This is a genomic window from Bradyrhizobium lablabi (assembly GCF_001440475.1).
GTDB lineage: Bacteria > Pseudomonadota > Alphaproteobacteria > Rhizobiales > Xanthobacteraceae > Bradyrhizobium > Bradyrhizobium lablabi.
In genome coordinates, this window is sequence record NZ_LLYB01000040.1 from 1 (window position 1) to 53,828 (window position 53,828).

Below are 53,828 nucleotides of genomic sequence, written 5' to 3' on the forward strand. Positions count from 1 at the left end.
GGCGCGCGGCGCGCTGCGGGCAGGGGCCGGCCTCGTCACGGTGGCGTCGCCCCGTGATGCGCTGGCGGTGAATGCCGCGGCGTTGACCGCGGTGATGGTTCGCGCCGTCGACAACGTCGTCCAGTTTGCCGAACTGCTTGACGATAGGCGGCTCAATGCCGTCGTGATCGGGCCGGGCGCCGGCGTCGGCACGCGCACGCGCGATCTCGTTCACACCGCGCTGTCGGCGAAACGCGGCCTAGTCCTCGACGCCGACGCGCTGACCAGTTTTGCCGAGGCGCCGGAGCGGCTGTTCGAGCAGATCAAGGCGAGCCACGATCCGCAGGTCGTGCTGACCCCGCATGAGGGCGAGTTTCCCCGCCTGTTCAGCGACATCAGCAACAAGCATCCCGGCCGCTCGAAACTGGAGCGGGTGCGCGCCGCCGCCGAACGCTGCGGCGCCGTGGTGCTGTTGAAGGGGCCGGACACGGTCGTGGCTTCACCCGACGGCCGCGCCATCATCGCCTCCAACGCGCCGCCCTGGCTCGCGACGGCAGGTGCCGGCGACGTGCTGGCGGGCATGATCGCGGGAATGCTGGCGCAGGGCGTGCCGGCCTATGAAGCCGCCAGCATCGGCGTCTGGATGCATGGCGAGGCCGCGGGAGAAGCAGGGCCGGGGCTGATTGCGGAAGACTTGCCGGAAGTGCTGCCCGCGGTGTTTCGAAGGCTCTATGACGAGTTCGGGATCAAGTATTAGCAAAGGGGCGTGTCATGACGCTCGATTCATGTCTACGCTCGCTCAGCCTAGATCTGCGCGGCACGCGCGCGACGGATGGCGACATACATTTCTTGAAATCTCAATTGCCCACCAGTTTGACACCTGACTGGCTCATGGCCCTCTTAAGAGGGCATCCGCTGGCGGGCGTTGGTTTCAGCTTAAACGAGAAGCACGACGAGTCTGGGATTGGAGCATCGGTTCTCTGGTTAACGCCCGAACAGATTGTGTCAGAGAGTGTCGAATGTCAGCCCGGGACGTCAGTGCTATCCTACGGGTTTCTCCCAATAGGAGGGTGTGCGGAGGGATCCGGAGATCCATATTTTTTGGATCTCAGAAATTCTTCTGACGATCCGCCGCTTGTAAGAGTTCCTCACGATTACGCGAGTTCGGGTCCCTATCCACTCGAGAAAATTGAAATTGTGACTTCGAGCATGTCCGAGTTCTTTCGGAGCTCCAGTCTCGATTAAAGGAACGCGCTCCACTATCCTACGCGACCAGATACTTCGCGACCGCCGTCTCGTTCCATTCCAGCCCCAACCCCGGCCCTCGCGCGGTTACCGTGCCATCGACGATCTCGGCCGGCTTGGCGAGGATGACGCTGGCGAAATCCAGGAACTCGAGCCAGTGCGCGGTCGGTGTCACCGCGAGCATGTGGGCGCTGGCTTCGGCGAAGAGGTGGCTCGACATCGGGATGTTGGCGGCTTCGGCTTGGGCTGCCACCTGCAGCCAGCCGGAGACGCCGCCGCATTTCATCAGGTCGGGCATGATGAAGTCGCTGGCGCCTAGCTCGATCGCTTCGGCAAAGCCGCGCGGAAACCACCAGTTCTCGCCGGCCTGAATTGGCGTCGGCGAGGCCTCGCGCACCTTGGCATGGCCGGACAGGTTTTCCTGCGGCACCGGCTCTTCGATCCAGTGCAGATCGTAGGGTTCGAGGCGGGCGATGCGGCGCGTGGCTTCCGCGGGATCCAGCGACTGGTTGAAGTCGATCATCAGCGCGATATCGGGGCCGAGCAGGGCGCGCACGCCCTTGACCACGCGCTCGTCATTAGCGGCATCGCCATCGCCGCCCTTGATCTTGATGCCGCGAAAACCCTGTTCGAGCGAATGGCGCAGCGCACGTTCGTCGGCGACGGGATCGACGACGCCGTAGCTGTCATAGGCCTTGATCCGTTTTGCCGAGCCGCCGAGCAGCTCGGCCACCGGCCGACTGGCGATCTGGCCGAGTGCGTCCCAATAGGCCATGTCGAGGCCTGACACCGCCATCCCGACGAGGCCCTGCCAGCCGAGCAGGCGAAACTTGGCGTCCATCGCCTTCATCAGGTCGTAGGGCGCGACCGGCTTGCCCACGAGCTCGCGGCCGATCTCCTCGATCAGATGTACCAGCGGCTTCAGCGTTAGCTTCGCGTAGCCGAGAATGTAGGAGCGGCCGGTAACGCCCTGATCGGTCTCGACATCGATCAGGACCAGCGGCCCGACATCGATCACGCCAAAGGCGGTCTTCACGGGACGCTTGAGCGGAACGACGACGCTTCGCGCCTTGACGCCGCGGATAGCAGGAACCGGTTTGCTCATGGCGTGCTCCTCATTCGACAGCGTACCACCGCACCAGCCGCGGCGCCGCCCAATCGGTCGCGACGGATTCGATCAGCCAGCGGCCGGCATGTTCGGCGGCAAACGCGATGCGCTGGGTCTGGCCGGGTTCGATCGCCAGCGTATCCAGCCAGAACGGTTTCCAGCCGTCATCGAGCCGGTCGAGCAGGCGGAAATGATGGCCGTGGAGGTGGAAGACGGTGGCGATGGCGGCGCGGTTGGTCAGCGCCAGCACGACGGTGCGGCCCTTCTTGGCGCGGAAAGAGGGCGGGGCATTTGCGTTGAACTTGGCCGGCGCCACCCATTCCCCCTGGGGATCGCCGAGCGCCAGATCGACCCGGGTCGCGCCCTTGAGCTCGATCCGCTCGGGCAGGCCGTTGGAAGGCAGCGGCGGGGCCGGCGGCAGCGGAGCGGGGCGGATCGGGGGATCACTGGAGACGACCAGCTTGCCAATCGTGCGGGCTTCCTTGCCGTCATGGAGGAGGATGGCTGCGGTAGTGCCTGCTGGAGCAATCAAATCGACGAAGACATCGGCGCGCCCGCCGGGCGCCAACACCACGGCTCCATTGCGGGCCTGGAACGGCTCGGATGGCTGGCCATCGATGGCCACCACGCGGACGTCGATTCCTTCCAATTTGATAGCAATAACAGAGCGTTGACAGCTATTGATAAGGCGGAGCCTGACCCGTTCATGTCTTCGGGCTGAGAGATCGAACGAGGTCTTTCCGTTAATTGTATGGATTATCATGGCGTCCGCCGGGTCGCTGCCGGGGGAGACCCCGGTTCCGTCCGGCCGGATTCGCCAATCCTCGATCAACAACACCTCATCCCGGTCGACCGCGACAGCCTCGTTTTCCCGGACTATGAGCGGGTATGCCCGTGACGGCCGTTCTGTGCCATCACCAAGGAGCCCAAGTTCGCATAGAAAGGTGCCAGCGTGGCGCAGGGGCATCTGCTTGGTCACCTTGTACAATCTGGCCGGTAGTGGCTCGACTTCCGGGGCACCGTTTATTCCGCGCCAATTGAGCATCGCGATATGGCCGCCGTCCCTCCAGCCAACTTCGACGATATCGCCGCGCTTAAACTTCAAAATCGGCTCTCCCAGCCCCCAGACTGGAGTTGCGGGAGCTCCGGACCGCAATTGCAAGCTCTCAACCTTGTCCTCTAGCTGCAACTCAGGACCCGCTTGAGCGAACCCGGCCGACGTCCATATAGGGGTCAGGACGGCCCCCAGACCGGCCATAAGTTCACGTCTATTCAGCGGGAATTTGGGGCTTGCCATCGGACGGTTGCGGGCCATTTCTGATGTATCCATGGTAGCTGTGACGCCTTGCCCCGGCGGTGTCAAAAAGGGCCATTTTTTTGCTGCGGAGGTGTAGGCTCATGTTATAAGCCCGCCGCCCGCGGCATCGCGGCCGGGTATGGATGCTTTTCACGCGGGCGTGGCGGAACTGGTAGACGCGCTGGATTTAGGTTCCAGTGACGAAAGTTGTGGGGGTTCGAGTCCCTCCGCCCGCACCAAGCGCTCTATCCAAGCGTTTGCATGACGATACTGGAGGACCTTCCCGCCGGGGAGCGAAGGTCCGCCGAACCACCGGCGCAGGCTGAAAGGCCACGCCTCAGACATTTGAACACTGTCGGGCCGCTCTGGCCCGGCGCAAGCGGAAGAAGATTGACACCATGCAGGTCACCGAAACCCTCGCCGAGGGATTGAAGCACGAGTTCAAGGTCAGCGTTCCCGCATCGGATCTCGATGCCAAGGCGGACGCCAAGCTGGTCGATCTGAAGGACAAGGTGCGCCTCAATGGATTCCGTCCCGGCAAGGTGCCGGTGGCCCACCTGAAGAAGGTGTATGGCCGCTCGGTGATGGCCGAGACCATCGACCAGACCATCCGCGACACCAACACGCAGATCTTCACCGACCGCGGTTTTCGTCTCGCGACCGAGCCGAAGATCACCATGCCGACCGAGACCAAAGAGGTCGAGGAGCTGCTCGCCGGCAAGACCGATCTGACCTACACGGTGGCGATCGAGGTGGTGCCGACGATTCAGCTCGCCGATTTCAAGACCTTCTCGGTGGAGAAGCCGGTGGTCGAAGTCACCGATGCCGAGGTCGATGAGGCGATCAAGCGCATCGCCGACAACAACCGTCCCTATGCCGCGAAGGCCGACGGCGCCAAGGCCGAGAACGGCGATCGCGTCACCATCAACTTCAAGGGCTCCATCGACGGCGTGCCGTTCGACGGCGGCACCGGCGAGGGCATCCCGGTCGTGATCGGCGCCGGCCAGTTCATTCCGGGCTTCGAGGAGCAGCTCGTCGGCATCGGCGCCGGCGAAGCGCGCACGCTGAAAGTCTCGTTCCCGAAGAACTACGCCAGCGAGAAACTCGCCGGCCAGCCCGCCGAGTTCGAGACCACGGCAACCCTGATCGAAGCCCCCGGTGAGACCAAGATCGACGACGAATTCGCAAAATCGCTCGGCCTGGAATCGCTCGACAAGCTGAAGGAAGCCGCGCGCGAGCGTCTGGTCGCCGAGTTCGCCGGCGCCACGCGCCAGCGCGTCAAGCGCGCGCTGCTCGATCGTCTCGACGACAGCCACAAATTCGAGGCGCCGCCGTCGCTGATCGAGGAAGAGTTCAATCTGATGTGGAACTCGATCAAGGCCGAGATGGAATCCTCCGGCAAGACCTTTGCCGACGAGGACACCACGGAAGATGCTGCCAAGGAAGAGTACAAGAAGATCGCCGACCGCCGCGTCCGGCTCGGCCTCGTGCTCTCGGAGATCGGCGAGAAGAACAAGATCACCGTGACCGACGATGAAGTCAGCCGCGCCGTGATCGAACGGGCGCGTTCGATGCCCGGCCGCGAGAAGGAAGTCTGGGACTACTATCGCAACAATGCCAATGCGCTGGCCCAGCTTCGTGCGCCGATTTATGAGGACAAGGTGGTCGATTTCATCCTCGAACTCGCCAACGTGACCGAGAAAAAGGTGACGCGCGAGGACCTGTTCAAGGACGAAGACGAGAAGAGCGCAGCCTGATCGATCTGGTCAGGCTGACATTAATGATGAACGGCGAAAGCGCAGTGGCGGCGGCATCCGTCGCTATGAGATCGCCTGCGAATCAGCTTGAACTCGTTCCATTCGGCTCGCAATTGCCCGGCCTTGTCGCCGGGAAATTGGCTCATATCTGTGAACGGCTCGCTGACGCGAGTTCTGAGTTGAAGTCCTGCATCACGGGACGTTCGTCCACGCGCGACAAGCATGCCGATTGGCCTGCCGTACCGATGGATGTACGCCCCCGCCGTTCTTGACCTAACCCTCTACTAACCCTTGGGGTGACTAATGCGCGATCCCGTTGAAACCTACATGAACCTCGTTCCGATGGTGGTCGAGCAGACCAACCGCGGCGAACGCGCCTACGACATTTTCTCGCGGCTCCTGAAAGAGCGCATCATCTTCGTCACCGGTCCGGTCGAAGACGGTATGTCGACACTCATCGTCGCGCAGCTTCTGTTCCTCGAGGCGGAAAATCCGAAGAAGGAAATCTCGATGTACATCAACTCGCCCGGCGGCGTGGTGACATCGGGGCTTGCGATCTACGACACGATGCAGTTCATCCGCCCGCCGGTGTCGACGCTGTGCACGGGGCAGGCGGCCTCGATGGGTTCGCTGTTGCTGGCGGCCGGTGAAAAGGACATGCGCTTCACGCTGCCGAACTCGCGCATCATGGTGCATCAGCCGTCCGGCGGCTTCCAGGGCCAGGCCACCGACATCATGCTGCACGCGCAGGAGATCCTGAACCTCAAGAAGCGCCTCAACGAGATCTACGTGAAGCACACCGGCCAGCCCTACAAGGCGATCGAGGATGCGCTGGAGCGCGACAAATTCCTCACCGCCGACATGGCGCGCGACTTCGGCCTCGTCGACAAGGTGATCGACAAGCGTCCCGAAGAGGCGACGACGACGAAAATCGGGTAAGGGGAAAACCCCGTAAGGTAACGGGTCGCGACACCCCTTGTTGACCTTAACGGTTGGTTGAATCGGCAAATATGGCCGAAAGCAGCAGGCCTGTGCGCTGCACAGGCCGAAAGTTCCGCTTTCGTGCCGATTTTGCGGCGTGGCACAAGCGCAACGCTCCGTCGATTTTGTCAACTTCTCCCCGTGCGAACGCCACAAATCACGGTATTGTCACGGGTAGCCAATCCGGCCCCGATTAGCGAATTCTTGATAGTCGGGTGTCAGCATGGTTGGCTGTGTGAACTGGGTTAAGATCGCGGGGGATTCCAGGAGCCGTGATTCGCAGCAGGGTGCGTAATTGAGTTAGGGTCTTTTCTGGTACGGAATTTGCTCTATCTACCTTGATGTCCGGTGAAGTGCCGGAATGGGTCGATCGGGTAACGGATCGAACGGCGGACGGAGACAGGAATGAGTAAGGTTGGCACGAGCGACTCCAAGAACACGCTGTATTGCTCGTTCTGTGGAAAGAGCCAGCACGAAGTCCGCAAACTCATCGCGGGTCCCACCGTATTCATCTGCGACGAGTGCGTCGAACTCTGCATGGACATCATCCGTGAGGAAAACAAATCCTCGCTGGTGAAGTCGCGCGACGGGATTCCGACGCCGAAGGAAATCTGCAAGGTGCTGGACGATTACGTGATCGGCCAGAGCCATGCCAAGAAGGTGCTCTCGGTTGCCGTTCACAACCACTACAAGCGCCTCAATCACCAGACCAAGCACAACGACGTCGAACTTGCGAAGTCGAACATCCTGCTGATCGGTCCGACCGGTTCGGGCAAGACGCTGCTGGCGCAGACGCTGGCGCGCATTCTCGACGTGCCGTTCACGATGGCGGATGCGACGACGCTGACCGAAGCCGGCTATGTCGGTGAGGACGTCGAGAACATCATCCTGAAGCTCTTGCAGTCGGCCGACTACAATGTCGAGCGCGCGCAGCGCGGCATCGTCTACATCGACGAAATCGACAAGATCAGCCGCAAGTCGGACAACCCGTCGATCACCCGCGACGTGTCGGGTGAGGGCGTGCAGCAGGCCCTGTTGAAGATCATGGAAGGCACCGTTGCCTCCGTGCCTCCGCAGGGCGGCCGCAAGCATCCGCAGCAGGAATTCCTGCAGGTCGACACCACCAACATCCTGTTCATCTGCGGCGGCGCCTTCTCAGGCCTTGAGAAGATCATCTCCGCGCGGGGACGTTCGACCTCGATCGGTTTCGCCGCCCAGGTTCTGGCGCCCGAAGACCGCCGCACCGGTGAAATCTTCCGCCACGTCGAGCCGGAAGACCTCCTGAAGTACGGCCTGATCCCGGAATTCGTCGGCCGCCTGCCGGTGGTCGCGACGCTCGAGGATCTCGACGAGAACTCGCTGAAGAAGATCCTGGTCGAACCGAAGAACGCGCTGGTGAAGCAATACCAGCGGCTGTTCGAGATGGAGAACATCGAGCTCACCTTCGCCGACGAGGCGCTTGGCGCGGTCGCCCGCAAGGCGATCGAGCGCAAGACCGGCGCGCGCGGACTGCGTTCCATCCTCGAGGCCATCCTGCTCGAGACCATGTTCGATCTGCCGGGTCTGGAAGGCGTCGAAGAGGTCGTGATCTCGCGCGAAGTGGTCGAAGGCACCGCCCGTCCGCTCTACATCTACGCGGACCGTTCCGACCGGGCCGTCGAGAGCAGCGCCAGCGCCTGATACCGTCGCGCCGGCCAGAACTCACTAGCTCCAGTAACGCGGCTGCCGGCGTTTCCGGCGGCCGCCGTAGCGTACGTGTTTTCCACGCGTTTTACCCGCAATTCGCGGTTATTTTCCGTGACTTGACACCCCCATACCCGATAGCCACCTAATGCCAATGGTGGCGGAAATCACGTTCGAGATTCGTCGCAAAATCATCCGGCAAGAGACGGCAGCAAAGGCGGCCGGCGAGCTGGAACTCCCGGCACCTTGTGGCGGTTGCGCAAATGAGCGGACTGCGTGCAAGGGGGCAAAACAGAAGGAATAGGCCATGACGACCCCAAAAACCCGGCCAACCATCGTTCTCGGCGAAAGCCATTCGTACCCGGTGCTGCCGCTCCGCGACATCGTCGTTTTTCCGCACATGATCGTGCCGCTGTTCGTCGGCCGCGAGAAGTCGATCCGCGCCCTCGAAGAGGTCATGAAGAACGACGCGCTGATCCTGCTGGCGACGCAGAAGAACGCGTCCGACGATGATCCGAGCCCGGAATCGATCTACGAGGTCGGTACGCTCGCCAGCGTGCTGCAGCTCCTGAAACTGCCCGACGGTACCGTGAAGGTGCTGGTCGAGGGTCTCGAGCGCGCGCGCGTGCAGAAATATTCCGACCGCACCGAATACTATGAAGCGACCGCGATTGCGCTCGCCGACACCGACGCCAACTCGGTTGAAGCCGAGGCGCTGGCGCGTTCGGTCGTGTCCGATTTCGAAAGCTACGTGAAGCTGAACAAGAAGATCTCCGCCGAAGTCGTCGGCGTGGTTCAGGCGATCACCGATTTCGCCAAGCTCAGCGATCAGGTCGCGCAGCATCTCGCCGTCAAGATCGCCGATCGACAGGGCATCCTGGAGACGTTGTCCGTCACGCAGCGCCTGGAGAAGGTGCTGGGCCTGATGGAGAGCGAAATCTCGGTGCTGCAGGTCGAGAAGCGCATCCGCTCGCGCGTCAAGCGCCAGATGGAGAAGACCCAGCGCGAGTATTACCTGAACGAGCAGATGAAGGCGATCCAGAAGGAGCTCGGCGACGACGAAGGTCGCGACGAGCTCGCCGATCTGGAAGAGAAGATTGCCAAGACCAAGCTTTCCAAGGAAGCGCGGGAGAAGGCGCAGCACGAATTGAAGAAGCTGCGCCAGATGTCGCCGATGTCCGCGGAAGCGACCGTCGTGCGCAACTATCTCGACTGGCTGCTGTCGATCCCGTGGAACAAGAAGTCCAAGGTCAAGAAGGACCTCGAGCAGGCGCAGGCCGTGCTGGACTCCGATCACTACGGGCTCGAGAAGGTCAAGGACCGCATCGTCGAGTATCTCGCCGTGCAGTCGCGCGCCAACAAGCTGACCGGACCGATCCTGTGCCTGGTCGGGCCTCCCGGCGTCGGCAAGACCTCGCTCGGCAAGTCGATCGCGAAGGCGACGGGGCGCGAATTCGTGCGCGTCTCGCTCGGCGGCGTGCGCGATGAAGCCGAAATCCGCGGTCACCGCCGCACCTATATCGGCTCGATGCCCGGCAAGATCATCCAGTCGATGCGCAAGGCGAAGACCTCGAATCCGCTGTTCCTGCTGGACGAGATCGACAAGATGGGTGCCGATTTCCGCGGCGATCCGTCGTCGGCGCTGCTTGAGGTTTTGGACCCCGAGCAGAACTCGACCTTCAACGACCACTATCTGGAGGTCGACTACGACCTGTCGAACGTCATGTTCATCACGACCGCGAATACGCTGAATATTCCCGGCCCCCTGATGGACCGCATGGAGATCATCCGGATCGCCGGCTACACCGAGAACGAGAAGGTCGAGATTGCGCGCAAGCATCTGATCCCGAACGCCATCTCCAAGCATGGCCTCGATTCCAAGGAGTGGTCGATCGACGACGAGGCGCTGCTGTTGATGATCCGCCGCTACACCCGCGAAGCGGGCGTGCGTAACCTGGAGCGTGAGCTCTCCACACTCGCCCGCAAGGCGGTGAAGGAGCTGATGATCTCCAAGAAGAAGTCGGTCAAGGTCACCGAGAAGACCCTGGAAGACTTCCTCGGCGTGCCGAAGTACCGCTTTGGCGAGATCGAGAGCGAGCCGCAGGTCGGTATCGTCACCGGCCTTGCCTGGACCGATGTCGGCGGCGAGCTGCTGACCATCGAAGGCGTCATGATGCCCGGCAAGGGCAAGATGACCGTCACGGGCAACCTGCGCGACGTGATGAAGGAGTCGATCTCGGCAGCGGCGTCCTACGTCCGCTCGCGGGCGATCAACTACGGCATCGAGCCGCCGATGTTCGACAGGCGCGACATCCACGTCCACGTCCCGGAGGGTGCAACCCCGAAGGACGGGCCGTCGGCGGGTGTGGCGATGGCCACCGCGATCATCTCGGTCATGACCGGCATTCCGGTCCGCCACGATGTCGCGATGACCGGCGAAATCACGCTGCGCGGCCGCGTGCTGCCGATTGGCGGTCTGAAGGAGAAGCTGCTCGCTGCCGCCCGCGGCGGCATCAAGACGGTGCTGATCCCCGAGGACAACGCCAAGGATCTCACGGAGATTTCCGATGCGATCAAGGGCGGCATGGACATCATCCCGGTCGCAAGGCTGGATGAGGTGGTCGCCAAGGCGCTGGTCCGCACGCCCACGCCGATCGTGTGGGAAGAGGATGCCAAGGTGGGCGTGAAGCCCGAGGCAGGCGAGGAAGCCGGCGGCGGCCTGACCGCCCACTGAGCCTATCCGTCCCGATATGATAAAACGGCGCCTTCGGGCGCCGTTTTTGTTTGTGCGGAGCTGACCTCGGCTTGAACCTCGGCCCGGCGGACGGAGTTGGTGGGGGATGGAAATCGACGGGCAATGCTATTGCGGGCGGGTGACCTATCAGGCCGATATCGATCCTGCGAAAGTCTCGATCTGTCACTGCACCGATTGCCAGAACCTGACGGGCTCGCCGTACCGGGTGACGGTGATCTGTTCGGCCGATCAGGTTCGGATGACGGGCGCGCCGGCGAAGGTCTATGCGAAGAAGGGCGACAACGGCCGGACGCGCTTTCAGCATTTTTGCGAGGCCTGCGGGTCGCCGCTGTTCACCAGCGGCGATGGCGGTTCGGACGATTGGGGCATCCGCTGGGGCAGCATCCGCCAGCGCGATCAGCTCAAGCCCGCGCGGCAAATCTGGTGCCGGTCCGCCGCGCCCTGGATCAACGATATCGCGGGATTGCCCGGGCGCGAGACCGACTAGACTCAGTCCATCGCGCGTGACACGCGCCGCATCAGTGACGGGTTGACGGTGGTCAGAACGACGTGAAGGCCCTCGGTCGCGCCGCCGATCGGCCATATCGCCATGAGGATGGTCGCATCGCCAAGGTATTGGTGGGGTCGGTAATAAGCCCTGAGGCCCGTTGGCGGCAGCAAGCGGCTTTCTGGCATCACCGGGTTGTCCGAGAGCACGCCGGTGCGGCCCCAGCCGCGCTGATGCAGCAACCGGTCGAAATGGGCGAACACTTTCTCGACGGACATCCACCCCTGCATGTGCGGATAGGCCGTTCCGACCCGCCGGTGAACATAGAAGGTACCAGGCGAATCCGCGTAGCTGATTTGCGAATAGTGCGGCTCCCACCAGAACGCACCGCCGCCCTTGTGTTTGACGGTGGGAATGTCGAGTTCGATGTAGCCCGGCTTGAACCACCAGAACGCAGAGACGGCGATAGCAACGGCCAGCAGGCCGTTGCGCAGAAAAGGTTTCATGATCTCGTCGTATGGCAGGTATTTCGCGGCAATTGGCCGGTTTCGGGCCATTTGTCGTCGCCGGCATCGCTTGCGTTCACACCGCGCGGCGCTGTAGATAGGGGCGGCTCAAGGGCGGCTAGCTCAGCTGGTTAGAGCATCTCGTTTACACCGAGAGGGTCGGGAGTTCGAATCTCTCGCCGCCTACCAGCCTTCGCTCCTATCGGGCTTCGGCAGGGCAAGCCAGCCTTCGCGGCAGAGGTGCCGCGTTTGCTCAGGGCGAAGGCCGTCGCGCCGAAGCTCGAAGAGCGGAGGCGGACCGTCTCCAAACATCCCAAACGATAAAACGGATTGCGCGAATGGTCTCGCGTTCTTTGCCGATCCTGCGCCAACACAGATGCGGCTTCCCTCAGGGCAAGAAAAACCGGCGCTCATACTTCGCCGGTTGTCTGCGTCTGGACGTTTAAACAAGAGGTTAGGCGCGGGACCAAAACCCTACGCCTCGCTCTCCGGTTTCTTCAGCCCTGTGGGCTTGACGTGGTCGCCGGGACACTAAGGGGGGCTCCGCCGACCGAAACCGGCCCTAGAGGTTTGGACTGCTGAGCCATCTTCTTGCGCGCTACTCGGGACAGGCGGTTTTGAGCGCGCCTTGTCGAGATGGAGGAAGTTACTTCCGGGGCTATTGCGTTCTGCAGCGAGTCGACCTTCGCGATGAGCGTGGAGATCTTCGCAGAGATCTTCTTCACGTCTTCATGCTCGTCCGCAATCTGCGAGGATATCTTCTTCACAATGACCTGCTCATCCACGACGCTCTGTCGCAGAGAAGCAAGCGAAATCGAATCCTGCTGAAGCAGAGCTGCGTTTTGCAGCAACAAGGAATTATTCTCTTGCAGGGAGGCAACGTGTTGCTGCTGAACCGACCGAATATCCTTCAACGCGGCGACAGCCGGATCCGGAGTTGGATCGGAAGCTTTCGGGTGCGGAAGCAATTCGGCCAGGCGGCTGATATCCGGCAAACTGCTGATGTTCTGCAGAACGGAATCAGGCGACAGTGTATAGACGGCCGCAGTCGTGTTTATTCCAAGAGCGACCAGCGCGAACGCCAGGACCGATTTCCGGCTCGATTGCCTGCTCGGTGTCGCGGCTTCGGGTTGCTCGGTTTGGCTCTGCTTTTCCGATGTACTGGTCACGTGCACTAACCCCCAAATGAGTGAACAAAAAAGGAGCCGTCGCTGGATCGTCCCACGCGACGGCTCCTTTACGCGACACCCAACTAGAACTGCCCGGGATTTTAGGCTGATGAGATTAATTCCGCGTTAGCGCCTCATGTCTTGCATGAACTGCAAGCGGCTAACGGTTGCGCTTTCTATGTGATCGGCTCCGGCGGCGCGCGGATGCTCTCTGGAAATCGATGATGTTGCTAAGGCCCGCATCCTCCAGATGATGCACATTGGTGTCTCGGGGTGACCTGTGATGAAAGCTTTCGTGTCATCGTTTACACCGATCGGTAGGCGGACCGCTACCGAGCTCATTCGTCCGCTCACTTTCCGTCAGAGGCTGCTCCAGCGAGAAGCTGCTCCAGAATGGCGATCAAGGCCGGGCCAAGGTCATCCGGCGCATCCACGAAGCTCGATACGGGGTAGGCAACATCGGGGCGGTAGTCGATTGTCACGGCGGCCAATTCGATTTCGCCCGCCTGAACTATGGCCTGCACCGTGCTCCGAAGGTGGTCCATTAGGTACGTGGAGCTGTTTTCCATGAGGGTGGAATCGTCTACCGGCGCGCCATCAGACAAAATGACGAGGATTTTTCGTCGTTGCGGCAAAGCGAGCAGGCGCTTCGCCGCCCATTGCAGTGCTTCTCCGTCGATGTTTTCCTTCGGCAGGTCCGGCCGCAGCATTTGCCGAAATTCCCAACCGCCGGTACTGGCGCGTCGGTCGTCGGCGCTCTTGTAAACAATGTGTAGGATATCGTTCAGTCTGCCTGGGCTGGATGGCCTGAAACGCCAGCGCCACCGACTGCGGGAACGGCCACCCCTCCAGCGCGATGTCGTAAAGCCGAGCACCTCGCAGGTGAGGTCCAGCGCCAGCAGAAACTCCTGAGCGACGTCAGCCGTCGCGGCTGCGAAGAGCATCTTTTGACCGCGCATGGATCCCGATTGATCGATCAGGAGCGACACCGCCGTATCGGCGCGTTCGTCTTCGCTCAAGGCGCTCCTTATCCGCGCGGCGGCTTCGGCGGCCTTGATGTGCAGTTGGGTTTTCCAGGGGAGTAAACCCGATTGCAGGGCATCCCATGCCTGATCCAGTTTCGCTCGGTTGATGAAGTGCAGATGGCCAAGAACCGAATCGATGTCTTTGGCGTGAACTTCCCTGTCGAACTTGGTTGTATAGGGACGATAGGATGGTTCGGTCGTTGGACGCATGGTTTGATCGGCAGACAGCGACTTCATTGCGATATACTTGCCCGCGCACAACCTCCGGTCAACCGCGACCAGACATTCTTGTCCGGATGAGTCCTTGTCCATATGATTTTTTTTACATGCAGTGCTCTGGAACAGCACGCATGGGGACCCTTGAATCCCACGATCCAAACGCCGACCAGATCACATACTTGAATGGTCCGGCGGCCGGCGCGGGGCGGTGCCGAGCGATGCAGCACCACCCCGCAACAGCTCTACAGGCGACCTCTGCAAGTCTCGCGATACCGACGGCAATTGCCTTCGCCGCGTTCACCCAACGCATCCTTGTTGAGGCAAGCAGATCTCAATTCGGCGCACATGTCCGTCCGAACCGGTCGCCCGCAGGCCTCCCGATATCGGCGGCAATTTCCTTCGCCTCGCTCTCCCAGCGCGTCCTTGTTTTCGCAGGCAAGCCTTAATTGCTCGCAACGCCCGCCGCCTCGATCCATTCGGACACCTCCCGGTCCGATTTCAATGGATTGAGAAAAGGCCGAAATCGGAATTACAAAAAGAGCGGCTGCCGCTGCGGCGCCGAAGGCATATTTGCGCATTCCATTCATCTTGATCCCTCCAGGTTGTAGTGTCGGCGCAAGAGCCTTGCGCCAATAGAACACGCGAAGAGAGCGATATCGTTCCGGATAAAATGCACGAAGGTGTAATGATGATCCCAAATCCCGGGGTAGATGAACGAACGAAGTGGCATCACGGCAAAGATGCGGCGATGATACGGCGTGAACGGTCTGGCACGGCCGCGATGAACGTTTGAAAAGAAGGAGTGCGCAAATGGATACGCCGGCAAGCCACGAACAAAACGCCGACCAGGTCGCCTACTGGAACGGTCCGGCCGGCCAGCGCTGGGCGGATCGGCAGACGGCGCAGGACATCGTCTTGGGGCCGATCGCCGATCTTGTCATCGACCGGGCGAAGCTGAAGCCCGGCGAGCGCGTCATCGACGTCGGCTGCGGTAGTGGCGCCACGACGATTGCGTTCGCGCGAGAGGTCGCGCCGTCAGGCCATGTGCTCGGCGTCGACATATCCGGTCCGATGCTGGAGCGGGCGCGGCAGAGCGCGCCAAAGGATTTGCCGGTCGAGTTCGTGCTGGCGGACGCGACCATCCATCCATTTGAGCCTGCCAGTTTCGATGTGCTGGCTTCGCGGTTCGGCGTGATGTTCTTTGCCGATCCCGCGCTGTCGTTTACGAACATGCGGAAAGCACTGCGGCCCGCGGGACGCCTGGCGTTCGCGTGCTGGCGTGAGCCGCGCGAAAATCCGTTCTTCATGGCGCCGCTGATGGCGGCTTACAAGCACGTGCCAAAACTGCCGCAGATGGGGCCGGAAGATCCCGGTCCGTTTGCGTTTGCCTCTGAAGCGCGCGTTCACCGGATCCTCGGCGAGGCCGGTTTTACCGGAATTGAAATGGAAGCGTGCCCGCTGTTGTTGGACGCCGCGATCGGCCGCGGCCTCGACGGCGCGGTGCAGAGCGCGTTCGAAATCGGCCCCGTGAGCCGCGCGCTGGAGGGGCAGCCGGAAGAACTTCGCGTCGCCGCCGCTGCTTCCATTCGTGAAGCGCTGACGCCGTTTGCAAAGGGCGATGCGGTGCTGTTGCCGGCGTCGGTGTGGATCGTAACGGCGCGAGCGTCGTAGTTGGGACCAAAGCAGCCGCGCTCCACGCGTTATTGCGAGCGCAGCGAAGCAATCCATCTTTCCGTTCTGCCGCGCTATGGATTGCTTCGCTGCGCTCGCAATGACGCGGCAAGAGCTGCGCTGAACTCTCTAAGCCCGCTCTTCCCAGATCATGGCGAGATGCACGATGGTCTCGGCCGCCTTTTCCATGTCCTGGCGGCTCACCCATTCCAGCCGCGAGTGGAAGGCGTGTTCGCCGGCAAAGATGTTGGGGCAGGGCAGGCCCATGAACGACAGCCGCGAGCCGTCGGTGCCGCCGCGGATCGAGCTTCGCACCGGATCTAGCCCGGCGCGTTTGATCGCCTCGATGGCGTAGTCGACGGTCTCCGGGTGGCGGTCGATCACCTGCTTCATGTTGCGGTATTGCTGCTTGACCTCCATCCGGTAAGTCGAGCGCGGATAGTCCTTCATCACGTCCTTGACGATGCCTTCGAGCAGGGCTTCCTTTTCCGTCAAACCCTGATCGGTGAAATCGCGGACGATGAAGCCGATGGNTGGCTTTCTCCAACTGCCCGGACATGCCGATCGGGTGCAAAAAGCCTTCCTTNGCCCTCGGTCGTCTCCGGCGAGCAGGTATCCTTGGGCAGGCGGTCGATGATGGCGGCGGCGATCTTCATCGCGTGCTCCATCTTGCCCTTGGCAAAACCGGGATGGGTCGAGACGCCCTCGATGGTGATGGTGGCGCCATCAGCCGAAAAGGTTTCGTCCTCGATATTCCCGGCGGTTTCGCCGTCCATCGTGTAGGCGAAGTCGGCGCCGAGCTTCTTCAGGTCGACCTTGTCGACGCCGCGGCCGATCTCTTCATCGGGCGTGAACAGGATCTTGATGGTGCCGTGCTTGATGTGCGGATTCTCGATCAGGAACCGCGCCGCATCCATGATCTCGGCGAGGCCGGCCTTGTTGTCGGCGCCCAACAAGGTGGTGCCGTCGGTGGTGATGATGTCATGGCCGATCTGGTTGGCGAGCGCCGGATGGTCGGCGGCGCGGATCACCTGGGTGGAATCGGCCGGCAGCACGATGTCGCCGCCGCGGTATTCCGTTACGATCTGCGGCTTGACGTTGGCGCCGGTGCAGTCCGGCGACGTGTCCATGTGCGAGCAGAAGCAGATCACCGGCACCTTCTTGTCGGTATTGGCCGGGATCGTTGCATAGACATAGCCGTGCTCGTCGAGATGGGCGTCCTTGAGCCCCATCGCCTGCAGTTCCGACGCCAGCAGACGGCCCAGATTCTTCTGCTTCTCGGTGGAAGGGCAGGTCGGCGAATTCGGATCGGACTGGGTGTCGATCACGACATAGCGCAGGAAGCGCTCGGTGACATCGTGGGTGAAGGCGAGGGGGGTGACCGGCATGACGATCCCAGAAAAGATGAGCAAGGAGAGCGCTCTATAACAGAAAAGCGCCATTCCGGGTCCCCGCCGGAATGGCGCTTTTGGTCGGATCAGCGGGAGCGTCGGGTCAGACGGCTTCCTTGAGTTCCTTGGCGGCGCGGAACGCGACCTTCTTGCTGGCCTTGATCGGCAGCGGTTCGCCGGTAGCGGGGTTGCGGCCCATGCGGGCGGCGCGCTTGCGGACCTGGAGGATGCCGAGCCCAACGATCCGGATACGCTCGCCTTTCTTCAGGTGCTTGGTGATCTTGCCGACCATGTCGGTCAGGATCGCCTCGGCGGCCTTTTTCGACAGGTCATGTTCCTCGGCGAGCGCTGCCGCCAGATGCTTGAGTGTGATGGTGGCTGGAGACGCCGCTTTCTTCGCCATATCTGGCCCTCCTCGTTGGTTGAACGGCTTGAGCGTTGTTGAATGCCGGTCCGCGCTGAAAAAATGCAGTGCGTGGTGACCCGAAACCCCGGGATTCCGCACGATCGGGGCGGGAAGGTTTCAAGAAACCCGGACGTCACTGGCCTTAGACGATTCGGCCGATCGCTGCCTACGCCAGTTTGCCCGGAAACAGGCGGCAATTTGCATCGAAATCGTAGAAACGCCCGTTTGGCGCAGGTGTTCGCAACGTCCTTGACTAAGCGGGAGCGGGCCTTTATGCCCTCGGTTCTGCGCGGATCAGGATCTGATTACGGCATCCGCGGGAGTAGCTCAGTTGGTTAGAGCGCCGCCCTGTCACGGCGGAGGCCGCGGGTTCGAGTCCCGTCTCTCGCGCCATTTTTCAATGGCTTGATGCTGGTCTCCGAGACCACCGCAAACAAAAAGGCCGCCTGAGGGCGGCCATTTTTATTCCAATAATACCGATGCCGCTTAACGGACGGTCGAGATACTCGAGCTGGTGACAACCACCGGCTTGCCGGCCTTCACGACCTGGGCGGTCTGGCTGTAATCCGCGCCGGTCCGGGCGGAAATGCCGAACGCCGCAACCGCGATGCCTGCAACCAAGGCGACGACCACGATCTTCAAATGCGTGCCGCGATCTGCCGAGTGAAATGAATGGTTCATCTAATGCCTCCCGGACGCCTTTGGCATCCTCTGTTGGCGAGATAGGTACGCCGCGTGTGTTTCAGGATCGTTTCGCGGTTTCGGCAAAATGGTTTCATTCGGCCGGTTTTTCGCCGATTTTCTGCCAAATCATCTGTGATGTAGATCACATACAGGCTGTTCCGGCGGTATCGATGCGCGCATTGCGAGGGCTGGCTAGGACAAAAACTATAATGAAAACAATGGGAGGAGGGGTGAAGGCGAGCCCGGATCAGCTTGCCCGCTCGATATCGCCCCGGATTGACCGCGCCGCCCAGACGAAAAGCATCGCGCCGAGCACGCTGGTGACGGCGGCCGAGAGCAACGAATAGCGCACGGCGTGAGCGGCAAAATCAGCCTTCAGCGCGTCGTTGAGCATGCCGACGGCGAGCGGGCCGGTTCCCTGGCCGAATCCGGCCGCCATCAGCAGCATGATCGCCGAGGCCAGCGCCCGCATGCTCGGCTTGGCGACGGTCTGCGCGATCGCGAAGATCGGGCCAAGCTGGAAGCCGGCCAGGAACGAGGTCGCCGCCAGCGTCACCACCATGGTGGCGAAGTCCGGCGTCAGCATGCAAACCGCAAACACCGGCCCGGCGAGGCCCGAGGTGATCGCGGGCGCCCACAGCTTCCAGCGATCGTCGCTGCGGCCGATCTGGGCCACGATCACGCCGCCGAGCAGGGTGCCGGCGATGCCGCACAGTCCCTTGAACGTCCCGGCATAGGTGCCGATCTCGGCGCTCGACAGATGATGCACGCGCGCCAGGAACGGCGGGATCCAGGCCGAGGTCGCATAGTTGGTGTAGGTGGTCAGGCAGAAGCCCACGAGCAGGACGACGAAGGTGCGCTGCGAGGCGAGGAAGGAAAGCGTCGGCCCGATCGGCTCCGGCGTGAACGTCTCCGCCATTGCGCCGCGCTTCGGCTCGGAGACCGTCAGCCACAGGACCGCGGCGAGCGCGAGGCCCGGCAGGCCCGCGGTATAAAACGCCATCCGCCAGCCGTAGTACTGGTTGATGTAGCCGCCGATGAAATAGCCGAGGAACACGCCGAGATAGGTGCCGATGGCAAAGATGCCGAGCGCGCGCGGGCGTTCGTTCTTGCTGAAGAGGTCGGCAATGATCGACTGCGAGGCCGGCGTGCCGCCGGATTCGCCGATGCCGACGCCGATGCGCGCCAGTGCCAGCGTCGCCACGCTTTGCGCCATGCCGCAAAACACCGTCATCGCGCTCCAGAACGCCAGCGCGATCGTCACAATGTTGCGGCGGTTATAACGGTCGGCGATGCGCGCGATCGGGATGCCGAGCAGCGAATAGAACAGCACGAAGCCGAATCCGGCGAGCAGCCCCATCGTGGTGTCGCTGAGCGCAAACTCCTTTTTGATCGGCTCGATCAGGACGTTGAAGATGGTGCGGTCGAGGAAGTTCAGCGCATAGACGACGGTCAAGAGGGCGAGCACGTAATATCGCCGGAGCGAGGGCCGTGCGGTGGCTTCCGCTGGAGCGGCCGCCTGCGGTGCGATATCGACCATGCTTTCCCCCTGAATTTTGTTTTTTGCTGAATCAGCCGTCTCACGCGTCGCGAATGAAATTCCCCGCCTCGAATTCCACCGGCGGCGCGTTTTGCTCGAACGAGACGCCGATCGGATCGCGCCCTTCGGCCATCGCCACGAGCTGATCGCTCAGCATCCGCCGGATCATCAGGATGCCGCGGTCGCTCTGGCCGAAATGCTCCTCCGAATGCAGCGTCACCGGGCCCTGGCCGACCTGCGCCTCGTAATCGCCGGGGAATTGCTGGTGCTCCCGTTCGGTCATGTCCCACCAGAATTTTCCGTTGAACTTGGAGCGCATCCTTCCGATGTCGCCGGAATTCTTCACGCGGCCAGCGACATAGATGCGGAAGGATGTATCGTCGATCGGCAGCGTCCAGCCGATCGATTCGACGCGGGCGAATTGGGCGACGCGCGGATTGGGCACGACACGCAGCGTGGGGAGGGCGGCTTCCGTCACGCGGTAAAAAACCTTGCCGTCGTCCTGATGCCGGATCGAGCGCACGGTGACGCCGCGCGACGACATCTCGAACTTCACTTCCGGCATCGAGGCCATCATGTTGGTGAACTGCGGCCCCGAGAACGAGCCGTGCAACACCGGGACGTGGTAGGGATCGACCACGTTCTCGAAATGCTGCAGCCAGTTGCAGGGGATGATTGCGGGACCGCCACCGCCGATCGAGGAATCGTCCGCCTCGACGAACTCGCCGTCGTCCATCTTGTCCAGGCATTCGTAGCGCGGCAGCGCCGGCTTCTTCTCGGCCGGTCCGAGATAGGCGAAGATCAGGCCGTAGCGTTCCTCGACGGGGTACCAGGGCTGCCGCACCTTGTCCTTGAACAGGCCGCCCTCGGGCTCGCAGGGCTGTTCGAGGCAATGGCCCTCGGTGTCGAATTTCCAGCCGTGATAGCAGCAGCGGATGCCGTCTTCCTCGACCTTGCCGTAATAGAGCGTGGTGCCGCGATGGCAGCAGCGGGCATGCAAGAGGCCGGCGCGGCCGTGCCGGTCGCGAAACAGCACCAGGTCCTCGCCGAGCGCGCGCACTTTTCTGGGGATATCGGCGGCGTCGGACACAAGCCCGACCGGGTGCCAGTAGCGACGCAAGAGCTCGCCCATTGGCGTGCCGCGGCCGACCGAGGTCAGCTCGGTCCGGGTGGTGGACGGCTTCATGGCGTAGCCGGTCCCGAGATCGCGATCCCGCTGCGTGATGGTCATCCCGTTTCCTCCCGCCACGGCATTGGCGCCGCGGTCGTTGACGTATTCCAGTCAGTGAACGCACAATCGATGACAATGTCAACGATTTTTCGATTAGCTTATCCGATGACCCTATTCGATGGTCTTATCCGCGGGACTCGCGCGACGGCCGTGCCGGATGGTCTTGCTAGATGGTCTTGGCATCGGTCTTGGCATCGGTCTTGGCATTGGTCTTGGCACCAGGCCGCTTTGTTGGCAGAGGTTTGCAAATGAGCCGCAAGCTGGGAAAGCAGACCGGGCCATTATCCGCAGCCGATGACGCCGCGGAGCTGGCGCCGATTACCGCGATGATGTCATCGCGGCTGATGGTGCTGGCGAACCTGCTCAAGCGCGGTGCGATCCTGCGTTACAAGCGGCTGACGGGGCTGTCCTCGGTGGAATTCGGCCTGGTGGCCTCGCTGGGCCGCCGCCCGCCGATGAGCGTTATCCGGCTCGCCGAAGCGGTCGGCATGGACAAGGGGCAGATCAGCCGGGCGCTGGCGGAACTGGTCGCGCGCAAGCTGGTGGCCAAGGAGGTCAATCCGCGGGACAACCGCGAGACCCTGGTTTGCCTGACCAAGGCGGGGCTGGCCGCCCACGATGCGATTGTGGCGGGGGCGCAGGAGCGCAACCGGCGTCTCCTGGAACAGCTCGGCAAGGACGAGCTGGGGGTGCTGCTCGACCAGATCGACCGGCTCACGGATACGGCTGCCCAGATGCTCGCCGATGAGAAGGATTTGAACTGAAATTCGGGGCACCATGCCGCTCGCCTTGCGTTGGTCGGGAGAGGCAGGAACGCAACACTTTTTGGTGTTCTGCCAACGCATCCGGGGCGGGCTTGGGCGTCAGGGCGGCTTGTCTTGCGCCCTCTGTTGCGCTGCGCTAAGGCAAGAATAATTCCAATCAACGAATCTGCGGCCGCTCAAAACCGCAGGAAAAGGCACCGCCGATGACCGGCATCCTGCAAAATTATCTTCCACTGGTCGTGTTTATCGGAGTGGCGAGCCTGATCGGTCTGGCGCTCCTGATCGCTCCGTTCCTGGTCGCGTTCCAGCAGCCGGACCCGGAAAAGCTCTCCGCCTATGAATGCGGATTCAACGCATTCGATGACGCCCGCATGAAGTTCGATGTGCGCTTCTACCTGGTCGCGATCCTCTTCATCATCTTCGACCTCGAAGTGGCGTTTCTGTTCCCGTGGGCGGTCGCGTTCGGCAAGCTGGGGGCCACCGGCTTCTGGTCGATGATGGTGTTCCTCGCCGTCCTCACGGTCGGCTTTGCCTATGAATGGAAGAAAGGCGCGCTCGAATGGGATTGAGCCCGACAGCAACAGGCTCTTCGCCGGCAATCGCGCAGGCGCCGAAGGGCATTCTCGATCCCTCGACCGGCAAGCCGGTCGGGGCCAATGACCCGTTCTTCCTCGAGGTCAACCACGAGCTTTCGGACAAGGGCTTCTTCGTCGCCGCCGCCGACGATCTGATCACCTGGGCGCGCACGGGCTCGTTGATGTGGATGACGTTCGGCCTCGCCTGCTGCGCGGTCGAGATGATGCAGGTGTCGATGCCGCGCTACGACGTCGAGCGGTTTGGCTTTGCGCCGCGCGCCTCGCCGCGGCAGTCCGACGTCATGATCGTCGCGGGCACGCTGACCAACAAGATGGCGCCGGCGCTGCGCAAGGTCTACGACCAGATGCCCGAGCCGCGCTACGTGATCTCGATGGGATCGTGCGCCAACGGCGGCGGCTACTATCACTATTCCTACTCGGTCGTGCGCGGCTGCGACCGCATCGTGCCGATCGACATCTACGTGCCCGGATGCCCGCCGACGGCGGAGGCGCTGCTCTACGGCGTGCTGCTGCTGCAGAAGAAGATCCGGCGCATCGGGACCATCGAACGCTAAGGTTTTAGGTAATGGACGACGGCAAGCTCGAGGCCCTTGGGCAGACGATTGTTAGCGCGCTTGGCGGCGCGGCCAGCGCCCATGCGGTAGCGTTCAACCAGCTCACGGTTACGGTCGATGCGGCTGGCATCGTCGAGGTGATGAAGTACCTGCGCGACGATCCCGCCATGCGCTTCGTCAACATCACCGATGTGACCGCGGTGGACTATCCCGGCCGCGAGAAGCGCTTCGACGTGGTCTATCATCTGCTGTCGCCGACGCTGAACGAGCGCATCCGCGTCCGCGCCGAGGCCGACGAGAACACGCAGGTGCCGTCGATCATCGACGTGTTTCCGGGCGCCGACTGGTTCGAGCGCGAGGCCTACGATCTCTATGGCGTGATCTTCACCGGCCATCCCGACATGCGGCGGCTGCTGACCGATTACGGCTTCGACGGCCATCCGTTGCGCAAGGATTTCCCGCTGACCGGCTTCGTCGAGGTCCGCTACGACGACCAGGAGAAGCGGGTGCTCTACGAACCCGTCCGTCTCAACCAGGAATTCCGCAAATTCGATTTCCTCTCGCCATGGGAAGGCGCCGACTATCCGCTTCCGGGCGATGAGAAGGCGGAGCCGAAGGCCTGACCATGAACGAACAGAACCTGCGCAATTTCACGATCAACTTTGGACCGCAGCATCCGGCGGCGCACGGTGTGTTGCGTCTGGTGCTGGAGCTTGACGGCGAAGTCGTCGAGCGCGTCGATCCGCATATCGGCCTGCTTCATCGCGGTACCGAAAAGCTGATCGAGCAGAAGACCTATTTGCAGGCGATCCCGTATTTCGATCGGCTCGACTATGTCGCGCCGATGAATCAGGAGCATGCGTTCTGTCTCGCGGCCGAGAAGCTGCTTGGCATCACCGTGCCGAGGCGTGGCCAGTTGATCCGGGTGCTCTATTGCGAGATCGGCCGCATCCTGTCGCATCTGCTCAACGTCACCACGCAGGCGATGGACGTCGGCGCGCTCACCCCGCCGCTGTGGGGCTTTGAAGAGCGCGAAAAGCTGATGGTGTTTTACGAGCGCGCCTCCGGCTCGCGCATGCATGCGGCCTATTTCCGCGTCGGCGGCGTGCATCAGGACCTGCCGCCGAAGCTGATCGACGATATCGAGGCCTGGTGCGATCCGTTCCTGCAGGTGGTCGCCGACCTCGAAACGCTCCTGACCGGCAACCGCATCTTCAAGCAGCGCAACGTCGACATCGGCGTGGTGTCGCTGAAGGAAGCCTGGGAGTGGGGCTTTTCGGGCGTCATGGTGCGCGGCTCCGGCGCGGCCTGGGACCTGCGCAAGGCGCAGCCCTATGAGTGCTATGACGAGATGGATTTCGACATCCCGATCGGCAAGAACGGCGACTGCTACGACCGCTACCTGATCCGCATGGAAGAGATGCGCCAGTCCGTGCGCATCATGAAACAGTGTATCGCGAAACTGCGCGCGCCTGACGGGCAGGGGCCGGTCGTCGTCGAGGACAACAAGATCGCGCCGCCCCGCCGCGGCGAGATGAAGCGCTCGATGGAAGCGCTCATCCATCACTTCAAGCTCTACACTGAGGGCATGCGCGTGCCGGCCGGCGAGGTCTACGCCGCGGTCGAGGCGCCGAAGGGCGAGTTCGGCGTCTATCTGGTCTCCGACGGCACCAACAAGCCCTACAAGTGCAAGATCCGCGCGCCGGGCTTTGCCCATCTGCAGGCGATGCATCACATCTGCAAGGGCCATCTGCTCGCCGACGTCTCCGCCATTCTCGGCTCGCTCGACATCGTGTTCGGAGAGGTCGATCGGTGATGGCGCAGGCGCCCATCCAGTTTGACCGGGCTTCGGGCGTACTTGCGGGTGCGAACGCGTGGGAGCGTTTGGCCGCGGTGGCGCTGGTGCTGGGGTCGAAGGTGGCGTCGAATTTCTCGCACCGCGGCTACAACATGTGCGCCAACCTGTTGCGCACGACGCTGCCGGAGCGCGGCATCCAGATCAAACTCAATCCCGACGCCACGTTCGAATTTCCCTATGGCGACGGCTACTGGAGCAAGCTGCTCAACCGCACCTATAGTTACGAGAACGAACTAGAACTGCTGTTTCAGGACTCCGCTGACGTCGACTACACGCTGCTCGATTGCGGCGCCAATTACGGCTACTGGTCGGTGCTGGTGTCGAGCAAGCCGTTCGGATCGCACAAGGCGATCGCGATCGAGCCGTCGGGGCAGAATTTTCCAAAACTTGCCAACAACGCCAGGATCAACGGCAATCGTTTCGAAGTCATGAAATGCGCGATTGGTGCCGCCCGCGGGACCGCGCGGCTGTCCGGCACCAAGCACGAGGCGTTCAGCATCGCCGGCGACCAGTCGGCAGGCGAGGAAGTGCCTGTCATCGCGCTCGATAATCTGCTTGACGACGGTAAGGTCGAGCCCGGCGGCAAGTACCTGATCAAGCTCGACGTCGAGGGCGTCGAGATTGAAGCCATGAAGGGCGGCGCGCGGCTGATGCAGGCCGATAGCGTGCTGTTGTGCGAGGAGCACGGCAACGACCCCAAGCATACCGTCTCGCGCTACATCCTCGACCAATCGCTGAAGCTGATCGTGTACGATCCGCGCAGCCATCGCCTTGAAACCGTGACCGACCTTTCGATTCTGGATCGAATCAAGGTTTCAACCCATGTCGGCTACAACGTGTTCGGCACCGCAAGTGCATTCTGGCTCGCCCGGATCGATGCGCTCAATGCGAAAGCCGCGCGCCGCGTGCAATGAGAGACTGAACGATGTCCGTCCGCCGCCTTGCCCCGAAGGAATTGCAGCCCGCGAGCTTTGCGTTCACGGACGAGAATCTCGCCTGGGCCAAGGCGCAGATCACCAAATATCCGCCGGGTCGTCAGGCCTCCGCCGTGATCGCGATTTTGTGGCGCGCGCAGGAGCAGCATGAGGGCTGGGTTTCCGAAGCCGCGATCCGTGTGGTCGCCGACATGCTCGATATGCCCTACATCCGGGTGCTGGAAGTGGCGACGTTCTACACCATGTTCCAGCTCCAGCCGGTCGGCAAGAAGGCCCATGTCCAGGTCTGCGGCACCACGCCGTGCCGCCTGCGCGGCGCCGAGGACATCATCAAGGTGTGCCAGAGCCGCATCCATCACGATCCCTTCCATCTGTCGAAGGACGGCAATTTCAGCTGGGAAGAGGTCGAGTGCCTGGGCGCCTGCGTGAACGCGCCGATGGTGCAGATCTGGAAGGACACCTACGAGGACCTGACCAAGGAAACCTTCGGCAAGGTGCTGGACGGCTTTGCGTCGGGCAACCCGCCGAAGCCGGGACCGCAGACCGACCGTCAGTTCTCGGCGCCGGCGGGCGGGCCGACGACGCTGAAGGAATCCACATGACGCGTAACGCCACATTGCCCGTGAGCGGGCCGGGGAGGGTCAGCGCGATGAAGAACTGGCGCTATATCGGCATGCACGCCGTCGCGGCGGCGGCATTCATCTTTCTGCTGCAGCATTACGGGCTGAACAACACGCTCGAATCCAGCCTGTTGTGGGCGCTGACCTTCGGCGGATGCGCCGCGGGCCTGGCCTACGCGCAGTCCAATCGTTGATCCGCTAGGAAGCTTCAAGTCATGCTCGACGACAAGGATCGCATATTCAAGAACCTCTACGGCCTCCACGATTGGGGGCTTGAGGGCGCGCGCCGCCGTGGCGCGTGGGACGGCACCAAGGCTATCATCGACAAGGGCCGCGACTGGATCATCAACGAGATGAAGGCCTCCGGCCTGCGCGGCCGCGGCGGGGCGGGCTTTCCGACCGGCCTGAAATGGTCGTTCATGCCGAAGGAATCCACCGACGGCCGGCCGAGCTATCTCGTGGTCAACGCCGACGAATCCGAGCCCGGCACCTGCAAGGACCGCGAGATCATGCGGCACGATCCGCATCTGCTTGTGGAAGGCTGCCTGCTCGCAAGCTTCGCGATGAATGCGCATGCCTGCTACATCTATGTGCGCGGCGAGTTCATCCGCGAGCGCGAGCGCCTGCAGGCCGCGATCGACCAGGCCTATGACGCAAAACTGGTCGGCAAGGACAACGTCAATGGCTGGCCGTTCGACGTCTATGTCGCCCACGGCGCCGGCGCCTATATCTGCGGTGAAGAGACTGCGCTGCTCGAAAGCCTCGAAGGCAAGAAGGGCCAGCCGCGGCTGAAGCCGCCATTCCCGGCCAATGTCGGCCTTTATGGCTGCCCGACCACCGTCAACAACGTCGAATCGATTGCGGTCGCGCCGGACATCCTGCGCCGTGGCGCGGCGTGGTTCGCGGCGATCGGCCGGCCCAACAATGTCGGCACCAAACTGTTCTGCGTGTCCGGCCATGTCGAGCGGCCCTGCAACGTCGAAGAGGCGATGGGGATTCCGTTCCGCGAGCTGATCGAAAAGCATTGCGGCGGCATTCGCGGCGGCTGGGGCAATCTGAAGGCGGTGATCCCCGGCGGCTCGTCGGTGCGCATGGTGCCGGCCGAGCAGATCATCGACACGCCGATGGATTTTGACAGTCTCAGCAAGCTTCGCTCGGGCCTCGGCACCGCCGCCGTGATCGTGATGGACAAGTCGACCGATTTGATCCGGGCGATCGCGCGCATCTCCTATTTCTACAAGCACGAAAGCTGCGGCCAGTGCACGCCCTGCCGCGAGGGCACGGGGTGGATGTGGCGCGTGCTGACGCGCATGGCCGAGGGCCGCGCCCACAAGCGCGAGATTGACATGCTGCTGGAGGTGACGAAGCAGGTCGAGGGACACACGATCTGTGCCCTCGGCGACGCCGCGGCCTGGCCGATCCAGGGCCTGATCTCGCATTTCCGTCACGAGATCGAGGAGCGGATCGCCCAGTATTCGCACAAGGCGGATATTGACGACGTTGGCGTGCGCGATCCCGTGAACATGGTCGCGGCGGAGTGATCGCGATGTTGCAACCGAGCTTCTGGTGGCAGAGATACGGGACGCTGGCGCAGATGGCGCAGGCGACCGTGGCGCTGCTCGGCTTTGTTGCGATACTGTTCCAGATCAACGAAATCCGCACCGGTAATCGCGCGTCCAGCGCGCGGCAGGCGTTCCTGGGCTACACCGATCTGGCGTTCAAGAATCCGAAATTCGCGCAGCCGGACTACGAGAAGATCAAGGCTAGCGGCCGCGATGAGCAGGTGCAGTACGAGAGCTTCGTTACCTACTTCCTCTACGCCTGCGAGGAAGCGATCGGTGCATTCGCAGGAAAGCGCGAGTGGCTGGCCTCCTGCGATTATGACCTGAAGCCGCACCTGCCGTTCCTGTGCGAGAAGAATGCGGCGCAGCCGGCCTATCTCGCCACCTATGGCGCCGAGACCCAGCAATGGATCAGGGCGTCGCTGAAGACCGCCAGCGTTACACCGCCAGACTGCAAGCTGGGAAAGACCTGAGACCGCAATGACCAAACTCATCATCGACGGCAAAGAGATCGATGTACCCGCAGAATTCACGCTGTTGCAGGCGTGCGAGGCCGCGGGCGCAGAAATTCCGCGCTTCTGCTACCACGAGCGGCTGTCGATCGCCGGCAATTGCCGGATGTGCCTCGTCGAGGTGAAGGGCGGCCCGAAGCCGGTCGCAAGCTGCGCCTGGGGCGTGCGCGACTGTCGCCCGGGACCGAAGGGCGAGCCGCCGGAAATCTCGACGCGGTCGCCGATGGTGAAGAAGGCGCGCGAAGGCGTGATGGAGTTCCTGCTGATCAACCACCCGCTGGATTGCCCGATCTGCGACCAGGGCGGCGAGTGCGACCTGCAGGACCAGGCGATGGGCTACGGAGTCGACACCTCGCGCTTTGCCGAGAACAAGCGCGCGGTCGAGGACAAGTATCTCGGCGCGCTGGTCAAGACCTCGATGAACCGCTGCATCCAGTGCACGCGCTGCGTCCGCTTCTCCGCCGAAGTCGCCGGCGCCCCGGAAATGGGCGCCACCGGCCGCGGCGAGGACATGGAGATCACGACCTATCTGGAGCAGGCGCTGACCTCCGAGTTGCAGGGCAATCTCGTCGATATCTGCCCGGTGGGCGCGTTGACCTCGAAACCTTATGCGTTCGCCGCGCGTCCGTGGGAGCTCGGCAAGACGCAGTCGGTCGACGTCATGGATGGCGTGGGATCTGCGATCCGCGTCGACACCCGCGGCCGCGAGGTGATGCGGATCCTGCCGCGCATCAACGAGACCGTGAACGAGGAGTGGATTTCCGACAAGACCCGTCACGTCGTCGACGGCCTGCGCACGCAGCGGCTCGACCGGCCCTATATCCGCGATAACGGCAAGCTGCGCCCCGCGTCGTGGCAGGAGGCGTTCGCGGCGGTTGCGGCCAAGGTGAAGATGAGCGACGGCAAGCGGATCGGCGCCATTGCCGGCGATCTCGCCGCGGTCGAGGAGATGTTCGCGTTCAAGGATCTGCTCGGACAATATGGTTCGACCAACCTGGCGGTGCAGGGCGGCGACGCCTTCGACCCGAAGCTCGGCCGCGCGACCTACATCTTCAACCCGACCATTGCCGGGATCGAGCAGGCCGACGCGCTCTTGATCATCGGCGCCAATCCGCGCAAGGAAGCCGCCGTCCTCAACGCGCGCATCCGCAAGCGCTGGCGCACCGGTCAGCTCAAGGTCGCGCTCGTCGGCCCCAAGGCCGATCTCACCTATGATTACGACTATCTCGGCGCGGGCACCGATACGCTCAATGACCTCGCCAGCGGCAAGCATTCCTTCACCGAGGTGCTGAAGGGCGCCAAGCACCCGATGGTGCTGGTCGGTGCCGGTTCGCTGTCGCGGCACGACGGCGCAGGGGTACTGGCGCTGGCGGCCAAGGTCGCGGCGGGCACGGGCGCGCTCAAGGACGACTGGAACGGCTTTGCCGTGCTGCAGGATACCGCCTCGCGCGCGGGCGCGCTCGATATCGGCTTTTCGGCTGGCAAGGGCGGCCTGACCCTGGCGCAGATGACGACCTTCGGCACGCTCGACGTGCTGTTCCTGCTGGGGGCCGACGAGGTGAAGGTGCCGGACGGCACGTTTGTGGTGTATATTGGCACCCATGGCGACCGCGGTGCGCATCGCGCCGATGTCATCCTGCCGGGCGCGGCCTATACCGAGAAATCCGGCCTCTTCGTCAACACCGAGGGCAGGGCGCAGATCGCCGCCCGCGCGGCGTTCCCGCCCGGGGAAGCCCGCGAGGACTGGGCGATCGCGCGGGCGCTGTCGGATGTGCTCGGCAAGAAGCTGCCCTATGACTCGCTCGGGGCATTGCGCCAGGCCCTGTTCAAGGCCGTGCCGCATCTGATGCGGATCGACCAGATCGAGCCCGGCAAGGCCGAGCAGGTCAAGGCGCTGGCGGGCAAGAGCGGCAAGGTCGACAAGAGCCCGCTGAAATCGTCCGTCGAGGATTTTTACCTGACCAACCCGATCGCACGGGCCTCGGCGGTGATGGCGGAATGTTCCCGGCTGGCGGCCGGGCGAATGCTGACGGCAGCGGAGTGAGCGTGATCTGATGGCTGATTTGTTCGCAAGCCCGTTCTGGACCGGCTTTCTCTGGCCGCTGATCGTGATGGTGGCGCAGAGCGTCCTGCTGCTCGTCGTGCTGCTGGTCGCGATCGCCTACATCCTGCTCGCCGACCGCAAGATCTGGGCGGCGGTGCAGATCCGCCGCGGCCCCAACGTGGTCGGCCCCTGGGGCCTTCTGCAATCCTTCGCGGACCTTCTGAAGTTCGTGCTGAAGGAGCCGATCATTCCGTCCGGCTCCAACAAGGGCGTGTTCCTGCTTGCGCCCTTGGTGTCCTGTATCCTGGCGCTGGCCGCCTGGGCCGTGATCCCGATGGATCTTGGCTGGGTGATCTCGGACATCAATGTCGGCATCCTCTACATCTTCGCGATCTCGTCGCTGTCGATCTACGGCATCATCATGGCCGGCTGGTCGTCGAACTCGAAATACCCGTTCCTGGCCGCGCTTCGCTCGGCGGCGCAGATGGTGTCCTACGAAGTCTCGATCGGCTTCGTCATCATCACGGTCCTCTTGTGCGCCGGTTCGCTTAACCTTTCGGCGGTGGTGGAGGCGCAGAATGCCCGAGGCTTCGCCAGCCTGATCGGATTGCCGCAGCTTACCATCCTGAACTGGTACGTCTGGCCGCTGTTCCCGATGTTCGTGGTGTTCTACGTCTCGGCGCTGGCCGAGACCAACCGCCCGCCGTTCGATCTGGTGGAAGCGGAATCCGAACTGGTCGCGGGCTTCATGGTCGAATACGGCTCGACGCCGTATCTCCTGTTCATGCTCGGCGAATATGTCGCGATCACCACGATGTGCGCGATGGCGACGATCCTGTTCCTCGGCGGCTGGCTGCCGCCGGTGGCGCTGCCGCCCTTCACCTGGATCCCGGGCGTGGTGTGGTTCGCGCTGAAACTGTTCTTCATGTTCTTCCTGTTCGCGATGGCGAAGGCGATCGTGCCGCGCTACCGCTACGATCAACTGATGCGGCTCGGCTGGAAGGTGTTTCTGCCGCTGTCGCTGGCGATGGTGGTGATTGTGGCCGGCGTGCTGCAATTCGCCGGCATTGCGCCGAAGTGAGGCCATCATGAGTGTCAACGTCAACGCAACGGCCCGTGCGCTTCTCTTGAGCGAATTCGTATCGGCGTTCTTTCTCGCCATGCGCTATTTCTTCAAGCCAAAGCCGACGCTGAACTATCCGTTCGAGAAGGGCCCGATCTCGCCGCGCTTCCGAGGCGAGCACGCGCTGCGCCGCTATCCGAACGGCGAGGAACGCTGCATCGCCTGCAAGCTGTGCGAGGCGATCTGCCCCGCGCAAGCGATCACGATCGAGGCCGGCCCGCGCCGCAACGACGGCACCCGCCGCACGGTGCGCTACGACATCGACATGGTGAAATGCATCTATTGCGGCCTGTGCCAGGAAGCCTGCCCGGTCGATGCCATCGTCGAGGGACCGAATTTCGAATTCGCGACCGAGACCCGCGAGGAACTCTACTATGACAAGGCCAAGCTGCTCGCCAATGGCGACCGCTGGGAACGCGAGATTGCGAAAGCAATCGAGCTCGACGCGCCGTACCGGTGAGGTGAGGGCATGATCCTTCCTGCTCTCTTCTTCTATCTCTTCGCCGGCGTCTGCGTGGCCTCGGCCGTGATGGTGATTGTGTCGCGCAATCCCGTGCACTCCGTGCTGTTCCTGATCCTGGCCTTCGTCAACGCCTCCGGCCTGTTCATCCTGATGGGCGCCGAGTTCCTCGGCATGATGCTGATCGTGGTCTATGTCGGCGCGGTCGCAGTGCTGTTCCTGTTCGTGATCATGATGCTCGACGTCGACTTCGTCGAGCTGCGCGAGGGCTTTATCGAATATCTGCCGATCGGCCTGGTGATCGGCGGTATCTTCGTGGTCGAACTGTTGCTGGTTGTCTTCTCCTGGGTGATCAACCCCAGCACCGCCAAGCAGATCACGGCGGCGATCCCGGCCAATGTCAGCAACACCGAGGCGCTCGGACTGGTGCTCTATACGAAGTACATCCATTACTTCCAGATCGCCGGAATGGTGCTGCTGGTCGCCATGATCGGCGCCATCGTGCTGACGCTGCGCCACAAGGCCAAGGTCAAGCGGCAGGATATCAACGTGCAGAACGCACGTACGCCGGAACTGGCGATGGCCGTGCGCAAGGTGGCGTCGGGGCAGGGGCTGCAGGATTCGGATGCGGCGGAGTGGGTGAAATGACGATCGGTCTGGGGCACTATCTCGCGGTCGCCGCCATCCTGTTCACGACCGGGATCCTCGGCATCTTCCTGAACCGCAAGAACATCATCGTCATCCTGATGTCGATCGAGCTGATCCTGCTCGCCGTCAACATCAACCTGGTGGCGTTCTCGACCTTTCTCGGCGACATCGTCGGGCAGGTGTTCGCGCTGCTGGTGCTGACGGTCGCGGCTGCGGAAGCCGCGATCGGTCTGGCCGTGCTGGTGGTCTATTTCCGCAACCGCGGTTCGATCGCGGTTGAAGACGTCAATCTGATGAAGGGCTAAGGGCTCAGCTATGGTTCAGGCAATCGTCTTTCTGCCGCTGCTGGGCGCCATTCTGGCCGGCCTGATCGCGATCTTCGGAGCGCATGCGCGCAACCCGAGTGGCGACGAGGTCGAGCATCATGACCATGGTCACGATCAAGGTCATGGTGACCACGCGCATGCGTCGGCCGCCCATGACGACCATGGTCATGACGCTCACGGCCACGACGACCACCACGTCTCCGAGCCGCCGGCGCAGGGGTCGCGCGCGGCCGAGCTGATCACCACGGGCCTGCTGATGATCTCGGCGGCGCTGTCCTGGGTGGTGCTGGTCAATGTCGGCTTCATGCACCAGGATGCCCGGATCGCGCTGTTCCCGTGGATCAATTCCGGCGACCTGCAGGTGTCCTGGGCGCTGCGCGTCGACACGCTGACCGCCGTGATGCTGGTGGTGGTCAACACCGTCTCCTCGCTCGTGCACCTCTATTCCATCGGTTACATGGACGAGGATCCGCACCGGCCGCGCTTCTTCGGCTATCTCAGCCTGTTCACCTTCGCGATGCTGATGCTGGTGACCGCGGACAATCTGGTCCAGCTGTTCTTCGGCTGGGAGGGCGTCGGTCTCGCCAGCTATCTGCTGATCGGCTTCTGGTACCAGAAGCCGTCGGCGAATGCGGCGGCGATCAAGGCGTTCATCGTCAACCGCGTCGGCGATTTCGGCTTTGCGCTTGGCATCTTCGCCGTGTTCATGCTGCTCAAGACCACCGATTTCGAGACCATCTTTGCCGGCGCGCAGGGGCTGACCGGCAAGACCATCAACTTCTTCGGCTGGAACGCCGATGCACTGACCCTGATCTGCCTGCTGCTGTTCATGGGCGCGATGGGCAAATCGGCCCAGTTCCTGCTGCACACCTGGTTGCCGGACGCGATGGAAGGCCCGACGCCGGTCTCGGCGCTGATCCACGCCGCGACCATGGTGACCGCCGGCGTATTCATGGTGGCGCGGCTGTCGCCGCTGTTCGAACTGGCGCCCAACGCCCAGGCCGTCGTGATGTTCTTCGGCGCCACCACCGCGTTCTTTGCGGCGACCGTCGGACTCGTCCAGAACGACATCAAGCGCATCGTCGCCTATTCGACCTGTTCGCAGCTCGGCTACATGTTCGTGGCGATGGGGGCGGGGGCCTATTCGGTCGGCATGTTCCACCTCTTCACCCACGCCTTCTTCAAGGCGCTGCTGTTCTTGGGCTCCGGCTCGGTGATCTACGCGATGCATCACGAGCAGGACATCCGCAACATGGGCGGGCTGAAGGACAAGATTCCCTACACCTACAGCGTGATGGTGATCGGCACGCTGGCGCTGACCGGCTTCCCGCTCACCGCCGGCTATTTCTCCAAGGACGCCATCATCGAGTCCGCCTATGTCGCGCACAATCCGTTCGCGTATTACGGCTTCGCGATGACCGTGATCGCGGCCGGCCTGACCTCGTTCTATTCGTGGCGCCTGATCTTCAAGACGTTCCACGGCGAGCCGCATGACCAGCATCACTACGAGGCCGCCCACGAGTCGCCGATGTGGATGCTGGTCCCGATCGGCATCCTCGCCGCCGGCTCGATCCTGGCGGGCTACCCGTTCAAGGAAGTGTTCGCGGGCCACGACGTGGAAGAGTTCTTCCGCGAGTCGCTGAAGATGCATCCGCACATCATCGAGGAGATGCACCACATTTCGCCCGTGGTCGCGTTCCTGCCAACCGTGATGATGGTGGTGGGCTTCCTGGTGTCGTGGCTGTTCTACATCCGCCGTCCGTACATTCCGGTCCAGCTCGCCCGCGAGCACCAGATGCTCTACCAGTTCCTGCTCAACAAATGGTATTTCGACGAGCTCTATGAGCTCATCTTCGTCCGCCCGACGAAGTGGCTCGGCCGCTTCCTGTGGAAGAAGGGCGACGGCTTCGTCATCGACGGCTTCGGCCCGGATGGCGTGTCGGCGCGCGTGCTGGATGTCACCCGCAACGTGGTGAAGATCCAGACCGGCTACCTCTATCACTATGCCTTCGCGATGCTGATCGGCGTCGCCGGGCTGATCACCTGGTTCATGTTCGGCTTGGGAGGCCAGTAATGACAACCTGGCCTATCCTTTCGGTCGTCACCTTCCTGCCGGTCATCGGCGCGGTGCTGATCTATTTCGCCCGCGGCGATGATGAAGCGGCGCGGCGCAATGCGCGCTGGATCGCGCTGTGGACCACGCTGATCACCTTCGCGGTGTCGCTGATCCTGGTCTGGCGCTTTGATGCCGCCACTGCGGATTTCCAGTTCGTCGAAAAGGCGAACTGGCTCGCCAGCGGCATCACCTATCACATGGGCGTCGACGGCATATCGCTGCCGTTCGTGATCCTGACCACCGCGTTGATGCCGTTCTGCATCATCGCGAGCTGGAAATCGGTCACGAGCCGCGTGCGCGAATACATGATGGCGTTCCTGTTCCTGGAAACGCTGATGGTCGGCACCTTCTCGGCGCTCGACCTCGTGCTGTTCTATCTGTTCTTCGAAGGCGGCCTGATCCCGATGTTCCTGATCATCGGCGTCTGGGGCGGCCCGCGCCGGGTCTATGCGTCGTTCAAGTTCTTCCTCTACACGCTGCTCGGCTCGGTCCTGATGCTGCTGGCGATCATGGCGCTGTACTGGAATGCCGGGACCACCGACATCCCGACGCTGATGCACACGGCAGTGCCGCGCTCGTTGCAGACCTGGGCGTGGCTGGCGTTCTTTGCCTCCTTTGCGGTGAAGATGCCGATGTGGCCGGTGCACACCTGGCTGCCGGATGCGCACGTCGAGGCGCCGACCGCGGGCTCGGTGATCCTGGCCGCGATCCTGCTGAAGATGGGCGGCTACGGCTTCCTGCGATTCTCGCTGCCGATGTTCCCCTTGGCGTCGCATGACTTTGCGCCGCTGATCTTCTCGCTGTCGGTGATCGCGATCGTCTACACCTCGCTGGTCGCCTTGATGCAGGAAGACGTCAAGAAGCTGATCGCCTATTCGTCGGTGGCCCATATGGGCTTCGTCACCATGGGCATCTTCGCAGGTACCACCCAGGGCATCGCCGGTGGCGTGTTCCAGATGGTGTCGCACGGCATCGTCTCCGGCGCGCTGTTCCTGTGCGTCGGCATCGTCTACGACCGCATGCATACCCGCGAGATCGCGGCCTATGGCGGCCTCGTCAACCGGATGCCGCTCTATGCGATGGCGTTCATGGTCTTCACCATGGCCAATGTAGGTCTGCCCGGCACGTCCGGCTTCGTCGGCGAATTCATGACGCTGCTCGGCACCTTCAAGGTCTCGGTCCCGACCGCGACCTTTGCCACGCTCGGCGTGATCCTGTCGGCTGCTTACGCGCTTTGGCTCTATCGCAAGGTGGTGTTCGGCGCGCTGACCAAGCCGTCGCTCGCCAGCATCAAGGATCTGACGCCCCGCGAATGCCTGACGCTGCTCCCGCTGGTGTTCCTCACCATCCTGTTCGGCGTCTATCCGAAGCCGGTGCTCGACATGTCGGCGGCCTCGGTTCAGCAACTCGTCAACAATTACAATGCCGCCGTGACTGCCGTGAAGGCAGCCGCGCTGGTCGCGCAATAACGTAGCGTTTTCAAGCGAAGTGGAAGCCGGTTCGCATGAAGAAAACGCGTCAAGGATAAGAAGGCCATGAGCTTTTCCAGTGCAGGTTATCAGTTGCTGCCGGTGTTGCCGGAGCTGGTGCTCGCGGTCGGCGCCATGGCGCTGTTGATGCTCGGCGCCTATCGAGGCGAGGGGACGACGAGGCTCGTCACCACGCTCGCGGTGGTGCTGCTGGTCGTCACCGGCGCGCTGGAGCTGATGCTGCCGGCCGGCAAGCTCACGACCTTCGGCGGCAGTTTCGTCGTCGACGACTTCGCCCGCTTCCTGAAGGTTCTTGCCATCATCGGTTCGGCGGCGACGCTGATCCTGTCGACGGAGTTCCTGTCCGACCCGTCGCGGCGCATCTTCGAATATTCGATCCTGGTCCTGCTCTCCACGCTCGGCATGATGGTGCTGATCTCGGCCGCCGACCTGATCATGCTCTATCTCGGGCTCGAGCTGATGTCGCTCGCACTCTACGTGGTCGCCGCCTCCAACCGCGACAACGCCAAGTCCACCGAGGCCGGCCTGAAGTACTTTGTGCTGGGCGCGCTGTCCTCGGGCATGCTGCTTTACGGCGCCTCGCTGATCTACGGTTTTACCGGCACGGTCGATTTTGCCGGCATCGCAGCCGCAGTGAAGTCCGGCAGCGTCGGCATCGTGTTCGGCATCGTATTCCTGCTGGCTGGCCTTTGCTTCAAGGTCTCCGCGGTGCCGTTCCACATGTGGACACCCGACGTCTATGAAGGTGCGCCGACGCCGGTCACGGCGTTCTTTGCCTCCGCGCCGAAGGTCGCAGCCCTTGCGGTCTTCACCCGCGTGACGCTCACCGCGTTCCCCGGCATCGTCCCGCAATGGCAGCAGATCCTCGTCTTCGTGGCGATCGCCTCGATGGCGCTGGGATCGTTTGCCGCGATCGGGCAGAAGAACATCAAGCGCCTGATGGCCTATTCCTCGATCGGCCATATGGGTTTTGCGCTGGTTGGCCTCGCCTCCGGCACGGTGGAGGGGGCGCAGGGCGTTTTGATCTACATCGCGATCTATGTCGCGATGACGCTGGGCTCCTTCGCCGTGATCCTGACCATGAAGCGGAACGGGCAGCCGGTCGAGCAGATCAGCGATTTCGCCGGCCTCTCGCGCACCAATCCGATGCTGGCGTTCTTCTTCGCCATGCTGCTGTTCTCGCTGGCCGGCATTCCGCCGCTCGCCGGCTTCTTCGCCAAATGGTACGTGTTCGTGGCCGCGATCAAGGCGGGGCTGTTCACGCTCGCCGTCATCGGCGTGCTGACCAGCGTCGTGGGCGCGTTCTACTATCTCACCATCGTCAAGCTGATGTATTTCGACGAGCCTGCCGGGCAGATCGAGCCGATGCGCATCGAATTGCGCACGGTGCTGGCGGTCGCGGGCATCTTCAACATCTTCTTCTTCGTCTATCCGGGGCCGCTGGTCAGCGTGGCCACGGCGGCGGCGAAGTCGCTTTTTTAGGATGACCTTTACGCTCGGACCCCGGGCCATCTCGGCGGGCTACCAGCTCGCCGCTTTCGATCAGATCGGTTCGACCAATGCCGAGGCACTGGCGCGCGCCCGCGACGGCGAGCGGGGCCCGAAATGGTTCGTGACGACGGAACAGACCGCCGGCCGCGGCCGGCGCCAGCGGGCCTGGGTCATGCCGCGCGGCAACCTCGCCAGCAGCATTCTGGAAGTCATGGACGTCTCGCCGGCGGTTGCCGCAACGCTCGGCTTCGCCGCCGGCCTTTCGCTGGAAAGCGCGCTGCAGAAACTGGCCGTCGAAGCCAATATGCGCCGGGCCGAGCCACTGAAATTCGCGTTGAAATGGCCGAATGACGTTCTGGCGGAGCGTCAGAAGCTCACCGGCATCTTGCTGGAAGCAGAAGCGGTGGCCGGAAACCGGCTCGCGGTGGTGGTTGGGATCGGCACCAACGTCGTCGCGGCGCCCGAGGGCACGCCGACGCCTGCGACTTCGCTCGCAGCGCTCGGGGTCCATGTCGGCGCTGAGGAATTGTTCAAGGGGCTGGCGGAGGCCTGGGTCGAGTTCCGCGGCATCTGGGACAACGGCCGCGGCTTTGCCGGGATTCGAAAGGCGTGGCTGGACCGTGCCTTCGGCGTCGGCGAACCTGTTGCGATCCGGACCGGAACCGCAACCATCGAAGGCACGTTCGATACGATCGATGAAACCGGCTGTCTGATCGTCCGCACTGCGGAAGGCAAGCGCATGCCGATCACGGCCGGCGAGGTCTATTTCGGCACCGCGGCATCGCTGGGAGCGACCTGATGGCGCGGCCGGATGAACTGACCTTTGCGCCGCTCGGCGGCGTCGGCGAGATCGGCATGAACCTGTCGATCTACGGGCTCGGCAACCGCCATCAGCGGTCCTGGCTTGCGGTCGATCTCGGCGTCTCCTTCGGCGACGAGGAGCACCTGCCGGGCATCGATTTGATCATGCCCGACATCAGCTTCCTGGAGAAAGAGCGCAACAATCTGATGGGCCTGGTGCTGACGCACGCTCATGAGGACCATTTCGGCGCCATCATCGATCTCTGGCCGAAACTGCAATGCAAGGTCTACGCGACCAAGTTCAGCGCCGCGTTGTTCGAGGCCAAATGCGCCGCCGAGCGCAATCCGCCGAAAATCCCGGTGACGGTGGTTCCCTCAGGCGGCCGGGTCAATCTCGGGCCGTTCACCGTCGAGTTCATTCCGGTCGCGCATTCGATTCCGGAGTCGCATGCGCTCGCGATCCATACTTCCGTCGGCACCGTGCTGCACACCGGCGACTGGAAGATCGATCCGACGCCGATCATCGGCCTTCCGACCGACGAGCGGCGTTTGCGCGAACTCGGCGATGCCGGCGTGCTGGCGCTGGTCGGCGATTCCACCAACGCTGTGCGGGACGGGCGCTCGCCCTCGGAAACCGAGGTTGCTGCCACCATTGCCAAGCTGGTGAAGGGCGCCAAGGGCCGCGTCGCCGTCACCACCTTCGCCTCCAACGTCGCCCGCCTCAAGGCGGTTGCGGACGCCGCCAAGGCGGCCGATCGGGAAGTGGTCGTGGTCGGCCGCGCCATGGAGCGCGTGGTGCAGGTCGCCCGCGAGACCGGCTATCTCGAAGGTGTGCAGAATTTCCGTGGCGCCGATTATTACGGCCACTTCCCGCCGGACAAGGTGCTGGCGCTGTGCACCGGCAGCCAGGGCGAGCCGCGGGCGGCGCTGGCGCGCATCGCCAATAACGACCATCCGCAGGTGACGCTGAACAAGGGCGACAGCGTGATCTTTTCCTCGCGCACCATCCCCGGCAACGAGAAGGCGGTCGGCGCCATCATCAACGGGCTGGTGGCGCAGGGCATCGAGGTCATCACCGACCGTACCGATCTGGTCCACGTCTCCGGCCATCCGCGCCGCGACGAGCTCCGCGACATGATCACATGGGTGCGCCCGCAGATCCTGATTCCGGTTCATGGCGAGGCGCTGCATCTGTCGGAGCACGCCAAGCTGGCGCGCGCCGCCGCCGTGCCGAAGGTCCTGACCTGCCGCAATGGCGACCTGGTCAAGCTCGGTCCGGGCGATCCGGCCATTATCGACGAATTGCCGTCGGGGCGGCTCTACAAGGACGGCGCGATCCTGGAGGATTCCAAATCCCGCGCCGTGGTGGAACGGCGGCGGATGGGGTTCGCCGGCTGCGCCTTCGTGGCGCTCGCCATGACCGACAAGGGCGAACTCGTCGACGATCCCGAGGTTGATCTGGTTGGCGTCCCCGAGAAGAATGCGGCCGGCGAGATCATCGACGAGATCGTGTTCGACACGGTGGTATCGACCGTCGAAGGCCTGCCGCGGGCGCGGCGGCGCGATCCGGACGCCACGGCGGAATCGGTCCGCCGCGCGGTGCGGGCGGTGATCAACGAGCAATGGGGCAAGAAGCCGATTTGCCTCGTTCATGTTCTGGTGGTTTGAGGTAGAAAGCGTTATCGGGCCGCGCGGATACGCCGCGACGACGCATCAAAGCAGGGAGTGGAGTGTCATGCTGGGCCGGCTCAATCACGTGGCGATCGCGGTCAAGGATGCGGAAAAGGCCGCAAAAATCTATGGCGGCGCGTTCGGGGCCGAAATCTCCGGCGCGGTGCCGCTGCCGGAACATGGCGTCATCACCGTGTTCGTGACGCTGCCCAACACCAAGATCGAATTCATCCAGCCGCTCGGCGAGGCTTCGCCGATCGCCAAATTCGTCGAGCGCAACGCCGACGGCGGCATCCATCACATCTGCTACGACGTGCCTGACATCATCGCCGCGCGCGACAAGCTGATCGCAGAGGGCGCGCGCGTGCTCGGCGACGGCGTGCCGAAGATCGGCGCCCACGGCAAACCGGTGCTGTTTTTCCACCCGAAGGATTTCTCCGGCGCGCTCGTCGAAATCGAACAGGCCTGAGCCCTTATGGCCTATAGCATCTCAACCGCGCTTGCGATCTACTTCGTGCTCTGGTGGGTCGTGCTGTTCGTGACGCTGCCATTCGGCGTCCGTAGCCAACACGAGGAGGGCGAGGGCGCCCCCGGCACCGATCCCGGCGCGCCGGTCATGGCGCGGATGGGCTGGAAGCTGCTCTGGACCACGCTGATCTCGGGCGTGGTGTTCGGCATCGGGATGTGGGCCTATCACCAAGGTCTTCTGAACATCGAGCGGCTGTCGAAGCTGATGGGGCTGCCGTTCTAGAGCCCGGTTCTGATTGAATCAGAACCGGGCTCTAGATTCTTGTTTTGACGCGTTTTCTTGACGCGAACCGGTGTCCACTTCGCTGGAAAGCGCTCTAGGGTTAGGACAGGCACAATGTGGCGCTGTGTTGCTCTGCTTTTCTTGCTGCTGACATCCATCGGCGGGCCCGCTGCCGCGATGGATCCCTCCGCCATGGAGGAGACCAACTGCCTGATGGCCTGCGACGCCAATCAGGAGCATTGCGGCGCCGGGCAGGCTTCACTCAACAGGAACCGTCCCGTTGCCGCACATCTTTCGCAGCGGGAAATCAAAGCATCTCCGGTTCCCGGTTTGCGTCGGACGACTGGGCCCTCGACCCGTGAGGGGCCACTGTCTCGTGCAAATGAAGGCAGGCCCTAAATCTAGTCGAACGCGACACCGATCCGCTTTTCGTTTCGCCAGGCAACCCGGCAGTGGCGACGCGTGTGAGTGCCCGAGATCACCAGCCAGAAGCTATCGGGAATGCCGAGTTGGCTGGCAACTTCAATCGCAGCGCCCGTATCCGATACGTTCCGGATGGTGCAGTCGATGACGCCGCCATTGAACTCGATCGATCCCGCCTTCAATACCCGGTGCCGGGGCGCCGCGCGATGGTTGTCCATAACCTGAAGCGGTTCAGCCGCCTTGGGCGTTGCTTCCTTCGCCGTTTGTTGCTGCAGCAGCCCTTGGGCGTGCAGTGTTGCGGTCTGGATGGTTTCGTCCGTCAGCGTGGGCCGGATTCTGGCCCAGGCGAGCCGGAAGCGGACCTGGCAGTCCTTGAAATTGATGGCGGGCCCCCGGTCATTGGGGGTCGGGGGAAGCCCATAGACCGAGCAGGCCCACCACCAGTGGGGGCCGTCCGCCTGCTTCATGATCCGCCCGACCGGGAAGCCGCGCCAGACCACCTCAAAGTCGTCGTCCTGGCGGGCGCCGCCAATGACGGTGGGCCGCAATGCAATCGTTTCCAGATCGTCAGTCGTCATCGGATGTCCCTGATCCGATTTTGGAGGCCGGACGATACCGTTAGTCACATCCGGGCGATCGGGACAATAGCCTGCCAGCCGAATACATTAGGTAAATTCCGATTCTGACAATCCGGCGGGATCGGCTAATTGTGCCGCCGGTTCAGTTCCGGCTGGGGGAAGCCAATGAATTTTCAGCGCATTTTATTATTGTTTGTGGTTCTGCTCGCCGCCGGCCTTGCCGGATCGTTCTACATGAACTGGAAGACGCTGGGGCAGCTTCGAACTGTAAAGGCCTTCGTCGAAGGTTCGGTCTTTGCCGATGCGGTCGCGGCCTGCGAGCGGGTGCAAAGCACGACCCCGTTCAAATGGACCGACGGCAAGCGGACCGCGGTCATCGGGGTGACGTCCGTCAAGCTGAACAAGGATACGATCATCCCGAGCTACACGCTGGTCGCCGATAGCGTCTATTGCGACTATGACCCGATCAAGAAAAAGGCCGATATCGGCTCGAACTTCCTGGAACGGGAGACATTCTAGACGCGGGAATGGCGTGCGGATTTGGAAATGGCGTCGAAAGAAGCCGAGGCGATCATTGACCTGTACCAGCGCAAGGCGCGGGACTGGATCGAGAGCCGCGCACGCACCAAGCTTATTGAAAAGCCCTGGCTCGACCGTTTCCGCCTGCTGTTGCCGCCGGCAGGCCAGATCCTCGATCTCGGTTGCGGCTCCGCCGTGCCGATGGCCGCCTATCTGATCGAGCTTGGTCATCCCGTCACTGGCGTGGATTCCTCACCGGCCATGATCGAGGCCTGTCGAGAGCATTTTCCCAAGCAGGAATGGATTGTCGCCGATATGCGCAAGCTTGCCTTGCGGCGGCAGTTTTCCGGCATCCTGGCGTGGGACAGTTTCTTTCATCTCTCTTACGGCGACCAACGCCGGATGTTTCCGGTGTTTCGAGAGCACGCAGCGCGAGACGCGGCGCTGATGTTCACCAGCGGTCCTGTGCATGGCGAGGCGATCGGGGATTTCGCCGGCGAGCCCCTCTATCATGCAAGCCTGGATCCCGCTGAATATCGTTCATTGCTCGATCAGAGCGGGTTTCGTGTGGTCTCGCATATCGCCGAAGATCCCGATTGCGGCGGCCACACCATCTGGCTCGCGCAACGCATTTGAGACGCCGGGGCAAAATCGGGGCGGTGAACGCGCTGGCCGCCGGCCGCGCCTTGCGGCTATGATCCGGTCAACAAAGGCTGGCTCAAGTTTCCTGAAACGGGAGTGACCGCAACTCCCGGGCGCCGGCAACGGGGGGACCACGATGAGTTCACAGCGCCGATCGTCGGCCGATCCGCGGCAGGACGAATATCGAATTCTGCATGAGGCCGATCTGCGGGATTATCTCGCAGGGATTCCCGAGGTCGCGGTTCGGCTCGGCGGTGCTCCGGCGTCATGGTCGATCAGCGAGGTCGGCGACGGCAACCTCAATCTCGTGTTCATCGTCAAGGGCGGGGCGGGCGGCGTCGCCGTCAAGCAGGCGCTGCCCTATGTGCGGCTTGTCGGCGAGAGCTGGCCGCTGCCGCTGTCGCGCTCGCATTACGAATATCTGGCGCTGACGCATCAGGCGCGGCTCGCGCCGGGGCTGGTGCCTGCGGTGCTGCATCACAACGAGGCGCTCGCGCTCGTCGTCATGGAATTGCTCGAGCCGCATATCATCATGCGCAAGGGGCTGGTGGCCGGCACGCTCTATCCGCGCTTTGCCGGGGATATCACGACGTTTCTGGCGCGGACGCTGTTTTTCTCTTCCGATCTGGCGGTAACCGCTGCGCACAAGAAGGAGGGGATTGCCGCCTTCGCCGGCAACCATGCACTCTGCAAGATCACCGAGGACCTGATCTTCACCGATCCCTACCGCGTGGCCGAGCAGAACCACTGGACCGAGCCGTGGCTCGATGCGACCGCGGCGGCCTTTCGCGAAGACCTCGACCTGCATGCGGCGATCTCACGGCTGAAGCTCAAATTCATGGCCTCTCCGGAAGCCCTGATCCATGGCGACCTCCACACCGGCTCGATCATGGTGACGGACAGCGCGACCATGGTGATCGATCCTGAGTTCGCGTTCTACGGACCGATGGGGTTCGATCTCGGCGCGGTCATCGCCAATCTCCTGATGGCCTATCTGGCGTCCGCCGGTCACGAGCGTTCGCCGGGCGAACGGCGGCTGTTTGAGGCCTGGGTGCTGGAAACGATCGAAGACGTCTGGACCGAGTTCGCCAGCGAGTTTCTCGAACTCTGGCGCACGGAAGGCCATGGCGACGCCTACCCGCGAACGCTGTTTCCCGGCGAGGCAGGAGCTGCGCATCTGGAGGCCGAGCGGCAGGCCTATATGGCGCGGCTGTTCCGCGACACCGTCGGATTCTCGGCCGCCAAAATCATCCGCCGCATTCTGGGGCTCGCCCACAACATTGATTTCGAACTGATCGAAGACCCGAAGCGGCGGGCGATCTCCGAGGCACGCAGCCTGCGGCTGGCGCGCGCGATGATGGTGGATGCGGCTTCGTTTCCAACGATCGGTGCCGTGACGAAAGCGGCACGCGAGGCCCGCGACTGGCAGCCGGATTTCGCCAAATGAGGGCGGCGCCAGTGAGGGCGTTTGCTGACAGGCCAGCGCCCAAATGCATCCTGTCCGGGGCTATCTAATCTCCCGCATGCGCGCGCCATGCACGCGCCTTCGCTGTCGTCTCTTCGACGAAAATGGTCTTGCCGTTTCGATAGGCCGCGATGTTGTCGTTTGATGAGGCTGCAAGCGCGCGCTTGATATCGGCGTAGGCCATGGCCGTCTCAGGATGTGCGCGAAGATAGTCGCGAAACACCAGAAATGCTTCCCAGCGAGGATTGGACGACTCCATCAAATGGATATGGTGGGTCCATGGTCCCGGAGGCCCCTTGCGGAAGAACATCTCGCCAGGGAGCCACGACGCGTATTCGGGCAGGTATCTGTAGCCGAGCGCCTCAATCGGCTCGATGCATCGTTTTCTCGCCTCTTCAAGGCTGGGCACACCGACTAGCAGGTCGATGATGGGTTTCGATGGGAGACCTGGGATCGCCGTGCTGCCCATGTGTTCAATGGACAAAGCGAACGAACCGAGAGCGATCTTGATCCTCATGCGCTCCTGCTCGAACAGCATCGGCCAATTCGGATCGTAGTCCGCGACAACAATTGACCCGGCCCCGTATTTCTCCATGCGCAGCCCCGATTGCGTTTCGCGGCACTGTATCACAGAGGTAGCGGTTGGGGCATCACTAGCGGGTTATCGCTTCGAGTTGCCGAACCCCCCGTTACCGCTGAAGCATGCGCGCCCGCGGGTGACGGCGTCTCCCATGGTTCCAGAATTAACCGCCAGCGCGGACATAAAGGTTAAACGGCAAGCTTAATCAGGGGATTTGGTTTGCTCGCCTCCACGGGAGAGCTAACCGTCTAAGTCGCATTTCGAGAGATTTTTGTCTCTGCTCACGTTTTCATTCAGGGAGCACCCCCGTGGTACGTCCAGCAAAACCGCCGATTTTGGATGCGATTGATCTCGAACGCGAGATTGAAAAAGAGTTTCGCAAACTGCCTCACGAATCCGGGCCGACCGAATTCGCGCCGCCCTCCGTGCGCGCTCCCGATCTGGGGATGCCGGATTATGTGGAACACAGCGACGGCGCCACGGAGATCGGCCGGCTGTCGGCGGAAGCTGTCGTCCGCGAATATGAAGCTGCGGCAAAGGACATCGAGGCGCTGGGCGTCGAGCTCGTTGAGCAGGCCAGGCAATGCGAAGCCATGACCCGCGAGGCGCTTGCGGTGACCGAAGAGCTGAAGGAAACCGCAGCGCGCTATCGCGCCGAGGCCAAGCGCGTCTTCCTTCAAATCGAGAACTGTTCGCTGGTGACGGCGGAAGTCCGCAAGATCTGCGAGGAAATGAAGGACAAGATCGCAGCTCCGGCCAAGGTCGAAGCCAAGGCCGAATAGGGCTGAAGCTCCATATGGAGCGGCCCTTCCGCGAGAGCGTCGGGTTCTAGGCGGCGTAGATGGTCCGCTGCGTTTCGGGCCTCGCCCATGGCGTTGAGTTCAAACTGATCGAAGACCCGAAGCGGTGCGCGGCCTCGGAGGCGAGAAGCCTGCGGCTCGCGCGTGCAATCGTGGTCGCGCTTATCCATCTGTTCGGTTACGTTGACCAGTACCCATCGCTACAGGTGCGCAACTGAGGTAGAAACGCTGACCCTTCTTTTCCTTGCACCTGTAGAGCGTCGCAGCCCTCTGAAGGGAAAGCAACGGCTTCCAATCCATAAATCGACCGCGAGCATTGTGAATTGACCGACGCTTGCGGTTGGGGAAAATGTAGAAAGATCGCGTAAGTGCTGGTCCTCTGGACAAAGAGCCGCGCACATGACCCTTGATCCAATCCATCAGTTCAACATCAACAACCTCTTCACGATCGGCCACATCGGCGGTCACACGATCTCTTTCACCAACTCAACAGCCTATATGTTGCTCACGGTGGCGGTGATTTGCTTGCTGGCTATACGCGGTATGAAAGGCCGGCAACTGGTGCCCGGCCGCTTCCAGTCGGCGGCCGAATTGAGCTACGTGTTCGTGGCCACCATGATCCGGTCCACCGCGGGCGAGGACGGCATGAAGTTCTTCGCGCTGGTGTACTGTCTGTTCATGTTCATTCTGGTCGCGAACGTGATCAGCATCATTCCCTACACCTTCACGGTCACGAGCCACATCATCGTCACCGCATCGTTCGCGTTGCTGGTGTTCTTCACGGTGCTGATCTACGGCTTCTATAAGAACGGGCTGAAGTTCTTCAGGATCTTCGTGCCGCCTGGCGTTCCCGGCTACATACTGCCGCTGGTCGTCGCGATCGAGGTCATCTCGTTCCTGTCGCGGCCGCTGTCGCACAGCGTGCGTCTGTTCGCCAACATGCTGGCGGGTCATATCACACTGAAGGTGTTCGCCGGCTTCGTCGCCTTGCTCGGCACCTCGCTCGGCACCATCGGTTGGATCGGCGGCATAGCGCCGCTCGCATTGACCGTTGCGCTGACCGCGCTTGAATTGCTGGTGGCGTTCCTGCAGGCCTATGTTTTTGCGATCCTGACCTGCATCTATCTCAACGACGCGCTTCATGGGGGACACTAGGTGGACCCGGCATGTCAGGCACGCATGCCTATTGCGGGCCGAAATGGTGGATCGCTTTCGGGCAAGGGAACGGGGGTGTAGTGATCGAATTGCATTGTGAACGTCGCGCGTCCCTGGCTGATCGAGCGTAGGTTGTTCACGTACCCGAACATGTTCATGAGCGGCACTATCGCATTGATGACGTTGGCGTTGCGCCTTTGTATCTGGCCGCGCCGCAAATTCAGGTCGCCGATGACGGCGTCGGCATAGTCGTCCGTGGTCACCACTTCGACCTTCATGATCGGCTCGAGCAGGACGGACTTGCCCTTCAGCAGCGCTTCGCGGAACGCAGTGCGCGATGCGATTTCGAAGGCCTGCGCCGAGGAATCGACGTCGTGGAACTTGCCGTCGATGAGCTGCACCTTGACATCGACCACCGGGAAGCCGGCGACCACGCCGGACGGGAGCACGCTCTCAACGCCTCTTTCGACTCCGGGGACGTATTCTCTCGGCACCGCGCCGCCGACGATCTTCGATTCAAACTCGTAGCCCTTGCCGGGCTCGTTCGGCTCGACGACCAGCGTCACCGCCGCGAATTGACCGGCACCTCCGCTCTGTTTCTTGTAGGTGTAGCTGTGCTCGACGCGCCTGGTGACACGCTCGCGGAATGCCACCTGCAGCGCGCCGATATTGGTGTCTATCTGGTAGGTACGCCTGAGGTTGTCGATCTTGGTATCGAGATGGAGTTCGTCCATGCCCTTGAGGATGGTCTGGCCGGACTCACGGTCGGTCGACACACGGAACGACGGATCTTCGGCCGTCAGATTCGCCAACGCAACATCGAGCCTCTCTCGGTCGTTGTTTGATTTCGGTTCGATCGCGACTTCGACCAGCCACGGCGGCTGCGTGTGGATGTCATCCGCCATCGCTCAATCCCAAATCTTCGATCATCCGACCAGTGAGTAGGTCGCAAGGGGATGATACCCGGTTTCATCGACGATGGCGCGTTTATTCGGCCGTCCGTTCCCGCAATCGCTGCGCATAGACGTTGATGATCAGCGCCGCCAGCAGGATCAGGCCGCGGATCAGGATTTTCAGAAAACTGTCGATGTTGACGTGGTCGAGCCCGTTGTTGAGGACGCCGAGCACGAACAGGCCGACGATGGTGTTGCCGATGCCGCCGCGGCCACCGAACAGGCTGGTGCCACCGACCACGACGGCGGCGATGGAATCCAGAAGATAGGTGTCGAACTCGTTCTGCTGCGCGCTGCCGAAATGCGCGACGCCGAGCATGCCGCCGATGCCGGCGCAGACGGCCGAGATCACCATCACGCTGCCGAGGATGAGCTTGACGTTGAGGCCGGAATATTCGGCGGCCTCGCGATTTCCACCGACCATGTAGACGTAACGGCCGAAGCGGGTGTAGGTCAGCACCAGATGGCCGCCGAGCAGCATCGCTGCTGCCACGATCACGATCCAGGGTACTCCGCCGATCGACGTCGATCCGAGCGTCGAGACCAGCGGCGGCACCTTGTAGGCGATTTGCCCGCGCACGAGCAGCGCCGAGATGCCGGCCGCGATCTGCATCATTGCCAGCGTCATGATGAAGGAGGGGATGCCGATCACGGTCAGCCCGAACGCGTTGACGAGGCCGAGCAGGGCGCAGAGCGCCAGCGCCAGCAGGATCGCGGCCCATCCGGGCATCGGGACATTGGCGATGTTGACGTAGGATTCCTGCAGCGTGAAATAGGCGACTGCAATGCCGGTGACGTTGGCAATCGCGGCGATCGAGAGATCGATCTCGGCGCAGAGGATCACGAAGGTGAGGCCGACGGCGATGATGCCGGTGACCGAGATCTGCGTCAGGATGTTGCCGAGATTGTCGAGCGTGGCGAAGGAGGGGCTTGCCACCGCAAAGAAGGAAAACAGGCAGATGAGCGTCAGGAACGGCGCGATGTTGCGCATCTGGGAGCGCAGTATCGCGGCGAGCCGGTGCGGGCGTTTGCGGTCCGAAGCGGGGACTGTCACGCTTTCACCTGAAGTCATGTCGGTCTCCTCACGCCGCTTCGAGCAGGCGGTCCTTGCTGATCCGTTCGTTGGCAAATTCCCGCACCACCGCGCCGCGCTTGAGCACGATGACGCGGTCGGCGAGCGACAGCACCGTCTCCGGCTCGGTGGAGAGCACGATGACGGCGAGCCCCTTGGCGCGCAGATCCCTGACGATGTGGATGACGTCGTCCTTGGCGCCGACGTCCATGCCGCGGGTCGGCTCGCACAGCACCAGCAGCCGCGGCGGATAGCTCAGCCACTTGGCCAGCGCCACCTTCTGCTGATTGCCGCCCGAGAGCATGCCGAGGTCGAGTTCGACCGCCGCCGGGCGGATCCGCAACTGGTCGACCTGCCGCGCGGCGATCTCGCGCTCGCGCGACGGCTTCAGCAGCAGGGATGAAATCCGGTCGAGGACGCTGATCGAGATGTTCTTGTAGACCGGCTCCTGGTGGAAGAGCATGTCGCGCCGGCTCTCCGGCACGAAGGCAATCCCGGCGCGGCGCGCATCGGCCGTGCTGCGGAAGGCCTTTTGGTCGCCCGCCACCGTCAGCGAGCCCTGGTCGGGTCGCAGTTTGCCGAACAGGATACGCGCCAGCTCGAGCTGGCCGCATCCCATGAAACCGTAGATGCCGAGCACTTCGCCGGCGCGCACGTCGAACGAAACATCGCGCAGGCTGCGGGCGAGCGACAGCCCGTTCGCGTTCAGCACCACCGGCCTCTCGGCGGGCGGCGGCAGCATGATGTCGTGCGTATAGGTCTCCTCCAGCGCCTCGCGACCCTTGCCGATCATCGCCTCGATCAGGGCGGGCTTGCTGGTCTCGGCGGCCCTGGTCTCCGCGACCTTTCGGCCGTTACGGAACACGGTCACGACGTCGGAGACGCGCAGGATGTCCTCGATGAAATGCGAAATGAAGACGATGCTGGTGCCTTCGTCGCGCAGCCGCTTCAGCGTCGCGAACAGGCGCTCCACCTCCGGCGGCGACAGCGCCGAGGTCGGTTCGTCCAGGATGATGATGCGGGCGCCCGAGAACAGCACGCGGGCGATCTCGATCAGTTGCTGCAACCCGATCGGCAGGTCGCCGAGCCGCGACATCGGGTCGACGTCGATGCCGAAGCGTTTGAGTTGCTCGCCGGCCTCCCGCGCCATGCGCCGCCATTGCACGAAGCCTAAGCGGTTGGTCGGCTGGTTGCCGAGAAACACGTTCTCGGCCACCGACAGGTCGGGCGCCACGCTGAGTTCCTGATGCACCATGGCGATACCCGCCGCATGGGCGTCGCGCACCGAGCGAAAGCGGGTTTCCTTGCCGTCCAGGATGAAGCGGCCGGAGAAATCGGCATGCACGCCGGCGATGATCTTCATCAGCGTGCTTTTGCCCGCGCCGTTCTCGCCGACGAGACCATGGATCTCGCCGGCGGTGAGCGCGAAATCGACACCACGAAGGGCTTCGACGCCGCCGAAGGCCTTCGTGATCTCTTGCAGTTCGAGGATGGGCTGTCCCGCGGGCATGGGGCTCAGATCAGGAAATGGTCCTCCATCCATTGCATGCCGGCGGCGTTGGCCTTAGTCACGACAGGGCCGTCCGTGATGACATGCTTCGGAATGCCCTGTCCGCTCTTCTCGCCTGCGGTCACCGCGGCGACGCCGGCGATGATGGCGCCGCCATGGATGCGGCAGGAGGGGTTACGCACGGTCGCGAACATACGGCCCTCGCTCACCGCCTGGATCGCCGGCGGCATGGCGTCGACGCCGCCGATCAGGATGTTGGTGCGGTTACGCGCCTTCATGATGTTGTAGGCCGCCAGCGCCATGTCGTCATTGTGGAAGAAGGCCGCGTCGATCTGCGGATGTTTGGTCAGATAGGTCTCCCACAGCCGCGCCGTCTTCGAGACATCCCAATCCGCGGGCTGGGTGTCGAGCACCTCGATGTTCGGGAACTGCTTCACCACGGACTCGAACCCCTTGGCGCGGCCCTGGGCGCCGGTATGGCCGAGGGCGCCTTGCGTCATGATGATCTTGCCCTTGCCGCCCATGGCATTGCACAGCGCCTGCGTCACGGACGCGCCCATGAATTCATTGTCGGGCGCCAGGAACGAATGAACCTTGATCTGGTCCAGCGGAGCGATCAGCGTGTCCATGTCGATTACGGGAATGCCGGCATCGATCATCTTGTTCACCGGCTGGGTCAGCGTGCCGATGCCGAACGCCTGGATGGCGACGAAATCCCATTTCTGCGAGGCCATGTTGTCGATCGCGGCGCGCTGCTTGACCGCGTCGAGCTGGCCGTCGAACCAGGTGACTTCGACGTTGAACAGCTTGCCCCACCATTCGGCCGCCTGCTTGCCCTGGGCGCACCAGGTCGCTTGCAGACCGGCATTGGAGAACGCCGCCTTCAGCGGTTTCTCCGAGCGTGTGGCTGCCGCCAGCGCCGGGTTTATGCCCAGTCCCCCGAGCAGGGCGGTCGCTGCGCCAGCCACGCCCGCCGCCTGAAGAAGGTCGCGTCTGGTCGTTGCGGATTTGTCAGTTCCGGACATCGTTTGCTCCCTCGCTTTGTCTTTGTTATCGCCGTCGGCGTCGATTGCATGCACCGCGGATCGAGGCAGTCTTTCACACTCGGCGCGGTTCCGCCACCGGATGACTTGATCGTCCGTATCAATGAGATCAGGAAAATCCTGGTGTTCGTCGCTTCACTGCGCTGCAACGAGACTTTCGATATCACCGAGCAGTGTCCGCCACGCCGCGTCGATGTCATCAGACCAGTCCGCGCCGATGACCTCACGGAGCGTCTGCGCAATGATCGCGAAGAACGCGACGAACAATTCGCGCGGCGTGCCGTAGGCATCGTGCGAGGAGACTTCCGATGTGATCAGGCGGAAATGGCCGGTGCGTTCGCCGGCAAAGTCCAGGATGGCGCCGATGGTGAGCGCCAGCATCGAACCCTTGACGAGTTCGCTGCCCTCGGTGCGGAACATCGTCTGCGCTTCTGGATGCGCCTCGAACAGGCGGCGATAGACCAGCGGCGTCAAATCTTCGCAGCACTCGGCGGCGATCTCAAAACTTCGCTCGATCGGATTTGACGATGCCGTCATTGTTGTTTGCGATCGTCTCGAAAAAAAAGAGCAGGGCTCGGAGCCCTGCTCAAAAATTGTGTCGACCCTTAATTTCCTCGAAAATTTAGATTTGATCTTGATTGTCGAGGCGACGCTGCTTGTGCGCGTCAGGGCTCCTCCCGAGACTTGGACCACCAAGCTTTGCCTCTCGGCCAGCCTGAGCTTGGATTGGTAGACCATCTTTTTCGTCTTGTCACCATTTTCGGCAACGTTTGTTCAAAATTCCAGCACTCTGCGAAATGATTGGGAAATTGCTACTGATGGTTGTGGGTTTAGCTGCAATACCCCCGAGGCTTGGTATCGGGGTAGGGCGCCTTGTCTGCGGCCTGAAATGCATCTCTTTTCGCCAAGTTTACTCCTTGAAGCTGCAACATAGTTCCGGGAACCTCGTCTCGACTTCGGACTCCAGAGGTGATTAAGGTCTGAAGCGGATGGATTTGCGATGCGCCGGCGGCTGAAGAAGTTTCTGCCAATAGTCCTGATTGCGCTCCTGGTGCAGATTTTTGCACCGATAGGCGCATGCTGGGCGGCCAGCATCGCGGCCTCCGATCCGCTCGCCGGCGCCGTGATCTGCCACGGCAATGGCGCCCCCGGGGCGGGGCAGTCCGACCAGGCCAACCACCGCGCCCATGACGGATGCTGTTCGGTTTGCAGCGTGCTGCAGACCGGCGTCCCGGTCGACACGCCCGAGATAGCCGACATCGTTACGATCGATCGCCAGCCCGAGCGCGTGGTCTGGATCGAATTTACCCCCGACCGGTTCGCCTCCCGCGCCGGTTCGCACGCGCAGGCGCGCGCGCCACCCTCCGTTTCCTGACCTCCATCCCTGTCGAGATTGGTGCGGCCTTCGGCCGTCCCGGTTGATTCACATGCGCAGGCCGGCAGAAGACCGGCGTCAGGATCGTTCCCATGTTTGGTTATCGTGCCCTTGCCGGGGTGAGCACGCTCGCATTGTGCGGCGTCTCGTTGGCGTTTCCCTCGGTGACCAAGGCGCAGACGGCCAGTCAAAGCCTGCCGGCCGTAACCGTCGACGCGCCGCGGCCCGCCGCGGCCCGGCCCGCGGCCCGCAAACCG

General features: G+C 62.6%; 53 protein-coding genes, 3 tRNA genes and 1 pseudogene. 39 read left to right on the top strand and 18 right to left on the bottom strand.

The features are described from left to right. On the top strand, positions 1-736 hold a 736-nt coding region (locus tag CQ14_RS04010; protein ID WP_063800296.1), incomplete at its 5' end, for an NAD(P)H-hydrate dehydratase. A gap of 507 nt (positions 737-1,243) precedes the next feature. Here the strand turns inward: CQ14_RS04010 and CQ14_RS04015 are convergent. Then, a complete protein-coding gene (locus tag CQ14_RS04015; protein ID WP_057856648.1) occupies positions 1,244-2,329 on the bottom strand; it encodes an enolase C-terminal domain-like protein in 1,086 nt (361 codons plus the stop codon). Positions 2,330-2,339: 10 nt separating this feature from the next. Continuing rightward, complete coding sequence (locus tag CQ14_RS04020; RefSeq protein WP_347337114.1) at positions 2,340-3,437, bottom strand: multicopper oxidase family protein; 1,098 nt, start codon at positions 3,435-3,437, stop codon at positions 2,340-2,342. Between the two features lie 346 nt (positions 3,438-3,783). On the opposite strand from CQ14_RS04020, the gene CQ14_RS04025 reads away from it, so the two are divergent. From CQ14_RS04025 to CQ14_RS04050, 6 genes are all read left to right on the top strand, one after another. Then, positions 3,784-3,868: transfer RNA gene (locus CQ14_RS04025), tRNA-Leu, on the top strand. A gap of 159 nt (positions 3,869-4,027) precedes the next feature. After that, positions 4,028-5,386 (top strand): trigger factor, encoded by a 1,359-nt coding sequence (tig, locus tag CQ14_RS04030; protein ID WP_057856649.1) that lies wholly within the window; start codon positions 4,028-4,030, stop codon positions 5,384-5,386. Positions 5,387-5,689: 303 nt separating this feature from the next. Further along, positions 5,690-6,325 (top strand): ATP-dependent Clp protease proteolytic subunit, encoded by a 636-nt coding sequence (locus CQ14_RS04035; protein WP_057856650.1) that lies wholly within the window; start codon positions 5,690-5,692, stop codon positions 6,323-6,325. 447 nt (positions 6,326-6,772) lie between these two features. Next, positions 6,773-8,047, top strand: coding sequence for an ATP-dependent Clp protease ATP-binding subunit ClpX (gene clpX, locus CQ14_RS04040; protein ID WP_057840487.1), 1,275 nt, complete (start codon positions 6,773-6,775; stop codon positions 8,045-8,047). 310 nt (positions 8,048-8,357) lie between these two features. Further along, the gene (lon, locus tag CQ14_RS04045; protein WP_057856651.1) at positions 8,358-10,784 is read left to right on the top strand and encodes an endopeptidase La; all 2,427 of its coding nucleotides are present in this window, start codon (positions 8,358-8,360) and stop codon (positions 10,782-10,784) included. 106 nt (positions 10,785-10,890) lie between these two features. After that, positions 10,891-11,292 carry a GFA family protein gene (locus tag CQ14_RS04050; protein WP_057856652.1) on the top strand — a complete coding sequence of 134 codons (402 nt, stop codon included), beginning with the start codon at positions 10,891-10,893 and terminating at the stop codon, positions 11,290-11,292. A gap of 2 nt (positions 11,293-11,294) precedes the next feature. Here the strand turns inward: CQ14_RS04050 and CQ14_RS04055 are convergent, their stop codons facing one another. Further along, entirely contained in the window at positions 11,295-11,849 is a 555-nt protein-coding gene (locus CQ14_RS04055; protein ID WP_057856653.1) for a hypothetical protein, read from the bottom strand. Positions 11,850-11,910: 61 nt separating this feature from the next. Between CQ14_RS04055 and CQ14_RS04060 the strand changes: the two genes are divergently transcribed. Then, positions 11,911-11,987, top strand: a tRNA-Val gene (locus CQ14_RS04060). Positions 11,988-12,295: 308 nt separating this feature from the next. Here the strand turns inward: CQ14_RS04060 and CQ14_RS04065 are convergent. Together CQ14_RS04065 and CQ14_RS04070 are read right to left on the bottom strand one after the other, a co-directional pair. Beyond that, on the bottom strand, positions 12,296-12,967 hold the full coding sequence (locus CQ14_RS04065; protein ID WP_347337115.1) for a hypothetical protein: 672 nt from the start codon (positions 12,965-12,967) through the stop codon (positions 12,296-12,298). Positions 12,968-13,317: 350 nt separating this feature from the next. Beyond that, the gene (locus CQ14_RS04070; RefSeq protein ID WP_057856654.1) at positions 13,318-14,304 is read right to left on the bottom strand and encodes a cobaltochelatase CobT-related protein; all 987 of its coding nucleotides are present in this window, start codon (positions 14,302-14,304) and stop codon (positions 13,318-13,320) included. 717 nt (positions 14,305-15,021) lie between these two features. Between CQ14_RS04070 and CQ14_RS04075 the strand changes: the two genes are divergently transcribed. Then, positions 15,022-15,882 carry a class I SAM-dependent methyltransferase gene (locus tag CQ14_RS04075; RefSeq protein ID WP_057856655.1) on the top strand — a complete coding sequence of 287 codons (861 nt, stop codon included), beginning with the start codon at positions 15,022-15,024 and terminating at the stop codon, positions 15,880-15,882. 129 nt (positions 15,883-16,011) lie between these two features. Here the strand turns inward: CQ14_RS04075 and CQ14_RS45660 are convergent. The 3 genes and pseudogenes from CQ14_RS45660 to CQ14_RS04085 all read right to left on the bottom strand — a co-directional run. Then, positions 16,012-16,415 (bottom strand): M20/M25/M40 family metallo-hydrolase (locus CQ14_RS45660; RefSeq protein ID WP_245320183.1); only part of this gene is annotated, 404 nt, incomplete at its 5' end. A 54-nt stretch (positions 16,416-16,469) separates the two neighbouring features. Continuing rightward, positions 16,470-17,270: pseudogene (gene pepT / locus CQ14_RS45665) on the bottom strand (peptidase T); the annotation flags it as partial. Positions 17,271-17,376: 106 nt separating this feature from the next. Further along, positions 17,377-17,676, bottom strand: a complete 300-nt coding sequence (locus tag CQ14_RS04085) for an HU family DNA-binding protein (RefSeq protein WP_057856656.1) — start codon at positions 17,674-17,676, stop codon at positions 17,377-17,379. A gap of 319 nt (positions 17,677-17,995) precedes the next feature. Between CQ14_RS04085 and CQ14_RS04090 the strand changes: the two genes are divergently transcribed. Continuing rightward, positions 17,996-18,072: transfer RNA gene (locus CQ14_RS04090), tRNA-Asp, on the top strand. Positions 18,073-18,165: 93 nt separating this feature from the next. Here the strand turns inward: CQ14_RS04090 and CQ14_RS04095 are convergent. From CQ14_RS04095 to CQ14_RS04105, 3 genes are all read right to left on the bottom strand, one after another. Continuing rightward, a complete protein-coding gene (locus CQ14_RS04095; protein WP_057856657.1) occupies positions 18,166-18,360 on the bottom strand; it encodes a hypothetical protein in 195 nt (64 codons plus the stop codon). Positions 18,361-18,610: 250 nt separating this feature from the next. Next, on the bottom strand, positions 18,611-19,903 hold the full coding sequence (locus tag CQ14_RS04100; protein WP_057856658.1) for a spinster family MFS transporter: 1,293 nt from the start codon (positions 19,901-19,903) through the stop codon (positions 18,611-18,613). Positions 19,904-19,943: 40 nt separating this feature from the next. Continuing rightward, entirely contained in the window at positions 19,944-21,134 is a 1,191-nt protein-coding gene (locus CQ14_RS04105; protein WP_057856659.1) for an aromatic ring-hydroxylating dioxygenase subunit alpha, read from the bottom strand. 248 nt (positions 21,135-21,382) lie between these two features. Between CQ14_RS04105 and CQ14_RS04110 the strand changes: the two genes are divergently transcribed. The 22 genes from CQ14_RS04110 (at position 21,383) to CQ14_RS04215 (ending at position 41,456) form a co-directional block, all read left to right on the top strand. After that, complete coding sequence (locus CQ14_RS04110) at positions 21,383-21,898, top strand: MarR family winged helix-turn-helix transcriptional regulator (RefSeq protein ID WP_057856660.1); 516 nt, start codon at positions 21,383-21,385, stop codon at positions 21,896-21,898. A gap of 203 nt (positions 21,899-22,101) precedes the next feature. Continuing rightward, a complete protein-coding gene (locus CQ14_RS04115; RefSeq protein ID WP_057856661.1) occupies positions 22,102-22,467 on the top strand; it encodes an NADH-quinone oxidoreductase subunit A in 366 nt (121 codons plus the stop codon). After that, positions 22,458-23,048: a NuoB/complex I 20 kDa subunit family protein gene (locus CQ14_RS04120; RefSeq protein ID WP_057840497.1), complete on the top strand. Its 591-nt coding sequence runs from the start codon at positions 22,458-22,460 to the stop codon at positions 23,046-23,048. The genes CQ14_RS04115 and CQ14_RS04120 overlap by 10 nt, the downstream gene beginning before the upstream one ends. An 11-nt stretch (positions 23,049-23,059) precedes the next feature. Next, a complete protein-coding gene (locus CQ14_RS04125; protein ID WP_057856662.1) occupies positions 23,060-23,671 on the top strand; it encodes an NADH-quinone oxidoreductase subunit C in 612 nt (203 codons plus the stop codon). 2 nt (positions 23,672-23,673) lie between these two features. Next, the gene (locus CQ14_RS04130) at positions 23,674-24,864 is read left to right on the top strand and encodes an NADH-quinone oxidoreductase subunit D (RefSeq protein ID WP_057856663.1); all 1,191 of its coding nucleotides are present in this window, start codon (positions 23,674-23,676) and stop codon (positions 24,862-24,864) included. Beyond that, positions 24,864-25,820, top strand: a complete 957-nt coding sequence (locus CQ14_RS04135; protein ID WP_057856664.1) for an FkbM family methyltransferase — start codon at positions 24,864-24,866, stop codon at positions 25,818-25,820. The genes CQ14_RS04130 and CQ14_RS04135 overlap by 1 nt, the downstream gene beginning before the upstream one ends. An 11-nt stretch (positions 25,821-25,831) precedes the next feature. Beyond that, the gene (nuoE, locus tag CQ14_RS04140; protein ID WP_057856665.1) at positions 25,832-26,443 is read left to right on the top strand and encodes an NADH-quinone oxidoreductase subunit NuoE; all 612 of its coding nucleotides are present in this window, start codon (positions 25,832-25,834) and stop codon (positions 26,441-26,443) included. Beyond that, positions 26,440-26,655: a hypothetical protein gene (locus CQ14_RS43230; protein ID WP_057856666.1), complete on the top strand. Its 216-nt coding sequence runs from the start codon at positions 26,440-26,442 to the stop codon at positions 26,653-26,655. The genes nuoE and CQ14_RS43230 overlap by 4 nt, the downstream gene beginning before the upstream one ends. Before the next feature lie 21 nt (positions 26,656-26,676). Beyond that, positions 26,677-28,002: an NADH-quinone oxidoreductase subunit NuoF gene (gene nuoF, locus CQ14_RS04150; protein ID WP_057856667.1), complete on the top strand. Its 1,326-nt coding sequence runs from the start codon at positions 26,677-26,679 to the stop codon at positions 28,000-28,002. Positions 28,003-28,007: 5 nt separating this feature from the next. Then, on the top strand, positions 28,008-28,496 hold the full coding sequence (locus CQ14_RS04155) for a hypothetical protein (RefSeq protein WP_156434674.1): 489 nt from the start codon (positions 28,008-28,010) through the stop codon (positions 28,494-28,496). A gap of 7 nt (positions 28,497-28,503) precedes the next feature. Beyond that, positions 28,504-30,579 carry an NADH-quinone oxidoreductase subunit NuoG gene (nuoG, locus tag CQ14_RS04160; protein ID WP_057856669.1) on the top strand — a complete coding sequence of 692 codons (2,076 nt, stop codon included), beginning with the start codon at positions 28,504-28,506 and terminating at the stop codon, positions 30,577-30,579. 10 nt (positions 30,580-30,589) lie between these two features. Next, positions 30,590-31,660, top strand: a complete 1,071-nt coding sequence (gene nuoH, locus CQ14_RS04165; protein WP_057856670.1) for an NADH-quinone oxidoreductase subunit NuoH — start codon at positions 30,590-30,592, stop codon at positions 31,658-31,660. Between the two features lie 7 nt (positions 31,661-31,667). Next, the gene (nuoI, locus tag CQ14_RS04170; RefSeq protein ID WP_057840541.1) at positions 31,668-32,162 is read left to right on the top strand and encodes an NADH-quinone oxidoreductase subunit NuoI; all 495 of its coding nucleotides are present in this window, start codon (positions 31,668-31,670) and stop codon (positions 32,160-32,162) included. Between the two features lie 9 nt (positions 32,163-32,171). After that, on the top strand, positions 32,172-32,810 hold the full coding sequence (locus CQ14_RS04175; protein WP_057856671.1) for an NADH-quinone oxidoreductase subunit J: 639 nt from the start codon (positions 32,172-32,174) through the stop codon (positions 32,808-32,810). Next, complete coding sequence (gene nuoK, locus CQ14_RS04180; RefSeq protein WP_057856672.1) at positions 32,807-33,115, top strand: NADH-quinone oxidoreductase subunit NuoK; 309 nt, start codon at positions 32,807-32,809, stop codon at positions 33,113-33,115. The genes CQ14_RS04175 and nuoK overlap by 4 nt, the downstream gene beginning before the upstream one ends. Positions 33,116-33,125: 10 nt before the next feature. After that, on the top strand, positions 33,126-35,210 hold the full coding sequence (gene nuoL, locus CQ14_RS04185) for an NADH-quinone oxidoreductase subunit L (RefSeq protein ID WP_057856673.1): 2,085 nt from the start codon (positions 33,126-33,128) through the stop codon (positions 35,208-35,210). Continuing rightward, positions 35,210-36,721: an NADH-quinone oxidoreductase subunit M gene (locus CQ14_RS04190; protein WP_057856674.1), complete on the top strand. Its 1,512-nt coding sequence runs from the start codon at positions 35,210-35,212 to the stop codon at positions 36,719-36,721. Before nuoL ends, CQ14_RS04190 begins: the two co-directional genes overlap by 1 nt. 66 nt (positions 36,722-36,787) lie before the next feature. Next, positions 36,788-38,224: an NADH-quinone oxidoreductase subunit NuoN gene (gene nuoN / locus CQ14_RS04195; protein WP_057856675.1), complete on the top strand. Its 1,437-nt coding sequence runs from the start codon at positions 36,788-36,790 to the stop codon at positions 38,222-38,224. A 1-nt stretch (position 38,225) separates the two neighbouring features. After that, complete coding sequence (locus tag CQ14_RS04200; protein WP_057856676.1) at positions 38,226-39,032, top strand: biotin--[acetyl-CoA-carboxylase] ligase; 807 nt, start codon at positions 38,226-38,228, stop codon at positions 39,030-39,032. After that, a complete protein-coding gene (locus CQ14_RS04205; protein WP_057856677.1) occupies positions 39,032-40,702 on the top strand; it encodes a ribonuclease J in 1,671 nt (556 codons plus the stop codon). Before CQ14_RS04200 ends, CQ14_RS04205 begins: the two co-directional genes overlap by 1 nt. 67 nt (positions 40,703-40,769) lie before the next feature. Then, entirely contained in the window at positions 40,770-41,174 is a 405-nt protein-coding gene (gene mce, locus CQ14_RS04210) for a methylmalonyl-CoA epimerase (protein ID WP_057856678.1), read from the top strand. Positions 41,175-41,180: 6 nt separating this feature from the next. Then, positions 41,181-41,456, top strand: a complete 276-nt coding sequence (locus CQ14_RS04215; RefSeq protein WP_057856679.1) for a DUF1467 family protein — start codon at positions 41,181-41,183, stop codon at positions 41,454-41,456. Positions 41,457-41,857: 401 nt separating this feature from the next. Here CQ14_RS04215 and CQ14_RS04220 read toward each other — a convergent pair whose 3' ends face one another. Further along, a complete protein-coding gene (locus tag CQ14_RS04220) occupies positions 41,858-42,097 on the bottom strand; it encodes a PilZ domain-containing protein (RefSeq protein ID WP_057856691.1) in 240 nt (79 codons plus the stop codon). A 525-nt stretch (positions 42,098-42,622) separates the two neighbouring features. Here CQ14_RS04220 and CQ14_RS04225 point away from each other — a divergent pair. The 3 genes from CQ14_RS04225 to mtnK all read left to right on the top strand — a co-directional run bounded on the left by CQ14_RS04225 (position 42,623) and on the right by mtnK (position 45,065). Then, complete coding sequence (locus CQ14_RS04225) at positions 42,623-42,976, top strand: hypothetical protein (protein WP_057856680.1); 354 nt, start codon at positions 42,623-42,625, stop codon at positions 42,974-42,976. Positions 42,977-43,003: 27 nt separating this feature from the next. Beyond that, positions 43,004-43,612, top strand: a complete 609-nt coding sequence (locus tag CQ14_RS04230) for a class I SAM-dependent methyltransferase (protein WP_057856681.1) — start codon at positions 43,004-43,006, stop codon at positions 43,610-43,612. 142 nt (positions 43,613-43,754) lie between these two features. After that, complete coding sequence (gene mtnK, locus CQ14_RS04235; protein ID WP_057856682.1) at positions 43,755-45,065, top strand: S-methyl-5-thioribose kinase; 1,311 nt, start codon at positions 43,755-43,757, stop codon at positions 45,063-45,065. Between the two features lie 64 nt (positions 45,066-45,129). On the opposite strand, the gene CQ14_RS04240 is transcribed toward mtnK, so the two are convergent. Beyond that, positions 45,130-45,678, bottom strand: coding sequence for a GrpB family protein (locus CQ14_RS04240; RefSeq protein WP_057856683.1), 549 nt, complete (start codon positions 45,676-45,678; stop codon positions 45,130-45,132). A 293-nt stretch (positions 45,679-45,971) separates the two neighbouring features. Between CQ14_RS04240 and CQ14_RS04245 the strand changes: the two genes are divergently transcribed. From CQ14_RS04245 to CQ14_RS04250, 3 genes are all read left to right on the top strand, one after another. Next, a complete protein-coding gene (locus tag CQ14_RS04245; RefSeq protein WP_199805437.1) occupies positions 45,972-46,445 on the top strand; it encodes a hypothetical protein in 474 nt (157 codons plus the stop codon). A 59-nt stretch (positions 46,446-46,504) separates the two neighbouring features. Further along, positions 46,505-46,681, top strand: coding sequence for a hypothetical protein (locus CQ14_RS43235; protein ID WP_156434676.1), 177 nt, complete (start codon positions 46,505-46,507; stop codon positions 46,679-46,681). A gap of 181 nt (positions 46,682-46,862) precedes the next feature. After that, positions 46,863-47,618, top strand: coding sequence for a F0F1 ATP synthase subunit A (locus CQ14_RS04250; protein ID WP_057856684.1), 756 nt, complete (start codon positions 46,863-46,865; stop codon positions 47,616-47,618). 14 nt (positions 47,619-47,632) lie between these two features. Here the strand turns inward: CQ14_RS04250 and CQ14_RS04255 are convergent, their stop codons facing one another. The 5 genes from CQ14_RS04255 to CQ14_RS04275 form a co-directional block, all read right to left on the bottom strand. After that, positions 47,633-48,511: a translation factor GTPase family protein gene (locus tag CQ14_RS04255; RefSeq protein WP_430650133.1), complete on the bottom strand. Its 879-nt coding sequence runs from the start codon at positions 48,509-48,511 to the stop codon at positions 47,633-47,635. 94 nt (positions 48,512-48,605) lie between these two features. Beyond that, on the bottom strand, positions 48,606-49,643 hold the full coding sequence (locus tag CQ14_RS04260) for an ABC transporter permease (RefSeq protein ID WP_057856685.1): 1,038 nt from the start codon (positions 49,641-49,643) through the stop codon (positions 48,606-48,608). A gap of 10 nt (positions 49,644-49,653) precedes the next feature. After that, entirely contained in the window at positions 49,654-51,153 is a 1,500-nt protein-coding gene (locus tag CQ14_RS04265) for a sugar ABC transporter ATP-binding protein (protein ID WP_057856686.1), read from the bottom strand. Positions 51,154-51,158: 5 nt separating this feature from the next. Then, entirely contained in the window at positions 51,159-52,178 is a 1,020-nt protein-coding gene (locus CQ14_RS04270) for a sugar ABC transporter substrate-binding protein (protein ID WP_057856693.1), read from the bottom strand. Positions 52,179-52,331: 153 nt separating this feature from the next. After that, positions 52,332-52,733, bottom strand: coding sequence for a globin (locus CQ14_RS04275; protein ID WP_057856687.1), 402 nt, complete (start codon positions 52,731-52,733; stop codon positions 52,332-52,334). Positions 52,734-53,196: 463 nt separating this feature from the next. On the opposite strand from CQ14_RS04275, the gene CQ14_RS04280 reads away from it, so the two are divergent. Next, positions 53,197-53,571, top strand: a complete 375-nt coding sequence (locus CQ14_RS04280) for a DUF2946 domain-containing protein (RefSeq protein ID WP_057856688.1) — start codon at positions 53,197-53,199, stop codon at positions 53,569-53,571. The last annotated feature ends 257 nt before the right edge of the window (positions 53,572-53,828 follow it).

Coding starts and splice junctions, on each gene's coding strand:
- CQ14_RS04015 (WP_057856648.1), bottom strand. CDS start 2,329: ATGAGCAAACCGGTTCCTGCTATCCGCGGCGTCAAGGCGCGAAGCGTC.
- tig (WP_057856649.1), top strand. CDS start 4,028: ATGCAGGTCACCGAAACCCTCGCCGAGGGATTGAAGCACGAGTTCAAG.
- CQ14_RS04035 (WP_057856650.1), top strand. CDS start 5,690: ATGCGCGATCCCGTTGAAACCTACATGAACCTCGTTCCGATGGTGGTC.
- clpX (WP_057840487.1), top strand. CDS start 6,773: ATGAGTAAGGTTGGCACGAGCGACTCCAAGAACACGCTGTATTGCTCG.
- lon (WP_057856651.1), top strand. CDS start 8,358: ATGACGACCCCAAAAACCCGGCCAACCATCGTTCTCGGCGAAAGCCAT.
- CQ14_RS04050 (WP_057856652.1), top strand. CDS start 10,891: ATGGAAATCGACGGGCAATGCTATTGCGGGCGGGTGACCTATCAGGCC.
- CQ14_RS04055 (WP_057856653.1), bottom strand. CDS start 11,849: ATGGCCCGAAACCGGCCAATTGCCGCGAAATACCTGCCATACGACGAG.
- CQ14_RS04070 (WP_057856654.1), bottom strand. CDS start 14,304: ATGGACAAGGACTCATCCGGACAAGAATGTCTGGTCGCGGTTGACCGG.
- CQ14_RS04075 (WP_057856655.1), top strand. CDS start 15,022: ATGGATACGCCGGCAAGCCACGAACAAAACGCCGACCAGGTCGCCTAC.
- CQ14_RS04085 (WP_057856656.1), bottom strand. CDS start 17,676: ATGGCGAAGAAAGCGGCGTCTCCAGCCACCATCACACTCAAGCATCTG.
- CQ14_RS04095 (WP_057856657.1), bottom strand. CDS start 18,360: ATGAACCATTCATTTCACTCGGCAGATCGCGGCACGCATTTGAAGATC.
- CQ14_RS04100 (WP_057856658.1), bottom strand. CDS start 19,903: ATGGTCGATATCGCACCGCAGGCGGCCGCTCCAGCGGAAGCCACCGCA.
- CQ14_RS04105 (WP_057856659.1), bottom strand. CDS start 21,134: ATGACCATCACGCAGCGGGATCGCGATCTCGGGACCGGCTACGCCATG.
- CQ14_RS04110 (WP_057856660.1), top strand. CDS start 21,383: ATGAGCCGCAAGCTGGGAAAGCAGACCGGGCCATTATCCGCAGCCGAT.
- CQ14_RS04115 (WP_057856661.1), top strand. CDS start 22,102: ATGACCGGCATCCTGCAAAATTATCTTCCACTGGTCGTGTTTATCGGA.
- CQ14_RS04120 (WP_057840497.1), top strand. CDS start 22,458: ATGGGATTGAGCCCGACAGCAACAGGCTCTTCGCCGGCAATCGCGCAG.
- CQ14_RS04125 (WP_057856662.1), top strand. CDS start 23,060: ATGGACGACGGCAAGCTCGAGGCCCTTGGGCAGACGATTGTTAGCGCG.
- CQ14_RS04130 (WP_057856663.1), top strand. CDS start 23,674: ATGAACGAACAGAACCTGCGCAATTTCACGATCAACTTTGGACCGCAG.
- CQ14_RS04135 (WP_057856664.1), top strand. CDS start 24,864: ATGGCGCAGGCGCCCATCCAGTTTGACCGGGCTTCGGGCGTACTTGCG.
- nuoE (WP_057856665.1), top strand. CDS start 25,832: ATGTCCGTCCGCCGCCTTGCCCCGAAGGAATTGCAGCCCGCGAGCTTT.
- CQ14_RS43230 (WP_057856666.1), top strand. CDS start 26,440: ATGACGCGTAACGCCACATTGCCCGTGAGCGGGCCGGGGAGGGTCAGC.
- nuoF (WP_057856667.1), top strand. CDS start 26,677: ATGCTCGACGACAAGGATCGCATATTCAAGAACCTCTACGGCCTCCAC.
- CQ14_RS04155 (WP_156434674.1), top strand. CDS start 28,008: ATGTTGCAACCGAGCTTCTGGTGGCAGAGATACGGGACGCTGGCGCAG.
- nuoG (WP_057856669.1), top strand. CDS start 28,504: ATGACCAAACTCATCATCGACGGCAAAGAGATCGATGTACCCGCAGAA.
- nuoH (WP_057856670.1), top strand. CDS start 30,590: ATGGCTGATTTGTTCGCAAGCCCGTTCTGGACCGGCTTTCTCTGGCCG.
- nuoI (WP_057840541.1), top strand. CDS start 31,668: ATGAGTGTCAACGTCAACGCAACGGCCCGTGCGCTTCTCTTGAGCGAA.
- CQ14_RS04175 (WP_057856671.1), top strand. CDS start 32,172: ATGATCCTTCCTGCTCTCTTCTTCTATCTCTTCGCCGGCGTCTGCGTG.
- nuoK (WP_057856672.1), top strand. CDS start 32,807: ATGACGATCGGTCTGGGGCACTATCTCGCGGTCGCCGCCATCCTGTTC.
- nuoL (WP_057856673.1), top strand. CDS start 33,126: ATGGTTCAGGCAATCGTCTTTCTGCCGCTGCTGGGCGCCATTCTGGCC.
- CQ14_RS04190 (WP_057856674.1), top strand. CDS start 35,210: ATGACAACCTGGCCTATCCTTTCGGTCGTCACCTTCCTGCCGGTCATC.
- nuoN (WP_057856675.1), top strand. CDS start 36,788: ATGAGCTTTTCCAGTGCAGGTTATCAGTTGCTGCCGGTGTTGCCGGAG.
- CQ14_RS04200 (WP_057856676.1), top strand. CDS start 38,226: ATGACCTTTACGCTCGGACCCCGGGCCATCTCGGCGGGCTACCAGCTC.
- CQ14_RS04205 (WP_057856677.1), top strand. CDS start 39,032: ATGGCGCGGCCGGATGAACTGACCTTTGCGCCGCTCGGCGGCGTCGGC.
- mce (WP_057856678.1), top strand. CDS start 40,770: ATGCTGGGCCGGCTCAATCACGTGGCGATCGCGGTCAAGGATGCGGAA.
- CQ14_RS04215 (WP_057856679.1), top strand. CDS start 41,181: ATGGCCTATAGCATCTCAACCGCGCTTGCGATCTACTTCGTGCTCTGG.
- CQ14_RS04220 (WP_057856691.1), bottom strand. CDS start 42,097: ATGGACAACCATCGCGCGGCGCCCCGGCACCGGGTATTGAAGGCGGGA.
- CQ14_RS04225 (WP_057856680.1), top strand. CDS start 42,623: ATGAATTTTCAGCGCATTTTATTATTGTTTGTGGTTCTGCTCGCCGCC.
- CQ14_RS04230 (WP_057856681.1), top strand. CDS start 43,004: ATGGCGTCGAAAGAAGCCGAGGCGATCATTGACCTGTACCAGCGCAAG.
- mtnK (WP_057856682.1), top strand. CDS start 43,755: ATGAGTTCACAGCGCCGATCGTCGGCCGATCCGCGGCAGGACGAATAT.
- CQ14_RS04240 (WP_057856683.1), bottom strand. CDS start 45,678: ATGGAGAAATACGGGGCCGGGTCAATTGTTGTCGCGGACTACGATCCG.
- CQ14_RS43235 (WP_156434676.1), top strand. CDS start 46,505: ATGGTCCGCTGCGTTTCGGGCCTCGCCCATGGCGTTGAGTTCAAACTG.
- CQ14_RS04250 (WP_057856684.1), top strand. CDS start 46,863: ATGACCCTTGATCCAATCCATCAGTTCAACATCAACAACCTCTTCACG.
- CQ14_RS04260 (WP_057856685.1), bottom strand. CDS start 49,643: ATGACTTCAGGTGAAAGCGTGACAGTCCCCGCTTCGGACCGCAAACGC.
- CQ14_RS04265 (WP_057856686.1), bottom strand. CDS start 51,153: ATGCCCGCGGGACAGCCCATCCTCGAACTGCAAGAGATCACGAAGGCC.
- CQ14_RS04270 (WP_057856693.1), bottom strand. CDS start 52,178: ATGTCCGGAACTGACAAATCCGCAACGACCAGACGCGACCTTCTTCAG.
- CQ14_RS04275 (WP_057856687.1), bottom strand. CDS start 52,733: ATGACGGCATCGTCAAATCCGATCGAGCGAAGTTTTGAGATCGCCGCC.
- CQ14_RS04280 (WP_057856688.1), top strand. CDS start 53,197: ATGCGCCGGCGGCTGAAGAAGTTTCTGCCAATAGTCCTGATTGCGCTC.